Genomic DNA, 55,833 nt, shown 5'->3' on the forward strand with positions numbered 1-55,833 from the left:
AGGTGTGCATGTGCAGTCAGCCGTTGCGTGTGGCATTACCAGCAAAGGGCCATGGCGTAGCGCTAAAACTCCAGGGATCAATCAAGCATTGTCTTTAAAATATTTGAAATCTGAGGGGCTTTATTCGTTGCGTGATGGTTGGATCAAGCTTCACTATCCTAAGTGAAACGCCCTGTGCGGACCCGCATGCAGGGTGTTGTGGGGGCTGAGGGTTAGATACCCTCGGCTACCCGATTAGAAACTTTAGAGCGACTTGCACAATGCCTGTCACTCTCTTTTGATCTGCTCACATGCGGAATACAGCCTCTTTGCATAAGCAAAAGCTCTAGTCCTTACCCACTTTTCTGTCACTAAGAAAACCCAAGCCCATAGCATCGATAAGTGAATGATGATGAGACCAACATACTCAAATGGGACTTCAGAAACCAGACTGCCAATCGTAATACTCTCAATACCTAAAAAGCTAAAATAGATAGCAAGTAAACTTCCCAAAATGGATGCTAGAGTTATGAATATACCCATTATTTTAAATGACCTAATATTTCTACTAAACCCGTAGGAAATATTCTCTTTAAATAATAAATTATACTTGGCAGTGTCCCGCGTGTGCTCCCTGAGGTAGTTTGACGCTGACGCATAAAGAGCGTCTGCCTCTGCAGGATTCAGCCTTTCATATTCATAGGTTGTTGGACTAAAGTTTTGAACAACCAATCGCAGCTTTTCCATATAGCGGGATTTTGTAAAGCTATCCAAGGTGTTGTCAAAGTGTCTCAGTATGATAGTTGTAGGCGCTCCACCCCATTTTTTAAATAGATTTTCTTGTAGTTCGTTTCCCTTTGAGGACATTTGATTCGCCGCAAAGTTGATAATACCGAAGGCAACAAGAAATGTTAGGCCAGACCCCTCCCAAGTTCTTACAGGCTCAAAAAGAACCAGCAAAGATATAAATATTGGAAAAACCAAAAATAAGGCTGGTTTGACTCTGGCGTTGAAACTATATTCATCGAAGTACTTTGACAGCTCGCTCATATTTTTTAAACACCTTGCTAAAGCGTATATTCTGTCTCAACAGTAAGACTGCCAAAGTAGTTGGGGTAGCTTGCACATCCTTCGGCATTAAGAAAATCCTTTGAGTAGTCACTTTTCGAAGAATAAAAGTGGATTTTATCTCCGACACACTCCATCGTTATATTACCTGCTCTATTCTGGGTAAGTATTTCATATCCAGTGTAATAATTAAGATGACGAGATGGAGCTTCGCCAATGACAATAACTTGAGGATCAAGCTTTTCGAGCCAAGAATTTGGTATTTTCCCCGAATTCCTGCCATGGTGTGCCGCAAAAACAACAGTTGTTTTTTCCAATTCAATATCATCCACGATATCTTCCATGAACTGAGTCTCAAGATCCCCAAGCCAAAGGAAACTCGCTCCTCCAGAAAAGCTGTACCGAACCACAGCAGAAGTATTATTGTAACTTTCACCGGCATCGCATGCCCTTAGAGCTTCCTTAAAGTGCTCATTATCCGTATCTGGCCATAAGATATTGATGCCAGCACTTCCTCTTTCATCGTCCCCCATATTCATCCACCTTCGTGAACATCCTTTATATATGTAAAATGCCTTGTCGCTATCTCTTAATTCGCAGTATCTTTTGAACGATTCGGTATCCTTATCTTTAATAGCTTGATTCTTTACGGCATAGAAGTTGTAGATTGGCAATGAGTCGTCAAGCCAGTGAATTCCACCAAAATGGTCTTCATCTGGGTGAGTGCATATAAACCGTCTTATACCTTTATCCTTACTCTCGTCTTTAAGTTCCTGGATAATTTCATCCCGGTTTTCATCAGAAAGGTCACAATCAATAATGGTAAAGTTATCACTCCCATGGCGAACGTAGAACATATCACCCGCGCCAACTGCGTAGCTTTTTATAATTGGCATAAAATTCTCCGTAAATTCTGGTAGTTTATCGAATTAAAAAAGTAGAATGCTCCGTTATTGTGCTGTTCTAACGCCCAAATAACAGGCTAAAAATTGTTGGCCAAAATAAGCGAGGCACGAGCAGTGGCCAGCTGTTTTTAGTCCTAGTTGATTTGCTTGTTATGTAACCTTTTTACCCTGAACCATAGGTATCATGTTGAACTCTCCTTGTTTTTTCTCATGCATTACACCTACTAGTTTCACTTGAGATCCATCTTTCGGTTCTAATTCCATGACAAATGGGAAGCCAGGTGCTGTGCTTCTTTCAATGCGAACGGATTGCGCATTATATTCTTGACCATCATTGAGTTTTATATTCGGTTGGAAGCCACCATATGTCATAGAGCTACTCAAACACTTAAAGTTAATTTCATTTTCCGAGTTATGAGTGAGAATTAAAAAGCTTGAAATTGCTTCTAGATAAAACTCTGCATGACATTCAACGAATGTTTTTCCATTCTCTTGAAAAGTGTAAGCACGTAAGTTTGAAAACTCTTGAGGGCCTTTTTGAAAAGTGTTTTTACCCGATGTAACGTCTACTAATTGTCTAAGAGCTATTTCAAGTCCTTGACCATATAAATCGATATATAAGGATTGCATTAAAATTGGTGGCATCATGCAATCATCAATTTTAACAGGAATTATTTTAGTTTTGCCTTGAGTAGCCTTAAAAACTGCATTTTGCCATTCAAGTTCAACCATTTTACTTTGTAAGCTATTTTTAGAAACAAAGAACAGAAAAAGTTCACAGTCCCCTAACCCTTGATTCATCTTATCTACTATTCCATCGCCCGGCTGTATAGACCAAGAATCATAAAACACTTTGTCTTGTCCAAACAATTCCATAAGTCTGATGGCAATCTGTTCAACAACTGGTTTATCGTTATAATTATGAGATAGAAATATCACGGAACATCCTTTTAGGTTACATAACGGTCAAGTGCAGCGCCTTGCTATGTGTATATTCTATTGCTTGCTCAAGCAAAAACCATGTTGTATCATCTTGTGGGAAGTTATTATCTTTATGGTAAACAAAACCGTAATCAATAAGTTTTAAGTCGGGAAATTGATCCATGATTTCACCGGCAAAATCTCTTTTAAAAAGTTTCCCTTCGTGTCCACGGTATCTCACCTCGACAGGAGATGGATTGTAATATTCGGCGATGCAAATGTATTTTCTACTGGTTTTATGCAGTAGTTCATAGGCGTTTTTTAATTCGTTTGGATTGATATGTATCAGCACTCCTTTGATTAAAACAAAATCTATTTCTCCTTCATGCTGGAAATCAAGAATTGAGGAATGGTAGACCTTGATGTTTTCAATTTCATTTAGTTGATTTACTGCCTTTTCATTTATTTCTATTGCTGAAAGCTTTGCATTGGGCAATAGGCGTTTTATTGCTTCAAGGTTGAGACCAATGTTTGCACCAAACTCAATAACACTTGAGATAGAATTTGTTGAATTTAATATTCTTGAAAACAATGCAGTATTTGAAGCGATGCTCGCTTCACCCTGGTTTCTTTCGATGTACTCGTCACCAAACTCACCTGACCAAAAATTTTCTTGCTCTGTTTTGTAGCTCATATTTACTCCATATGATTGGATTGTTGAATTTTACACATAACGCCGCGCTCTGCGGAAATTTAGGAGCGCCAGCGAGTAAAATTTCCGTAGCAGCGCCTTGTTATGCGCTTTCAAGTTCAATGCTCATTCTATATATTTTAAGCTCTATTTTGTCAGTAATTGAGCAAGCCTGCCTTAAGCTGTCCTCGATGGAGCCAGCGACAATAACACCTGATATTTTTCTTTCAGGGAATTGAGTTTCTAGTAAGCCTAGATACATAGATATTTGACCAAAGACCTTAAAGTCTGCGGCTCCGGATTTAAGCTCAACGGCTAGGAGTTCACCAGTATCATTTTTTTCTAGCAATACATCTATTCTTCGCCCGCCTATCGAGTACTCAACGCCAAGATTGGACTCTCCAAAGATTTTGTAACCCGGAAATAGTTCTGATATTTGAGCACATAGAGTTGTTTGTAAATCTCTTTCGTATGCAAAATTTGTTTGAGCTATTTCAGATTCTTTTTCGTTAGAAGAATCATCAATAATTTCAGAGTCTACTGTTGATATTTCGTGTTTATGAACAAAAAATTCTGCATACCTTGAAATGGCGGCTCGATACCGCCCATGCTGTTCATAGCCGAAAGATGAAAACCTGCCAGATTGACTATAGTCATGGGCAATCTTGCTTATCTGGGTTTGGTCAGTAATAGCGAATATATCTAGCTTTTCTCCGGTGTTTTGACTGTAATGATCTGATATTTGAGGAATACCGCGTGAATAGCTATTTGCCGCTCCAATTTCAGAGTATCCCCTTTTTATAAGCCAATTTTTAAATTGTTGTTCCATAGCTCGAACTCTTTTTACGCATAACAGCGTATTGGGCCGCGCCCTTCATTATTGAATCATCTGACATCTTCGTTTTCACCCATCACGATTACGCAGTTTCCAAGCAACTTACTCATAAAATTAGCCCAAAAACAGCCAATTACCAGCCTAACATCGTCAAACTTTGTAATATCACAACGCAATAACGAAGCTGCCACTCGATTACCAAAAATACTCGGCTGCCATCTAAAAAAGGCCCGAAGCAAAACCCCGAGCCTTTTTATCACGTCATCAATCTACCAAATCACCCACACTTACTGTCGCCACAATTCAAACAAGTCGCACAGCCATCCATCACAATCACCGCTTTGGTGCTGCACTTGCCACACGTGGTGGCGTTGGGTGGGAAGTCACCGGACGTGTCGTCGTTGGTGGCTTTGCTCTGGTTGGCTTCAAAATCAGCGCGCTTTTCAGCGAGGATGCGTTTGGTGGTTTCGCTCATTTCTTCGCTTTCCAGCAGGCCAACGGCCTTGAGGTGCTTTTCAATCACGGCGCCGATTTCGGCGACCAGTGAGGGCATGAACACGCCGCCTTTTTTGAAGTAGCCGCCGTTGGGGTCGTATACCGAACGCAGTTCTTCCACCAGGAAGGTCAGGTCGCCGCCTTTGCGGAATACCGCAGAGATGACGCGGGTGAGGGCGATGACCCACTGGAAGTGTTCCATCGACTTGGAGTTGATGAACACTTCGTAGGGCTGGCGGCTTTCGTGGTCGGTGTCTACGTTCAGCAGAATGTCATTAATCGTAATGTACATTGCGTGCTCCGCCACCGGCGGTTTGATTTTGTAGGTGGTGCCCAACAAAAATTCTGGCCGCTCGATGTATTCGTTCATCTTAACGAGCGTGCTTTCCACAGCCGGCGCAGGCTGGTTGTTTTCGTCGGCTTTGGTTACCCGATAACCGACGATTTTATTGCTGATTTTTACTGGCATGTCTGTATTCCTGTGTCGGTTTTCGGATCAATATTTTCCGTAAGTGCCTTCTTTCAGAGCATCAAACAGGTTGGCGGCGGAATGAATTTCGCCGTCGTAATCGACCTGTTCGTTACCCTTCAGTTTTACTTTGGTGCCATCGTCCAGGGTGAATTCGTAGACGGTGTTTTCTAAATCGGATTCTTTAACCAGTACGCCCTGGAAAGCTTCTGCGTTGAAGCGGAAGGTGGTGCAACCTTTCAGGCCTTTGTCGAAGGCGTACATGTAAATGTCTTTGAAGTCTTTGTAGGCGAAGTCTGTAGGCACGTTAGCGGTTTTGGAGATAGACGAATCTACCCACAACTGGGCCGCGGCCTGAATGTCTACGTGCTGGGCCGGGGTTACGTCATCCGAGGTGGTGAAGTAATCCGGCAGTTTTTTATCAGCGTCGTCCGAGAACGGCATGGCGCCCGGGTTGCTCAGGTGGCGGTAGGCCAGCAACTCGAAGGAGAACACGTCGACTTTCTCTTTGGTTTTACGGCCTTCGCGAATGATGTTGCGGGCGTAATGGTGCGAGAAGCTTGGCTCTATGCCGTTACTGGCGTTGTTGGCCAGTGACAAGCTGATAGTACCGGTGGGCGCGATGGAGGTGTGGTGGGTAAAGCGGCCGCCTTTCTCTGCCAGCTGTGCCACCAGCTCCGGTTCTACTTCAGCGATGCGCTGCATGTAGCGGCTGTACTTGGCGTGCAGCACGCGGCCTTTGAGCTTGTCGCCCAGGTTGTAGCCGTCGGCTTTCAGCTGCGGGCATTTGCCCAGCATTTTCGGGGTGATTTCGAACTCGTCGTCCATGATCGGCGCCGCGCCTTTTTCTTCGCCCAGGGCCAGGGACTGGCGCCAGCCTTCTACGGCCATTTCGCGTACGACGTCTTCGGTGAACACCACAGATTTTTCAGAACCGTAAGGCATACGCAGCATGGCGAGGGTAGAACCCAGGCCCAGAATGCCCATGCCGTGGCGGCGCTTGTCGGTAATTTCGTGGCGTTGCTGTGCCAGCGGCAGGCCGTTGATTTCCACAACGTTGTCTAGCATGCGGGTGAAGATGCCGACGACTTTTTTGTACTTTTCATAGTTGAAGCTGGCTTTGTCGGTGAACGGGTAGTCCACGAACATGGTCAGGTTTACCGAGCCCAGCAGGCAGCTGCCGTAAGGGGGCAGGGGTTGTTCGCCGCAGTTGTGGGCGTGAAAACCGTTGGCATCGAAGGTATTGATACCGGGAACCTGCACGTCGTAAACGGCTTCGACAGACGCTGTTTCTATAGCAGTAACACGGGCTACGAAGCGCTCACGATTCATTTCCCGCTTGTAGCTGGATAGTGACGTTTCAAGCTGACTCTGTTTGTCGGTGTCGGCAAAACCCACTTCATCAGCAAAGCGGCGAAGGTTCTCTCCGCTTATGATCAGTTCGTGCTGGGGCTGGGTGGGGTAAGCCTGTTGTCCGCCTTTGCCGTTCGGCAGGGTAGCGGTTGAGGCGGCGCGCCGGTCTTCGTAAATGCTGGCAACGATGCCAAGGCGTAACAGCATGCGCTGGGTTGCCTTCAATCTTTGCAGGTCAGACTGTGCCAAGCGAACACTCACGCCTTTTTGCTGGGTGCCCTGTACAGAACCGTCGGCGTCGAAAAAGCCCCGCAGGAAGCCGCGATAAGCCGCTGAAGATGCTTTTTCAAGACTTGCGGTAATAATATTATTACCCGGGCTCATGCCCACGTCGTGTGCAAGCTGTTTCAGGGCAGCGGTGCTCATGCGGTATTCGTTACGGCCGCTGACTTGCTGCCAGCCGTTAAAATCGGCACGGTGGGGCAGGCTGCGCAGGGCTGTTTCAGCCGCCTGCATGATGGCGCTGTGGCCGGTGGCTGCCGGGCCGCCGTTAACGGCGATGGCGGGTTGCCATACCGACAGAACGGCTTTGTCTTGCTTCAGAGTGCCGTCACCGACCAGCAAGCCCAGTAAATAGCCCTGGTCTTCATTCAGGGTGCCTTCCCAGTCGGCCAGCTTACGCTGATCTTGAAGGAGTACGCGGTCGCCCTGTTGTAGTTCACCAGCGGCACACCATTCGGTTTCTGTGCGATAGCGGGTGAAAGCACTCACGCGGCGCACACGGTGATCAGCTGTCAGCTTGAGTTCGTAGCCTTCTGCAGTTTTCAGCACCATCGTTTCTTTGTCGGCGGTTTTGAAGAAGCCTTCGGCGCCGGATTCGTGGGCCTGACCGTCCACCATGGCGGTGAAGGGCTTGCCAATCAACTCGCTGACCTGGCGGGGGCCTTGGCTGGTCTGAACCCAGGTGTCACTGGTCACGCACGGGTTGGTGGCACGAATGTCCTCGCAGAACCAGTTGTTGTTCATCTGGTTTACTTTGTCGATCAGGATGAAACCTGGCTCGGCGTAGTCGTAGGTGGAGGTCATGATGGTGTCCCAGATGAACTGGGCTTTCAGGGTGCGGTAAATGCGGCAGGCTATTTTGCCTTCGGCGTTCATCACGTAGTCTTTTACTACCGGGAAGTCACGGTATACAAACTGGGCCGGGTTGGTCAGGTCCAGGCCTTCTTCTTCTACTTCTTTATCGGTCACCGGGAAGGACAGGCTCCAGTCGGCGTTGTCACGTACGGCGTTGATGAAGTCTTCGGTGATCAGCAGCGACAGGTTGAACTGGCGCAGGCGGCCATCTTCACGCTTGGCCTGGATGAAGTCGATGATGTCTGGGTGGTGAATGTCAAACGTAGCCATTTGAGCGCCGCGGCGGCCACCGGCTGATGACACGGTGAAGCACATACGGTCGAAGATATCCATAAACGACAGCGGGCCGGATGTGGTGGCACCGGCGCCGGCGACGTAGGCACCGCGGGGGCGCAGGGTAGAGAATTCATAACCGATACCACAGCCGGCTTTAAGCGTTAGGCCTGCTTCGTGGTTTTTCCCCAGAATGTCGTTCATGGAGTCGTTAATGTTGCCACTAACGGTGCAGTTAATAGTAGAGGTGGCAGGCTTGTGAGCCTGTGCGCCCGCGTTGGAAATAATGCGGCCGGCAGGAATGGCGCCGTGTTTCAGGGCCCAGGCGAAGTCTTTGTAGTGTTTGGCGCGCAGGTCTTTGTTTTCGACTTCTGACAGGGCCTGGGCTACGCGCTCGTAGGTGGCCAGAATGTCTTTGTCGACGGCGTCGCCGGTTTTGGTTTTCAGCTGGTACTTGCTGTTCCAGATGTCGAGTGATGCGTCTTGCATCGGAATGGTTGTGACTAATGCCTGTGCTTTAGCGTTCATTGCCGCCCTCGAACTGTGTGTGTCGGGAAAAAAAGCGTCGCCGTGTGCGGTGCGCCATGTCATTACTTTATCAGTGCTTTTGCCAGACGCTCGTGCTGAGCGCCGGGCTGGAAACGTGTGTCTGACTACGACTGTATTTCTACAACAGATTGGTGTGTAGTCCTACATATAGGCCAGATCGACCCTTAGTATAACAGGATGTAGTGTTTTTAAAAGAAAAGCCCGGCTATGGCCCGGGCTAATATGAGGGTTAAAATCAATGGAAAAGCGCTTGCAAAATCGCAACAAACTGAAAACCAAAGGGCTTCAATGTGTTGGAGGCGGCTGTGTCTTTTCAGATTAGCGCCGTGTAACGGGGGATTAGCTCAGCAGCAGGCTGTCGTCGTCTACGGTTAGGCCGCGCTGTTGTTCAAACAGGTTGAGTAGGTCTTTTACTTCCAGCCCTTCGCGGTCTTTGCCTGCAATGTCGAACACTACTTCGCCCTGGTGCAGCATCACGGTGCGGGTGCCTACTTCCAGCGCCTGCTTCATGCTGTGGGTGACCATCAGTGCGGTGAGTTTCTGTTCAGCGATAATATTCTGGGTCAGCTCCAGCACGAAAGACGCGGTTTTTGGGTCCAGCGCAGCGGTGTGCTCGTCTAGCAGTAGAATGCTGGACGGTGTCAGGCTTGCCATCAACAGGCTAACGGCTTGGCGCTGGCCGCCAGAGAGAAGGCCCATTTTATCGGTCAGGCGGTTTTCCAGGCCCAAACCCAGCGTGGCCAGGCTGGAGCGAAAGCGTTCCAGATACTGTTTTTTCACCGCAGTGCCCAGGCCGCGGCGTTTGCCGCGTTTGATGGCCAGGGCCAGGTTTTCTTCAATCGACAAGCCTTCACAGGTTCCTGCTAAAGGGTCCTGAAATACCCGCGCTACGCGCCCGGTGCGCTTGTGGGTGGGCAGCTTGGTGACGTTGATGTTATCGACAAGAATTTTGCCACTGTCGACCAGCACTTCGCCGGCCAGGGCGTTCAAAAAAGTGGATTTTCCGGCGCCGTTACTGCCGATAACGGTGACAAATTCGCCCTGGTTGACGGTCAGGCTCATGCCACGCAGAGCCGGGTTTTCCAATGGGGTGCCTTCGCCGAAGGTCAGCCGGAGGTCTGTTGCGGTAATCATGGTGCCTCCTCAGGCCTTTCTGCGTTTGAATTTGTTCATCAGTGACACGCGGGCACCGGGCAGAACAATGGCCAGGGTGACCAGAACGGCGGTGATCAGGTTCAGGTCTTGCGCTTTCAGGCCGAGTGCATCGGCGTTCAGTGCGAAGGCGATGGCCAGGCGGTAAATGATGGCGCCGACCACGCAGGCCAGCAACGCACGAAATACGCTGGTGGGTGTAATAACCGCTTCACCGCCAATCAGCGATGCCAGGCCGATCACAATAACGCCCACGCCCATGGTGACGTCGGCTGCGCCCTGGCTTTGGGCGAACAGTGCGCCGGCCAGGCCCACCAGGCCGTTGGATACGGCCACACCCAGAACAATCATGCCACCAGTCGCGATGCCCTGGGCCCTAGCCATGCGAGCGTTAGCACCGGTGGCGCGCATGGCCAGCCCGGTTTCAGATTTCATGAAACGCCAAAGCAGAAACAGCGACACACCGATAACGAGGGTGAACAGCAACACCGGTACCTGATAATATTCAAGCCCCAGTTTGTACCAGGGCGTTAGCACGGTGTCTTCCATCAACAGTGCCACGTTGGGGCGGCCCATAATGCGCAGATTGATGGAATAGAGCGCAATCATGGTCAGAATAGACGCCAACAGGTTCAGAATTTTCAGCTTTACGTTGAGCAGGGCGGTTACGGCACCGGCGGCCATGCCGGCCAGTATCGCGGCACCGGTTGCCAGCCAAGGGTTCCAGCCGGCAATAATCAGCATGGCGGCTACGGCAGCGCCAAGGGGGAAGCTGCCGTCTACGGTTAAGTCGGGGAAGTCCAGAACACGGAATGATAGGTAGATTCCGAAGGCAACCAGGCCGTATATCAGGCCGGTTTCTAATGCGCCATAAAAGGCAATGTTACTGAGCATGAATAAGGTTCGCTGTAAAAGAAAACGGACAGGTCGGGTTGGTTACCGCCTGCCCGTGTAAGTCAGGCTTTACTTGGCGTTGGAAACCACTTTTTTGGCTTCCGCAATAATGTCATCGGCAATGGTCATGCCCATGCGTGCGGCGGCTTCGGGATTAACAAACAGGTCTAGGGTGTCCATGGTTTCTACCGGCATATCGGCGGTGTTAGCACCTTCCAGAATGCGTACCACCATGGCACCGGTCTGGCGACCGTGATTGTAATAATTGAAGCCCAGCGCAGCAACTGCTCCGCGGGAAACCGTGGCGGTGTCGGCGGCAAATACCGGAATTTTTGAGCGTTCACCCACAGAAATCACGGCTTCTGCTGCGCTGATGACGGTGTTATCGGTGGTCAGGTAGATGGCATCTGCTTTGCCCACCAGCGAACGGGATGCGCCCAGCACTTCGGAGGTTTTGGTGGCAGCGGCTTTTACCAGCACCATGTCGCGGGCTTTCATGCTTTCTTCAAGCATGTCTACCAAGGCCACGGCGTTGGCTTCACCCGGGTTGTAAACCGTGCCGATACGCTTGGCGTTTGGTACCAGGCGCTGCAGCAAATCCAGATGCTTCTCGATGGGCAGCATGTCCGATACGCCGGTGATGTTGGCGCCGGGTGCATCCAGTGATATCACCAGCTTGGCGCCAACCGGATCGGTGACCGCGGAAAATACAACCGGAATGTTGCGGGCTGCGGCCGCAACGGTTTGCGCAGACGGCGTGGCGATGGCGACGATAACAGCCGGGCTTTCACCTATAAACTTACGCGCAATCTGGGCGGCAATGCCGGTGTTGCCCTGAGCGCTTTCGTGGATGATGCGAATGTTGTCGCCGTCTACATAGCCACGCTCTGCCAGTTCATCTTTTATGCCTTCATAGACCGAGTCCAGAGCGGGATGTTCTACAATCTGGGTAATAGCAACAACAGGGAGCTCTGCGGCCTGAACAAAACTGGCAGCGGCAAGCACGGATGCACCAATTAGGGTGCGCAACATTCTCTTGGCCATACAACCATCTCCGAGTCGGTTAACTGATTTCATGTTGGTTTTTTTTGCTTTGCCTGTGCAAGGAGCGGAAGTTTACCACAGGATTTGCGCTTGCGGGGTAAGGAGCCCGGCGCGATTTTGCATCGGTCTGGCGGGCGTTACAAGGCCGGCAGGCGATTGCGGATATTGATAGCATTTTATGTTTGGCTCACATATTTCAAGACATCATACGTTGGTGTAATGTGTCATCGTGATATACAGACCAATAAGCGCTGACTGCCAAGGTTTAAAAGGCTGTTTTCCAATCGGACTGAATGAGCAGGGTATCAAATGAAAACAACGAATAAGCTACCTCTCGACTTGATTTACCATTGGGAATCCACCATCGGGGACTCCTTATACCTGACCCAGCCGATAGGAAACGGCCAGGTTGACGAGTTTACCTGGCGCCGTGCAGCCGACGAAGCCCGGCGCATGGCTGCGTATCTGAAATCGCTGGATCTGCCCGCTGGCAGCAGTATTGGGCTGATTTCGAAAAATTGTGCCCACTGGGTGATGGCAGACTGGGCAATCTGGATGTCGGGCTATGTGTCTGTGCCCATTTACCCGACGCTGAACGCGACCACGGTTGGCTACATCCTTGAACACTCCGAGTGCAAGGCCCTGTTCGTTGGCAAGCTGGACGACTGGGACATGATGAAACCCGGTGTGCCAGAAACCATGCACTGCATTTCGTTTCCTTCCAGCCCGCCCACGGACTTTGTGACCTGGAACGACATTATTCGCGACACGGCGCCGCTGGAAGGCGAGGTGAAGCGCGAAGCCGGTGAATTGGCCACGTTGGTGTATACGTCTGGTAGCACCGGCCAGCCCAAAGGCGTTATGTTGAGTTTTGCTAACATGGCATTTGCTGCTGAAGGTGCTACTCAAACTCTGGGGCTTTCATCAAACGAGCGTATGCTGTCTTATTTGCCGCTGGCACACGTGTTTGAACGCGCTTTTGTGGAGTTCGGCTCGCTGTATAACGGCTTTCAACTGTTCTTTGCTGAATTCATGGATACTTTCGTGGCCGATGTGCAACGCGCGCAGCTCACGCTCTTCCTGTCTGTGCCCCGGCTGTGGGTGAAATTCCAGCACGGCGTACTGAAGAAAATGCCGCAGAAAAAGCTCAATCTGTTGTTGAAAATTCCACTGGTCAGCGGTGTCATCAAGAAAAAGATTCTCAATGGTCTGGGGCTTGGCAAGGTGAAACTGGCGGGCAGCGGGTCTGCACCGCTTTCTAATGACGTGCTGAGCTGGTATCGCAACCTTGGGCTGGAATTGCTGGAAGGTTATGGCATGTCCGAGAACCTGGCCTATTCCCACATGAACAAACCGGGGCGCTCGCGAATCGGTTATGTTGGCGAGGCCTTGCCCGGGGTGGAAGTGCGCATCGGTGACAACGGTGAAGTTCTGGTAAAAAGCCCGGCCACTATGATGGGGTACTTTAAGGATGAAGAACGCACCCGCGAAACCATGAGCGAAGACGGCTTTTTGAAAACCGGCGACAAAGGCGAGCTGGACGAGATGGGGCGCCTGAAGCTAACTGGCCGTACCAAGGAGATGTTCAAAACCAGCAAAGGCAAGTACATTGCCCCGGCAGCTTTGGAAAACCGGTTGATGGCAAATCAAAGCATTGAGATGGTGTGTGTTTCCGGCGCCAATCAGACCAATCCGTTTGCACTGGTACTGCTCAATGAAAATTTGCGGCCGCAGATGGCAGACCCGGCGGTGCGCAAAACCGTTGAAGCAGAGCTGAATACCCTGCGCGAGCAGGTAAACCGTGCGGTGGACCCACACGAGAAACTGGCGTTCATTGCGGTGGTTACCGATGAGTGGTCGATCGAAAACAGTTTTCTAACGCCTACTCTTAAGCTTAAACGTAACGTGGTTGAAGCGGCTTACGAAAGCCAGGTTGAAGGCTGGTATGCCGAGCGTAAACCGGTGGTTTGGCACTAATCACCGGTGATTTTGTGAAAAGCCCGGCCATTGCCGGGCTTTTCTGTAAAAACCAAAGTTTATTTGTGGGTATGCCGTTATAGGGGCGTTCCTTTTTTTCAGGAACATGTTTTCAGCAGCATGTTTTCAGGAGTATGGCATGTCGCGCCTCGCGCAGTTTCAAAAGCGTATCAATCAGCAGATTCCATTAACCAAGGCTATGGGCCTGACATTGCTGGAATGGGACGGCACGGCATTGTTGTTGAGCGCTCCGCTTGCACCCAACAGTAATCACCAGGGCACGGGCTTTGGTGGCAGCCTCTACGGCGTTGGCGTATCGGCCGCCTGGAGCGTTGCTGAGCTGGCGCTGGCTGACCTTCAGTTGAAAGGCACAGTTGTGGTGCAAACGGGCACGATTGAATACAAGTCGCCGGTGGATGGGGATTTCTTTAGCGTGTGCCGTTTACCAGACGGCGAGATGCCAGACCACTTTCGGAAAAGTCTGGCTCGCCACGGCCGTGCGCGGTTGGAGCTAGCGGCCGAGATTTTTTGCGGCGTACCCACGCTGCAACCGCAGCAAGAGCCGGCGGCTGTTTTTAGGGGGCGCTTTGTGGTCTCTGACGTGCGCTCGCGATCTCGTTAACGCGCTGAAAGCCTTTTAGCGTAGAAAGGGCGTCAGTTCATGGCTCGCGAGTTGGAAATGGAGCGGCTCATCAGAATAATGGGGATAATGCCGGCCACCACGATAATCAGCGCCGGCAATGCGCTGTGGAACAGCTTTTCGTCAGATGCAAACTGGTACACGTAAGTGGCCAAGGTTTCAAAGTTGAACGGCCGCAGAATCAGCGTGGCCGGCAACTCCTTCATGCAGTCTACAAACACCACCAGCGCTGCGGTTACCAGGGTGCCCCGCAACATGGGCAGGTGAACTTTCACCAGAGTTTTGCCCGGCGTATGCCCCAAAGAGCGTGAAGCCATGTCCATACTTGGGGTGATTTTCTGCAGGGCGCTTTCCACGCTGCCGGCGGACACCGCCAAAAAACGCACGGTGTAGGCGAATATCAGTGCAAACGCTGACCCGCTAAGCAGCAGCCCGCTGCTGAAACCAAAGTAATCCCGCATCAGGCTGTCTAGCCAGTTATCAAATCCTGCCAATGGCACAATCACACCTACCGCAAGCACGGCGCCGGGCATGGCGTAGCCCAGGCTCGACAGCCGCATAAGCACCTGCATGCCACGGGTGTTATGCAGCCGGCGGCTGTAGGCCAGGGTTACGCCAATAACCAGCGTGGTGAGCGCTGCAGCGCTAGACAGGAAAAGACTGTTCAGGGTGTTTTGAATAAAATCCGGGTTCCAGCTTTCGCTGAAATATTCGATGGCGTAAGTGGCCAGAGTGGCGCCTGGAATAGCAAAGCCCAAAAAAACCGGAATACCACACACCGCCACACAGACCATCTGGCGTGGAAACGACATGGTGAAACGGCGGATAGGCTCGCGGTTGTCGCGGGCGGCGAACTGCTGTTGGCGGCGGCGGGAATAGCGCTCGAGGGTAACCAGCACCAGTACAAATATCAGCATGACGCTGGCTATCTGTGCGGCGCCGCCAAGATTGCCCAGGTTCATCCAGGTATCAAACAGGCCGGTCGTGAGGGTTTGCACGGCGAAGAAGTCGACGGTGCCAAAATCGTTGAGGGTTTCCATCATCACCAGTGACAAGCCAACGGCAATCGCCGGGCGGGCGATGGGCAGCACCACGCGGAAAAATGTACTGATAGCAGAGTGGCCAAGGCTGCGGCTAACCGCGAACAACGACGGTGACTGTTCCAAAAACGCCGCGCGGGCCAGCAGGTACACATAAGGGTAGAGCACCAAACCGATCATCAGGATGGCGCCTTCCAGGCTGCGGATTTCGGGAAACCAGTAATCCGCTGCACTGGTCCAGCCAAACACAGCGCGCAGGGCGCTTTGCACAGGCCCGGCATAGTCCAACAGGCTGGTGTACACATACGCAATAACGTAAGCCGGCACCGCGAAGGGCAGCAGCATGGCCCACTCAAAATACTTGCGGCCGGGAAACTCGCACATGGTGACGGCCCAGGCGCTGGACAGGCCAATGCCCAAGGCAAGTATGCCTACGCCCAGCATCAGTTTAAGGGTGGTTACCAGGTAGCGCGGCAGGGTGGTGCTCATCAGGTGCGGCCAGATGTTCTCGTCTGGAAAAAATGCCAGGTAAATGACGGCAAGCACAGGTAGAGCGACAATGGCGGTAATCAGTGCTGCGGCAATCAGCCAGCGTTTAGATGTGCGCTTGATGTGCAGCGGTTGGGCCGGCGCAATGTTGGCGCCGGTGGCAGCTTCAGACATGTGAATCCTTCTGATTCAGCCCGACACAAAGGCTGAAAAGCAATGAACCATTGATGAAGACTGGTTCAAAATGATGATGAAAAGGATTCCGATTCTAGACAGCTGGGGGCTGGCCTGCAAGCAAGCCGGCGGCAGGAAGTCGCTGCCGCCGGCTGTTTTTCGATCAAACGGGCTTATTCGCCGTCAAAATCTACGCGGTCGACCAGTTTTACAGCGGCGTTGCGATTGTCAGCAATTTCCTGCAATGAAATGGAGTCTGGGTGGATTTCGCCCCACTCGGCAACCATACCCACAGGCTTAACATTCGGGTTAGCCGGGTACTCTGCGTTCGCTTCGGCGTAAATGCGCTGGGCTTCTGCAGAAGACAGGAACTCCATCAATTTAATGGCGTTGTCTTTGTTCGGTGCGCTTTTGGTCAGTGCAATGCTGCTGATATTGATATGGGTGCCGCGGCCGTCGGCGTTGGGAAATACCAGACGCACTGTTTCGGCGGCTTCGCGTTCGTTTTCATCTTGCAGCATGTTGCCGTAGTAGTAGCTGTTACCAATGGCAACGTCACACACGCCGGCTGCAATGGCCTTAATCTGATCGCGATCGCCGCCCTGGGGTTTGCGTGCCAGATTGTCTTTTACGCCTGCCAGCCACTTTTCGGTGTCTGCTTCACCGTGGTGAGCAATCATCGATGAGATCAGTGCGATGTTGTAAGGGTGTTTGCCGCTGCGGGTACAAATGCGATTGTTCCATTTTTCGTCTGCCAGGTCTTCGTAGGTGGTGATTGCGCCTTCTTCAACGCGGTCTTTGGAGGTGTAGATCAAACGGCCACGGGTTGTCAGTGCGAACCACTCGCCATCTGGGTGGCGCAGGTTTTCCGGGATGTTCTTGTTCAGAATCTTGTTGTCAGTGATGCCTTGCAGCAGATTACGTTCTACCAGTTCGTCGATGCGGGAAATGTCGACGGTCATCACCACGTCGGCGGGGCTATTACGACCTTCGCGGTCCAGGCGCTCGGCCAGGCCTTGCTTGGCGAATACCACGTTGGATTCAATGCCGGTCTCTTTTTCGAACGCGTTCAGCAGAGGTTCCAGCAGGTAAGCCTGGCGGTAGGAGTAGATGTTCACTTCGCCGTCAGCAAACGCGGCCACGGGCATGGCGGTCAGGGCAATGGCAGCTGTGGCAGCAAGTTTCAATCGCATAATGGCAATCTCGGTTGAGGGAGTGTGGTTTTGTCAGGCTTGTCGAATCAATATTAACAACGCAAACCATTATCATTTGTATTACCTGGATAGTCAATACTGCCTGTCTATACTTTGAGAAATTTGGTGGTATTCTTCATAGAATCAATATCCCTCAGCCTTGGTGCAAATTCTATGACCCCAGATGACCGCCGCGAACACTTGCGTACATCCATGAGTGCGACTGTGAAAGTTGAGCATGAAACCCTGGGCAACTTTGAGTTTGGTACCCGCGACATATCTGACGGCGGCGTGTTTATTGCGATTGAAGACCAACAATTTGCCCCTCAACTTGGGGACAAAGTGACCGTTCAAGTGCAGGGCTTGCCGATGGCAGCTCCGATTTTGCACATGGTGGTGCGGCGTAAAACCCCTGAGGGTTACGGTTTACAGTTTGCCGACAGCAACCTATAGCGGTTAATATTCCCGCCCGATTAAGCCTGCCGTGCTCTTTAAGAAGCGATACGGCACGCAGTCTATAACTCGGCACGCAGTCTATAAAAAGTGACACAGTATCCAGTCACGCAGTTCCCGCATTCAGCCCCATGTTTTTCTGTCAGGAATGTCTATGGCTTACGCTCTGGAAATCCAGGGCCTGACCAAAACCTATGGCGATGGTTTTCAGGCCCTTAAAGGTATTGACCTCAAAGTGGCCAAAGGCGACTTTTTTGCGTTGCTGGGCCCCAACGGCGCCGGCAAATCCACCACCCTGGGAGTGGTGTCGTCGCTGGTGAATAAATCCGCTGGGCAGGTGCGAGTGTTTGGCCATGATCTGGACACCGAACTGTCGGCGGCCAAGCTTAACTTGGGCGTGGTGCCCCAGGAGTTTAACTTTAATCAGTTTGAAAAAGTGCTGGATATTGTGACCACTCAGGCCGGCTATTACGGTATTCCGCTAAAGCAGGCACTGATCTCTGCCGAGAAATACCTGAAACAGCTTGGGCTATGGGACAAGCGCAATACTCCGTCGCGCACGCTGTCTGGTGGCATGAAGCGGCGCCTGATGATTGCCCGCGCGCTGGTGCACGAACCGCGTCTGTTGATTCTGGACGAACCCACCGCGGGCGTGGATATTGAGCTGCGCCGTTCTATGTGGACGTTTCTGCAAGAAATGAACCGCAATGGCACCACCATTATTCTGACAACCCATTACCTGGAAGAAGCCGAAGCCCTGTGCCGCAACATCGCCATTATAGATCACGGCCAGATTCTGCGAAACACCAGCAAACGCGAGTTACTGCAGCAACTGAGCGTGGAAACCTTTGTACTGGATCTTGCCGGTGGTCATCAACAGCTGCCCCAGCTCGACGGTTATGTTCGCCGCTTTGATAAAGACGGTGCGTTGGAAGTGGATGTGCAAAAAGGGTCCGGTTTGAATCAGGTTTTTGTGCAGCTGCAACAGCAGGGCATCGAGGTAGACAGCATGCGCACCAAAGCGAACCGCCTGGAAGAGCTGTTTGTACGCATGGTTGAAGCCAACGCCGACAACAGTGACAACGACCCGAAGGCGCAGTTATGACACCGCACGCACTGTGGACTGCATTTTATACAATTCTGAGTCGTGAAATTCGCCGCTTTACCCGCATATGGGCGCAAACCCTGTTGCCGCCTGCGGTCACTATGACGCTGTACTTCGTCATTTTTGGCAATCTGATCGGTTCTCGCATCGGCCAGATGGGTGGCTTCGATTATATGCAGTTTATTGTGCCGGGCCTGATCATGATGGCGGTGATCACCAGTTCCTACGCCAATGTGGTGTCGTCATTTTTCTCAATGAAATTCCAGCACAACATTGAAGAGTTGCTGGTATCGCCGGTGCCGAACTGGGTGATTCTGACCGGTTATGTGTGTGGGGGTATGGCCCGTGGCCTGGGCATAGGCGTGATTGTGACTCTGGTATCGCTGGCGTTCACACATCTGGAATTCCATAACATATTGATGGTGGTGATCACGGTGATTTTGACCTCGGCGTTGTTTGCCCTGGGCGGCTTTATCAACGCCATGCTGGCTACCAAGTTCGACGACATCTCCATTGTGCCGACGTTCATACTGACACCGCTGACCTATCTGGGCGGCGTGTTCTACAGCATTGATCTGCTGCCGGACTTCTGGCGTGGTGTGTCTATGATCAACCCGATTCTGTACATGGTAAATGGCTTTCGCTACGGCATTCTGGGTGTGTCAGACGTGAATCCGTTTGTGTCTCTGGGCATGATTCTGCTGTTTATTGTGGTGTTGGCGGCGGTTGCATTGAACTTGTTGCGCCGTGGCAAAGGCATTCGTAACTGATTCAGGAAAATTTATGACACTTGATAACGCGCCGCTGGGGAAAGCCAGCGAATACCCGGACACCTACGATCCCGGCCAGCTGTTTCCGATCCCGCGGCTGCACAACCGCCAGCGTATAGGCCTGGAAGATGGTCGCTGGCCCTGGTTTGGCGGGGACTTATGGCAGGCTTGGGAAGTGTCCTGGCTGCGCCCTGGCGGCGTGCCGGTGGTGGCCTGGGCGGAAATCGAGTTTCCGGCAGAATCGCCCCAGCTGGTGGAGTCGAAATCGCTGAAGCTGTATCTGAATTCACTGAACCAGACCGTGTACGCCAGTGCTGAGCGGGTTTGCGAAGTGATCGTTGCAGACTTGTCTTCAGCCTGTGGCGCCGCGGTTCGGGTGACCCTGCACAGCGTAGATGAAGGCGCTCTGGCCCAGGGGCGGCCGCAGGAATATCAGCTGATTGATGACGAACCTTTGGCGGACGTGGTTTACGGCTACGCGCCAGAGTCCCTTGTAACCGGTACAGAGATCGTCAGCGAAAAGCTGTGTTCACACCTGTTGAAAAGCAATTGCCCGGTAACCGGGCAGCCAGACTGGGGTTCGGTATTAATTGACTATACCGGGCCGGAACTGGATCGGGTTGGCCTGCTGCGCTACATAGTGAGTTTTCGCCAGAAGCAGGACTTTCATGAGCACTGCGTAGAAACTCTGTTCACGGATCTGATGCGCCATTGCAAGCCGCAAGCGCTCACTGTGGTCGCCCGCTATACCCGCCGCGGCGGTCTGGATATTAATCCGTGGCGCAGCACCCGTGCTGATGCCAATTCCGGCCCGCGCCTTATACGGCAGTAGCCTTTTATGAGTCGCGCTTGTGCTGTCTAGTCCCGCTGATGGCGCAAGCGGCTAGAGGCTTCGTCTAACGCCCGCAGTATGGCGGTTCGGTCGTTTTGGTTCACTTTTTCCGAATCCAGATACAGGGTAAAACCACTGTGTTCGTGTTCCAGAAAGCTGCGGTTGCGGCCCAGGTCGCAGCGGTAATCGATTACCTGATACACCGCAATGGGCCTGCTGAAGCCCTTAACCGTTACCTCGCCTTTATCGCGGCACATAATGCTGTCTTTAATCAGTGAAAAGGCTTCATGTGTTTGCGCATGTCGATGGCCATAGACACGCAGGCCAATGTATCCGCCCGTTGACCACGGCTGGTGGGGTCGCCAAAAAAGATCATGATGGAGTCGCCCATAAACTTGTCAATGGTGCCACCGTGCTTGAGGGCAATTTGCGACAGTGCGATGGACTGTTCGCGCTGGGTCTGAATCAACGACGTTGCTTGGCGTAGGGCTTTGGCCTGCTGGTGGGAAAACAGTGCGGTTGCGCAAACGTAAACACCGGCTACGATCACTGCTAGCAAATCTGTATAAAGGGGCAGGGTGATGGTGTGGTCGGGGTTGAACAAAAAGAATGTGGCCAGCGCCGACGCAGACAGTATCAGGCTGCCCAGGCCCACTGCTTTAAACCACCCACCACAAAGCAGGTGAACGTCACCATTAAGGCAATGGTCGCGGCGGAAATGCTGACCAGCCCCAAGCTTCCGATAAACGCCCCGGAAATGGCGCAATCTATCAGCAACAAATTCTGACGAACAGTGGTTGAGTTCCGCTTGCGGCCATCCAGGGCAAACAGCTGGGCCAGGTGTGGCCAAACGATGGCGAATCCCGCCATGCCAAAGAGCCACTCTGAGTAAAGCCCTTCAGCAACACCGGCGACCATAATCACGGCCATAGCGGCGTAACCCAGTATGCGGCCAAGATAATCGGGCATGATGGGCGCGGCGGCCGCCGGTTTTTTTGCGGATAATCCGTTCATTTCAGAATTGAATCCTTGCGGTTAGCATGTTTTGAGCATGACCCAGGCAATCGCCAGCAGGTACGGTTACCGTATTTGCTCAATTAAAACGCTTTATTTTAACACCTGACAGGATTATATGACGGCTATCAGCGATTTTATTCTTGCCCGAAGCTCTGAGCCCCGGCTGCAGGCACCGGCGCCGGGGCCAGACGTTCTGGCGCAGGCTTTTGCCTGTGCGGCACGAGCACCAGATCATGGCCTGTTACGGCCCTGGCGTTACCTGGTAGTGGAAGGCGAAGGTCTTGAGCGCTTGGGCGACTTGTTTGCAGACACCTACGATCCGGAAGCAGATGAGAAAACCCTGGCGAAACTTCGCAAAGCGCCGCTTCGGTCGCCCATGGTGATTATCGCGATTGCGTCACCGGTCGAACATCCGAAAATTCCGGCCAGCGAGCAAGTTTTGTCCGCTGCAGCGGGCACCACTTTGCTGGAGCTGGCGCTTCAGGATGCGGGCTTCGGTGTTATGTGGCGAACCGGGTCGCCGGCTTATAATCCGGCGGTTACACGGGCGTTGGGTTTGAGCGAGCAGGAATCGGTGATTGGCTTTATTTACACGGGCAGCGTTGTTTGTGCCAAGCCTGCGGTGCCGCGTCTTGAGCCGGCGGCGTTTGTGTCGCGCTGGCCGCAGTAGCCAGCGCCTATCTACGCTTGGAGAGCACCCTTAATAGGGCACCCTTATAGAGCACTCCCCAGAGCACTCTTTAGGGCACCCATTAGAGTTCGTTCAGTAGCTCCAGCGTGTAGGCCAGGCGCTGGGGCGCTGAATCCATTTCCAGAATTTCCTGCATGAGCTCAGGCTCAAAGTGCACCACGCCAAACAGCGCCAGACTGAATTGGCCGTCGGTTTTTGCCTGCCATTCTTCTGATTCCGCCAGTTGTTTCACTGATTTTCGAATCGCCGGGTCGCCGTGGCCCAGAGCGACCAGTCGATGCAGAATTTTATCAACGTAGTCGCGAAATACCCCATCCAATTGACTCAAGTGGAGCGGGAGCGACTTCCCTAACATTTGGGTGGGGATGGATAGCGTGACCTCGACAGAGGTCTTGTCTTAGCAAAAGCGCTGTGGTTATATACAGTATGACTGAGTTCACCAAAACCCTCAAAGTCCGAGTTCGGGACAAACACGCTAATGTGCTGCGCCGTCAGGCCGCGGCTGTCTGAGCCGGTGGGCGGTACTGACATTACCCCGTATGCCGCAGTGTTTGATCAAAGTGGCAAACTGGCGTCGATTAACGGTAACACTAACGGTGAGATTTCTATTACTGACTGGACTCCAAAAGACGGGAGTGGAATCGCCAATGGCGCCGATGGGCCACCTGCAGATCCTTTACTTCCGATTCAGGATCCACCGGACAGCTCTGCGTTTATATTGAATTTGGGTAGTACTACTCAGTACGGCGCGGCCTTCGGAGTAAATGATCAGCGACAGAATGGTTACACCACCGGCCGGCTGTCGGGGCTGGATGTGTCGCAGCAAGGTATCATTTTTGCTCGCGACACGAACGGCCAGTCCAATTCCTTAGGGCAGGTGGCTTTGGCCAGTTTTAACAATACCGACGGGCTGTCACCGTCTGGTGATACAAGCTGGGTAGAAACCTTCGACTCTGGCCAGGCGGTTATCGGTAGGCCCGATACCGGAACCCTGGGGGCGATTCAGTCCAGCTCGGTTGAAGAATCCAACGTAGACCTGTCTGCGGAACTGGTGAACCTGATTATTGTCCAGCGTAACTATCAGGCCAATGCCAAAACCATTGAAACCTCGGATGCGGTCACCCAGACCATCATCCACCTGAGGTAAGCAATCCAGCGCCCGCCAGGGTGCTTTTAGCAGAACCGGGCCAGATAAGGCCCGGTTCTGCTCACTCCTGAGCTTTTCTTATTTCGTTGCCACTCAAACTGGCACGACTCCTGCTTGAGGACTGGTAACAGTCAAATATCCGGCAGGAGCCTTCCCCATGGACAAAGCCCTTTACATCGGAATGTCCGGTGCCAAGCAGAACATGCTGGCCCAGCGCGCCCACGCCAACAACCTGGCGAACGTGAACACCACCGGTTTCAAGCGCGACCGCGCGGTGTTTCAGGATCTGCTGTATCAGGTGAAACGCCAACCCGGTGGTTTGAACACGCAAAACACCGAACTACCCTCCGGGTTGCAGTTGGGTACCGGTGTGCGGGTTGTGGGCACCGCCAAACAGTTTACTCAGGGCAACTTGCAGATAACCGAGCAGCCGCTGGATATGGCGGTTAACGGTCGCGATGGCACTGTAACCGCTGTCACCGATGACCAGGCCGGGCTGGGCTCGCTGGAGCAGGGCTCTATTGAGTCTTCCAACGTGGAAGTGGTGGAAGAGCTGGTGAATATGATTACCACCCAGCGCGCCTATGAAATGAACTCGAAAGTAGTATCGACTGTTGACCAGATGCTGCAGTTCATCACCAACAATATTGGTTAACGCCGGTTGTTGCCGGCCAGAGGTTTCGCTATGACAGCTAACGCCGTTTTTTTACAGTTCCGCCGCAGCGCCAGCGTTGCGTTGGTTCTGGTGCTGGCGGTGCTTCAGGGTTGCGCTGCCATGAGCCGGCCCCGCGCCATGCCGGATGACCCGGAATACGCTCCGGTGCGGGCCCAGGCGATGATGCAGCGCGATCTCGAAACCGGTTCTATTTACCAGGTTAGCCGCAATTACAATTTTTACGGCGACACAGTAGCGCTCAATGTGGGCGATGTGCTTACGGTTACCTTGGACGAGTCTACCCGCGCCAGTAAAAACGCGGAAACCAGTATCTCGAAAGACAGTGACATCAGCCTGGCCGGCAGCATCACCGTAACGGTCACCGAAGTATTGCCTAACGGTGTGTTGCGCATTCGTGGCGAGAAGTGGCTGTCGCTGACCAATGGCGAAGAATACATTCGCCTGACAGGATTGGTGCGGCCTCAGGATATCAAGCCGGACAATACTCTGGCGTCTAACCGCATTGCCGATGCCCGCATTGCTTACGGTGGCACCGGTGATTTTGACCAAGCCAACCAGATGGGCTGGATGGGGCGTTTTTTCAACAGCGAATGGTGGCCTCTGTGAACCTTTCCAAAGTGATTCTGTGTAAAACGAATGTGCGCAAATGTTTGGCAATAGCATTAATGGCGTTAATGGTGGCTTCGCCGGTGATGGCTGACAGGCTTAAGGATTTGGCCCGCATCAAAGGCGTGCGTGACAACCAACTGGTGGGTTATGGTCTGGTGGTTGGCTTGGCCGGCAGCGGCGACAAAGCGCCATTTACCAACCAGACCTTCCGTAACATGATGAACCAGTTTGGCGTCACTCTGCCGGAAGGCGTTGATCCAAAACTGGCGAACGTTGCTGCGGTGACGGTGAACGCTACCATTCCACCGTTTGCCAAGCCCGGTCAGCAAATCGACATTACCGTGTCGTCTATCGGCAACGCCAAAAGCCTGCGCGGCGGCACCCTGCTGATGACCACGCTGAAAGGCGCTGATGGCAACGTGTATGCGCTTGCGCAAGGTAGCCTGATTGTCGGTGGCTTTGGCGCCGAAGGGCTGGACGGCTCGCGCATTACCGTTAACATTCCCAGCGCCGGCCGAATCCCCAACGGCGCCACCGTCGAGCGCGAAGTGGCTTCGCCGTTTAACCGTGGCGATACCGTTACGTTCAATCTGTTGCGCTCAGACTTCACCACCGCCCGTCGGGTTGTTGAAGCCATCAACGGCAACCTGGGCCCGGATATGGCTTACGCCCACGGCAACCTGACGGTGATTATTCAGGAAAACCCCAATGCGGTGCAGCCTAATCCGTTAGCGGCTGGCAACACCGAAGTGGTGCAAGACTCTCAGATTGCGGTGACCGAAGACCCGGCTCGCATGTTCAAGTTTGGCCCTGCGGTCACCTTGAACGAGATAGTTCAGGCGGTAAACCAGGTGGGTGCGGCTCCGGGTGACGTAATGGCGGTACTGGAAGCGTTAAAACAGGCCGGTGCACTGCGCGCCGAGCTGATTGTAATCTAGAGTAGCAGGGGCAGAACGATGCAGGACTACCGGATTCAACAGGCCAATGTCTACACCGACTTCGAAGGCTTGAACGCGCTGAAAACCCAGGCCCGTACCGACAAGGAGTCGGCACTGAGGGAAGTGGCGCGGCAATTTGAAAGCCTGTTTCTGGCGGAAATGCTCAAGTCTATGCGCAAAGCCGGTGATGTGATGGCGGAAGGCAACTACCTGAACACCAACGAGAGCCAGGCTTATCGGGATATGTTCGACAATCAGATAAGTCTGTCGATGGCTGGCAACCAGGGTACCGGCCTGGCGGACGCTTTGGTGCGCCAGCTCAGCCCGCGCGCTTTGAATCTCCGGAACAGTTCGTGCAGGCCCTGCTGCCCATGGCGCAACGCATCACCAACGCCAACACACCGGGCTATAGCCGCCAGGAGGTGCAGTTTGGCGTTCAGACACCGCAGCGCACCGGCGCCGGCAGTATTGGCACCGGCGTCAATGTGGAAAACATTCGCCGCCTGGCAAACGAATACCTGACGCAGCAAATCCGTGAGGATTCCAGCCTTGAGGGTGAGCAAAGAACCCTGAACAACGAGCTAAGCCGGTTGGATAACCTGCTGGGTGGCGAGTCTACGGGCCTCAGTAAGGTCTTGAACAACTGTTTTGCCAGTCTGCAGAACGCCGCTGAAGACCCTACTTCATTGCCCCAGCGCCAGCTTGTAATAAGTGAAGGCCAGCAAGTGGTAAACCGCTTTTCTGCGCTCAATGAAAAGTTCATTCAGCAGCGCGAATCGGTCAAAACCCAGATGCAGCAGGGCGCTAAAGACGCCAACGCGCTGATTGCCAGTATTGCCGATCTGAACTCGGCGATATCCCAATCCCCCGGCCTTGCCCAGGGCAGAATGCCCAACGATCTGCTGGACCAGCGTGATGAAAAACTGCGCCAGCTGTCTGAACTGGTCAGCATAAAAATCAGCCCAACCGAAGGCGCGCAGGTGAATGTCACCCTGAACAACGGCCAGGGCCTGGTTATAGGCAACATTGCTGCAGAACTGGGCACTCGGCCCAGTGCCTCTGACCCCTCAATGCTGGAGTTTACGCTGGGCACCAGTGGTCGGGTTGTGAACATCGACAGCCAGATTGAGGGTGGAAAACTGGGCGGCCTTAGATACTTCCAGCAGCAGGCCTTAGCGCCGGCGTTTGACGAGCTCGGCCGTATTGCCATTGCGCTGGCCGATACCATGAACAGCCAGCATCAGATTGGTATGGACTTGGAAGGTGAGTTGGGTGGGCTGTTTTTTAAGAACTTCAATAGTGATGCTTTTCAGAATAGTCGGGTAATTCCTAGGGTCTGTTGACAATTTCTCTTACCTTTCAAAGACTTACAGTAAATTGTCAACAGACCCTAGCCCTGTGCGAGCCGAAGGGCGCGAGATCAACACGGGCTCTGGTGCTATCAGTCAGGGCACCATGTTGGGGGTGATTGACCCGATCATCGATTTGCCAATGAGAGTTGAATTTGTCGACGGCAGTAGTAGTGGGCTGGCATATACAGTTTTTAATCAAGTAACACCCCCGTGATCATTGCAGAACCATACATCGAGGGTCAGGGACTGTTTAGCGAAGACCCATTAAATGCCCTCTACGAAGGCTTCCAGTTTAACTTCACCGGACAGCCCAAGGTGGGTGACATTTTTGATATCGAATTTAACGCAAACGGCGTATCCGACAACCGCAACGCCGAGTCTCTGGCATCGTTTGGCACAAAAAACACACTGAACAACGGCAGCCAGAGTTTTGCCGAAGGCTATGCCGGGCTGGTGGAAACTGTGGGTGTGCAAACCCGCCAGAGCCAGCTGGATCTGGCGGCAGGAAAAACCTTGCTGGAGCAGTCGTTCAATCAGCGTGAGTCGGTTTCCGGGGTGAATCTGGACCAGGAAGCCGGCAAATTGATTCAGTACCAGGCCGCTTACAACGCGTCGGCCAAGGTGATTACCGTTGCACAGGACCTGTTCAACACATTGCTGCAAACCTTCCGCTAAAGCGGGCAAGGTTCAAAAAGGTAATGCGAGATGATTAGAATATCTTCACAACAAATCTTTTCCGGCGGCATCAACCGGCTGCAGGATCTGAGCGCACAGCTGAACAAAACCGACGAGCAGATTGCCACCGGTAAGCGCGTCAATCGGCCGTCGGACGACCCGGTAGCAGCAGCGCGGATTCTGAAGCTGGACCAGGAAGTGAGTCGCATCGAAACCTACGAGCGTAACGCGCAACTGGCCAACAACCGGCTGGGCCAGGAAGAGAGCTCCATCTCAAGCTCCCTGGACATTCTGCAGCGCGTGCGTGAGTTGACGGTGCAGGCCGGTAACGGCTTGCTGTCTGCAAACGATCGCCTGTCTATCAGTTCGGAAATGAAAGAACGCCTGCAGCAGCTGGCGCAAATGGCCAATACCCAGGACGCTTCTGGCGAATATATTTTTAGTGGTTTCCAAGGCGGCACAGCAATCGTTTGCACGGGTATCCCAGCTGTCGTTGTTTGACCGTTTGTAAATTATTGCCAGGGCAGGGCAATTGTTCTGCTTTTGTTATTGATTTCAGGCTCAGCGTCAGTATAATTGCTCCTCTTCTGATGGCGGCGTGGTGGAATTGGTAGACACGACGGATTCAAAATCCGTTGCTAGTGATAGTGTGGCGGTTCGAGTCCGCCCGCCGCTACCATATATTTATAAGCCGCACCCTGCGGTTTCGTGCATAGTCATTTTCATGAATGTCTCCGATTTTCGTTTTGACTTACCGGATGAGCTGATTGCCCGCTATCCGTTGAGTGAACGCTCTGCTTCCCGTCTATTTTGCCTTGATGGCCTGTCTGGCGATATGAATCATCGCCGTTTCACAGACCTGCTCGATCTTCTGCAGCCCGGTGATTTGCTGGTGTTCAACAACACCAAGGTGATTCCTGCGCGTCTGTTCGGAAAAAAAGAAACCGGCGGTGCGGTAGAAATTCTGGTGGAGCGCATTACCGGCGATCAGCAGATGCTGGCCCACGTGCGCGCGTCAAAATCCCCCAAGCCCGGGCAACAGGTATTGTTGGAAGACGGGACTGCGTTGAACGTTATCGCCCGCGCCGATGCATTGTTCGAGTTGCAGGCTGACGGCAGCGAATCACTGCTGGATATTCTTGATCGCCTGGGTCATATGCCCCTGCCACCTTATATTGATCGCGCGGATGAGGCGTCTGACCGGGAGCGTTACCAAACCGTTTATGCCCGCGAGGCCGGTGCGGTTGCCGCGCCAACCGCTGGCCTTCATTTTGATGAAGCGCTGCTGCAGAAGCTCGCAGCGATGGGCGTAGACTCCACGTTTGTGACCCTGCATGTGGGCGCCGGCACCTTTCAGCCGGTGCGGGTAGACAAACTGGAAGATCACGTAATGCATCATGAGCTGGCTCATGTGCGCCAGGACACGGTAGATGCGGTGGCCCGCACCCGCGCCCGTGGCGGCCGCGTGATTGCCGTGGGCACCACCTCGGTGCGCTCGCTGGAATCAGCCAGTCGCCACGGCGACCTGCGCCCGTTTACGGGCGACACTGACATATTTATTTACCCTGGTTACAGCTTTCAGACCGTAGACGCGCTGATCACCAATTTCCATTTGCCCGAATCAACGCTGATCATGTTGGTCAGCGCCTTCGCCGGTTACGAACATGTGATGGGTGCCTATAAAGAAGCCGTGCATGAACGCTATCGCTTTTTCAGCTACGGCGACGCCATGTTTATTACCGGACAGCTGCCCAGCCGTGGCATGCTGCAACGGAGCCGCAGGGCGGCCCCGAAACACAAGAATCCCACGGAGAAACCCGGTGACTGACGCCTGTTTCATGAGCTTTGAAAAACTGGGTGAAGACGGCCGTGCGCGCCGTGGCCGCCTGACCTTTCCCCGCGGTGTGGTGGAAACGCCGGCGTTTATGCCCGTTGGCACTTACGGTACAGTGAAAGGCATGCTACCCCGTGACATCAAGGAAATTGGCGCCCACATCATTTTGGGTAATACCTTTCACCTGATGCTGCGCCCGGGCACCGAAGTGATCAAAGCCCACGGCGACCTGCACGATTTTACCCAGTGGCAGGGGCCGATTCTGACCGACTCCGGCGGCTTTCAGGTGTTTAGCTTGGGCGAAACCAGCAAAATTACCGAGCAGGGCGTGATTTTCCGCTCGCCGGTGGATGGCTCGCCGGTGGAGTTGAACCCGGAAATTGCGATGCAGGTGCAGCGCGACCTGGGTTCTGACATCGTGATGATCTTTGACGAATGCACGCCTTACCCGGCTACCGAGAAAGAAGGCAAAGATTCGATGGAGTTGTCGTTGCGCTGGGCGGCCCGAAGCAAGAATGCCCATGAGGGGAATCCGGCGGCGCTGTTCGGCATTGTGCAGGGCGGAATGTACGAAGGCCTGCGCCAGCAGTCGCTGGACGGCCTGACCAACATCGGTTTTGACGGTTACGCCATTGGCGGGCTGTCGGTGGGCGAGCCCAAAGAGGACATGATTCGCATTCTGGACGACTTGCCGCCAAAAATGCCTGCGGACAAGCCCCGTTACCTGATGGGCGTAGGCCGCCCTGAGGATATAGTAGAAGCAGTGCATCGCGGTGTGGATATGTTTGATTGCGTAATGCCTACCCGCAACGCCCGTAACGGGTATCTGTTTACCGCTACCGGCACTGTTAAGATTCGCAACGCCAAAAACCGCCACGACACCGCGCCGCTGGATGACAGTTGTGACTGTTACACCTGCCAGAACTTTTCCAGAAGTTATCTGCATCATCTGGATAAGTGTGGAGAAATGCTCGCTTCGCAGCTGAACACCATTCACAATTTACGCTATTACCAGAACCTGATGAGTGGATTGCGTGGGGCCATTGAAGCAGGTACATTGTGCAACTTTGTAACCGAATTCTACGCCTTGCGCGGCGCAACTGTGCCCGAGCTTAGCGGCGCCTGAACCTGTTATTCACACTTTATTATTCAATTAACGGAGAAAATGCATGAAATCGATCAAATTACTCGTTGCCGCACTGCTGGCACTGGCTCCCACGCTGGCAATGGCGCAGGACGCGGCCGGCGGTAGCATGGGCATTATCGGGCAGGTTATCTTTTTTGCCGGCTTTATATTGATTTTTTACTTCCTTATCTGGCGTCCGCAGTCCAAGCGCGCCAAAGAGCACAAGTCATTGATGTCCGGCCTGAACAAAGGCGACGAAGTGGTTACCTCTGGCGGTATGGTTGGCAAGATCACCAAAGTGTCTGACGACTTTATTGTTCTGGAAGTGGCCGACAACGTTTCAGTTCGCATTCAAAAAGTGGCGGTTTCCGGTGCTTTGCCAAAAGGCTCGTTGAAAGATATCTGAGCCGCGCCAACGGACGTTCAGCCGGGCTTTTCAGCCCGGCTGGTTCTATCTGGCTGAAACACCACGGTCGGCGCCAGCCCGGCTTATAGGAACCCCATGCTTAACAAGTATCCGCTTTGGAAAAACCTCACTATCCTGGTTGCCCTGGCAATCGGCTTTATATACGCACTCCCCAATTTGTTCCCGGATGATTTTGCGGTTCAGGTTACCGGTGCCCGCAGCAGTACCGAAGTCGACGCACGCGTTTTAGAGCGTGCGGTGCAGGCTCTGGAAGCCCAGGGTATCGAGGTAAAAAGCAGCAGTTTGCAGGATCGTGACGCGCTTATTCGGGTAACCAGCGGCGAAGATCAGCTTCAGGCCCGCCCTGCAGTGCAAGCGGTACTGGGTAACGACTATCTGGTTGCGCTGAACATGGCTGCTTCTACTCCCGGCTGGCTACGCAGCTTGGGTGCAGGCCCAATGAAGCTGGGCCTGGATTTGCGCGGCGGTGTTCACTTCCTGCTGGAAGTGGATATGGAAACCGCTGTGAACCAGCGCCTGGAAGCGTTGGCCGGACAAATCAAACGTGAACTGCGCGGGGAGCGCATTCGCTACCGCGGTGGTGAGCTAGAGGGAAATCTGGAAGGCGAACGGGAAATTATTCTCAGCTTTCGTGATGACGAATCCCGCGCCGATGCCTTCACCCTGATTCGCCGTCAGTACCTGCAGTTTTTAATGGATGAGCGCACCCGTGGCGACGAGCGCCTTATTGCGCTAACCCTGTCGGAAGCCGAAGTGCGCTCCATTCAGGAATACGCCCTTGAGCAGAACCTGACCACCATCCGTAACCGGGTGAACGAATTGGGTGTGGCCGAGCCGCTGGTGCAGCGCCAGGGCTCCAGTCGCATCATTGTTGAATTGCCGGGTGTTCAGGATACCGCGCAAGCCAAACGCGTATTGGGCGCCACCGCGAATCTGGAATTTCGAATGGAAGCTCGGCCAGACACGCCAGCCGGCGGTGTCGAAACCTTTGGTTTTCGCGATACGCCCCAACGTACCGCTCGCTTAGAGCGTGCGCTCATTGCCACAGGTAATAACGTGGCCAATGCCCAGCAGCAGTTTGATGAGAACGGCCAGCCACAAGTCAGCATTACAATGGATTCTGTGGGCGGCGATTTGATGAACCGTGCCACTCGCAACGCCGTTGGCCGGCGTATGGCGGTGCTGTTTATTGAGTTTCGCACCGAAACCGAAGACCGTATGGTTGACGGCGAAGTGGTCACCGAAGAAAAACGGGTAGTGGACAAAGGCATCATCAGCCTGGCAACGGTGCAGTCTGCACTGGGTGCGAGCTTCCGTATAACCGGTCTGGACTCGATTCCGGAAGCGTCGGAGCTATCACTGCTGCTGCGCGCCGGTGCACTGGCCGCGCCCATGTACTTTGTGCAGGAACGAACCATTGGCCCCAGCCTGGGTCAGAAAAATATCGACGCCGGTATGATGTCGGTATTGCTGGGCTTTGTGCTGGTGCTGATCTATATGGCGCTCTACTACCGCGGTTTTGGGCTTATTGCCAACGTATCGCTTACCCTGAATCTGATGCTGCTGATTGCCTGCATGTCGATTCTGTCGGCCACGCTAACATTGCCGGGTATCGCCGGTATCGTTCTAACGGTGGGTATGGCAGTAGACGCCAACGTATTGATATTCGAGCGTATACGAGAAGAGTTAAAAGCCGGCACCGCGCCGCAGTTGGCCATAAATGCCGGTTACTCGCGGGCGTTTGTCTCCATTTTTGACGCTAACATCACAACCCTGCTGGTGGCGCTCATTCTGTTTGCCATGGGTTCCGGCCCGGTGAAAGGTTTTGCGATTACCTTAAGCCTGGGCATTATAACATCGATGTTCTCTGGCCTGTTGGTCAGCCGCAGTATCGTCAATGTGGTTTATGGTGGCCGCAGGGTCGAGAAACTTTCGATCGGAGGGAAGCAGGCTAATGCATGACGCTCAGGAAAAACCGTTTGATTTTATGGGTTTTCGGAAGATTGCTACGATACTCTCGATTACTCTACTGGTGCTCGCTATCGGCCTGTTGGCGGTGCGCGGGCTGAACTTCGGCATGGATTTCACCGGCGGCACGTCGGTGGAATTTGAATACGAACAAGCGCCAGCTCTTGCTGAGATACGCACAGCGTTGAGTGACGCCGGCTATGACCAGTTTGTGGTGCAGAATTTCGGTTCTGATACAACGGTTTTGGTGCGGTTGTCAGAGTCGGCTAACGATATGCTGGCCCAGGAGATCACTAGCACCTTAACCGCCGGCGGAGCTGGGCTGAAGCTGATCAGTTCGGAGTTTATCGGCTCCCAGGTAGGCGAAGAACTGAAAGAGGATGGCGGTTTGGGCATGCTGATTGCCTTGTTGGTGGTGCTGATTTACGTTGGCATGCGCTTTCAGTTCAAATTCGGTATTGCTGCCGTGCTGCCCCTGGCTCACGACGTCCTCATTGTGCTGGGTATTTTTTCGCTGTTTCAGTGGACCTTTGACCTTACGGTTCTGGCCGCCCTGTTGGCCATCATCGGCTACTCGCTGAATGACACTATTGTGGTGGCCGACCGTATCCGGGAAAACTTCCGCACCATGCGGGTAGGGGACTCATGGGAGGTGATCAACACTTCCATTCACCAGACCATCAGCCGTACCATCAATACCTCTGGTACCACGCTGGTGGTGCTGATTGCGCTTTACGTGTTCGGCGGTGAGGCGATTAATAAATTCGCCCTGGCGCTGATTATCGGCGTGGTGGTGGGTACTTATTCCTCCATTTACGTATCGGCGAACCTGCTGATTGCGCTCGGTGTGTCTCGTGAAGATCTGATCTTGCCGGTGAAGGAAGGTGTGGTCGGTCAGGACGAAAACGAACAGCCGCCGGAGTGGTTGGATCGTATGTAGTTCTTTTGAGAGGCCTTTTTGGGAAGCCCGCCGGTTTATCGGCAGTGGTTTCGCAACCATAAAAAAACCGCCAGTCTCTCGGGATTGGCGGTTTTTTGTGCATGCCTTGCTAGCAGGGCAAGTTCGCTTTAGCGGGGCAAGCGGCCACGGAACGGATGCAGTTCCTTCAGCAATTCACGAAACAGCTTGGGGTTAGCCACAATCAGCTGCTTTGCATTACTGGCCGATGGGTTGCCAAAGAAGTCCCCGGTCAGGGCGCCCGATTCCATCGCCAGGGCCACGCCCAGGTCCAGTTCGGCGCCTTCCGGACGAAAAGCGATCACTGCGTCCAGATGGCCGGCCGATACCCGTGCGATATCCAGCACCACGCATCCGGATGTACGGAAAATGCGTGAGTTGGTCGCCAGAACGGTGGCTATTTCGCCCCACAGTTGTGGGTTGTCGTCTTTACGGGCTTGGTCAAGAACGTTGGTAGCCAGCGCCGAGCTGGTTAGTTGGCGCACTTCTGATACCCGCACCCGGCGGCTGTTCAGTGCGGCGCCGTGGCCACGGCTGGCCGAGTATTCTTCGCTGGTGATTGGGTTAACAATCAACAGGCTCTCAATCCGGTTGTTCTTTTTCTGGGCCAGTGCCAGAACAAATTCCGGAATACCTCGCAGAAAATTGTCGCGACCCAGAACCGGAAAGATGTGCCAGCTTTTGTCATAGGTGCCAGCATCCGCTTCGTTCAGGGGAGCAATGTGGTGGTCTTTGTAGGCTTTTTCGAGCTGCTCTACGAAATTATCGTAAATGGCCTGTTCGACGCGATCCAGCTGACGCTCGCGCTCGCTGTTGTCTTTGTCGCTGGGTTCCTGGCGCTCGAAATGTGCTTTCAGGTAGTCCGACCCCTGGCGCGCAACGCGCAGGGCCATTTTAATCGCTGGTTGCATCTGAGTGATCAACATCCGAGTGTATGAAGGCCGCGTATTATATCAGTCGGTGTGCGCTTTGTCTGTTTTTAGACTCCGCACAAGCACGGATAATGGTCATTTGACACTCGGGTTGCCCGCCGGCTTTCGTGATTTATCTGTTATTATTGCCGCCTAATTTTGCTGACAGGCCGTTACCATGCACAAACCGTCCCGCCCGCTGGGCTCACCCGACACCTACAACGACCGAATTCGTATTGTTCTGGTGGAAACCTCCCACTCTGGCAACATTGGTGCGGTAGCGCGAGCCATGAAAAATATGGGGTTGGGAAATCTGTGGATGGTGAACCCGCGATCGTTCCCGGATGAAACCTCGTACGCTCGAGCCGCCGGAGCATCGGATGTTCTGGACACTGCAACCGTGGTGGATAGTCTTGATGAAGCGCTGGCAGATTGCGTGTTGGTTATGGGCACCAGCGCTCGCGGGCGCAAGGTGCCCTGGCCAGTGATGCCGCCGGATCAGGCCGTAACTGCGGCAGCCAGTCATTGCGGCCAAGGCACAGTGGCGCTGGTGTTCGGCCGAGAGAATCACGGGTTGAGCAACGATGAACTGCAACGTTGCCACTATCATATTCATATTCCGTCCAATCCGGATTACAGCTCATTGAATCTGGCGATGGCGGTTCAGGTAATGTGTTATGAATTGCGCATGAGTTATCTGAAGGGCCTTGAAGCGGATGCCCGGCGGCCCTATTTAGAGCCGATTGCGCAGCCTGGTGACGCCGGGTGGGACGTTGCTCCTGCCAGCGTTGGCGATGTCGAAGGCTTTTTTGGCCATTTGCAGCAGGTGCTGGAAGAAATCGATTTTCATCGCCGGGACAAACCGCGCCAACTGATGGCGCGTCTGCGCAGGTTGTTCCAGCGGGCGAAAATGGACCAGATGGAAGTTAATATCCTAAGAGGTGTTTTGTCGGCCGTTCAAAAAACGGCAGGCGCCTCGGGAATCGAGCAATCAACCTCCGGTACCGGGCCACAAGCGCCGGAGCAGGACCAGGGCAAACGTCATGTTTAGACATTTAAGAGAAGATATCAGCAGTGTGTTCCGCCGCGATCCCGCTGCGCGTAATACCTTTGAAGTTCTGACCAACTATCCTGGCCTGCACGCACTTTTACTGCATCGGGTGGCACACTGGTTATGGGGGGTGGGCCTGAAGTGGCTGGCTCGTACCCTTTCTACGCTTACGCGCTGGTTTACGGGTATTGAGATTCATCCCGGTGCCACCATTGGTCGACGCTTCTTCATTGACCACGGTATGGGTGTGGTTATTGGTGAAACTACGGTCATCGGTGACGATGTTACGTTATATCAAGGCGTTACCCTGGGCGGCACCAGCTGGAACAAGGGTAAGCGCCATCCCACCATTGGTGACGGAGTAGTTGTAGGCGCCGGAGCCAAAATATTAGGGCCCTTTGAAGTAGGCGCGGGCGCCAAAGTGGGTTCCAACTCGGTGGTCACAAAAGCGGTGCCAGCTGGCGCAACCGTTGTTGGCATACCGGGCCGCGTGATTGAAAAAGATAAAGACGAGCAAAGCTCGCGGCGCCGGGAAATGGAAGAGCGCATGGGCTTTGACGCCTATGGCGTGACCGAAGAAATGCCAGACCCCCTGGCGCGGGCAATGCGTTCGCTGCTCGACCACATGCACGCGGTAGACGACCGCATGGAAATAATGTGCAAAGCCTTGCGCAAGGTAAGCGCCGACTATCCGAACGGCGATTTGCCGGTGTTGTCAGAGGACGATTTTGATTGCCTACGCGATACAGACAGCGAGGCTTCGCGCAAAAAGAACCGCGAAGACGCAAAAGTGGTTGCAGCGGCGGCGGTCGAGCCGAGCGCCAAAGCGGGTAGTATAGACAGTGCGAAGGAGAGCGCTGAAGAGAGTGTCGAAGAGAGTGTCGAAGAGAGTGTTAAAGCAGGCGCCAAGAAGAATGCAAGCGAGCCCACCAAGGATAGCCGCTGAATACTTGACTGAATTAGTTGGTCAATTCATACTCGTGTTTGCGAATAGAGGTCAATTTCCATCGCGGGGCGGAGTTTATGAAGTTGACAACAAAAGGCCGGTACGCGGTAACCGCTATGCTGGACCTTGCACTGCACGGTGACCATGGGCCGGTTACGCTTGCTGATATATCAGCCCGCCAGGAAATCTCCCTGTCGTACCTGGAACAGCTATTTTCGCGGCTGCGACGCAGGCACTTGGTGGCCAGCATTCGCGGCCCGGGCGGGGGCTATCGCCTGAGTCGCGGCGCTGATGCCATTTTTATATCAGAGGTGGTAGACGCTGTCAGCGAGTCACTTGACACCACTCGCTGCGGTAACAAAGGCGATTGTCAGAGCGGCGAGAAGTGCCTGACCCATCACCTTTGGACTGACCTCACCGAGCAGATTCATCAGTTCCTGGATAACATCAGCCTGGGCGATCTGATGAAAAAACGTGAAATCCGCCAAGTGGCGGACCGCCAGAATCTGCGCCAGAGCGATGCAGGTTGTGAAACGATCAACACTCGGCTGCTCAGTGAACAGGCGCCGGTTTAAGTCTGGTTTTTAATACCATGAAGAAACCTGTATACCTCGATTATGCGGCCACTACGCCCGCAGATTTTGCCGTTGCCGAAGAAATGATGCGCTACCTGACATTGGATGGCGCCTTTGGTAACCCTGCCTCGCGTACCCATGGTTATGGCTGGCAGGCCGAAGCGGCGGTAGAAACTGCACGCCGCCAGGTGGCCACATTGATCAACGCCGACCCCCGCGAAATCGTATGGACATCCGGCGCGACCGAGTCTGACAATCTGGCGATCAAAGGCGCGGTGGCCGGGCACGATGCGCCTCACATTATTACCTCCATGATCGAACATAAAGCCGTTCTGGATACCTGTGGCTGGCTGCAGGAGCAGGGCGTGAAGGTTACCTGGCTGAAGCCTGATGCCTGTGGGCGTATTCACGTCGGACAAGTGGTTGAGGCGCTGACGCCAGAGACCGTGCTTGTGAGCCTGATGCTGGTAAACAACGAATTGGGCAGCATTAGTGACATTGCAGCCATTGGCGCCCAACTGCGCGGCCGCGGTGTGCTTTTTCATGTTGATGCGGCCCAGGCCCCCGGAAAAATACCGGTGGATGTAAAGGCCTTGAACGCCGACTTGCTGTCACTGTCGGCGCATAAGGTTTATGGCCCCAAAGGGATAGGCGCGCTTTACGTGCGACGCTCTCCGGATGTGCGTATTCAAGCGCAGATTCACGGTGGCGGTCATGAGCGCGGCATGCGCTCTGGCACCCTGCCGGCGCATCAAATTGTGGGTATGGGTAAAGCGTTTGAGTTGGCGGCAGACAGCCTTTCTGCCGATAGTGCCAGGCTGGAACAGCTGCGTGGGCGTTTTCTTGGGGCGCTGGCAGAGCTTGAAGGGGTTTCTCTAAACGGGAGTCTCAATACCGGTCTCAACGGCAGTGAAACCAATGATGACGCCAAACTGCGAGTGCCTGGCATTATCAATTTGTCGTTCGCGGGCGTTGATGCAGAAACCCTGATGCTGGGCCTGCGTGAATTGGCAGTGTCTTCCGGTTCCGCCTGCACATCGGCGACACTGGAGCCATCTTATGTCTTGCGGGGTATCGGGCTAGACGATAAGCAGGCTCACCGTGCGCTGCGGTTTTCATTTGGCCGTTATACCAGCGGCGAAGAAGTCGACTTTGCGGCGGCACACATTATTGATGTTGTTGGCCGGCTGCGGTCTGCGCGGTAGGCACCGGCCCCGTGACTGCGTATAATTGCAGGCTCGTTTTTTATCCAACCTCTAATGGAGAATCACCATGGCAAACGAACGCACGTTGTCGATCATCAAGCCTGATGCCGTTGCAAAAAATGTAATCGGCAAAATCATCAGCCGTTTTGAAGATGCAGAGCTGCATGTTGTTGCAGCAAAGATGTCGCACCTTAGCCAGGAACAGGCCGAAGGCTTTTACGCCGAGCACAAAGAGCGTCCGTTCTTTAACGACCTGGTTGCGTTTATGACGTCTGGCCCGGTGGTTGTTCAGGCTTTGGAAGGCGAAGGCGCCATTTTGAAAAACCGTGATCTGATGGGTGCTACTAATCCGAAAGAAGCGGAAGCTGGCACCATCCGCGCTGACTTTGCATCGTCTATTGATGCCAATGCGGTTCACGGCTCCGACTCGGCTGCTTCCGCAGAGCGCGAAATTGCTTATTTTTTCAATGATAATGAAATTTGCCCGCGCGGCTGATTTTGTTCACCGGGGGCGGCGTTGCTGCCCCCGGATTGGTTATTTGATTAAGGTTATACAATGACAGCACTCGCTGAAAAAACAAATCTTCTGGGAATGCCCAAAGCCAAGCTTGAGGCCTATTTTGAATCCCTGGGGGAAAAACGTTTTCGCGCTACTCAGGTGCTGCAATGGATTCACCAGCGTGGTGTGGGTGACTTCGATGAAATGACCAATATGAGCAAGCCTCTGCGGGACAAGCTTAAGCTGATCGCCGAAGTACGTGGCCCGGAAGTGGTCTATGACGAAGTGGCCAAAGACGGCACCCGTAAATGGGTAATGCGCATGGACAACGGCAACAACATAGAAACCGTGCTGATACCTGACGGTGAACGTGGCACTCTGTGCGTGTCATCACAGATTGGTTGCAGTCTGGATTGCAGTTTTTGTTCAACGGGTAAGAGAGGCTTCAACCGTAACCTGACCTCTGCCGAGATTATTGGGCAGGTGTGGGCTGCGCGCAAAACGTTCATGCCCTATGCGCCGGGCCCAGATCGTCCGATTACCAACGTGGTGATGATGGGCATGGGCGAGCCCTTGTTGAACTTCGACAACGTCGTAGACGCCATGAATCTGATGATGGAAGATCTGGCCTACGGCATTTCCAAGCGCCGGGTAACCCTGAGCACGTCGGGCGTGGTTCCAGCGATCGACAAGCTGGGTGAGGTTACCGATGTTTCATTGGCTATTTCTTTGCACGCCGCAAATGATGAGTTGCGTAACCAGTTAGTACCTATTAATAAAAAGTACCCAATAGCAGAGTTGCTGGCCGCTACCCGCCGCTATTTGAGTCGTTTGCCAGACAAGCGCAAGGCAACCATTGAATACACTTTGATGGCTGGTGTGAACGATCATGTCGATCAAGCGCGAGAACTGGCCGAGGTTCTGCGCGGCTTGCCGTGTAAGATCAACTTGATACCATTTAATCCGTTCCCGGAAAGTGGCTATGAACGTCCGAGCATGAATGCCACCCGGCGATTCCAGACGGTGTTGAACGAGGAAGGGTATATTGCGACCGTACGCATGCCCCGTGGCGATGACATAGACGCTGCTTGTGGGCAACTGGTGGGCAAGGTAGAAGACCGAACCCGTCGCAGTGCCCGTTACATTGCAGTGCAGCAGGTTTCAGCGTAAATACCCGGCTGTGGATGCGGCAGGCCTTCTCCAATAGCAGCTTCAGGATGAGTTCACGGCTATGGTAAATCAGTTTGTCAGTGCCCGTTTTATGATGTCGCTGATGCTGGTGGCAGCGATGTTGTCGGGCTGTGTGACGACCACCGACAGCCGCTTTGCCCGCGAAGCCGATCGCCAAAAAGCGTTGGCAGATTACGTTCAGTTGGCATCAGCGTATATTGGCCAGGGAAATTTTGAGCGAGCCCGCCATCACTTGGACCGGGCTCTGGAAATTGATTCGAATAACTCGCCGGCGTTAGCCGCAAAGGGCCTTATTTTCGCCAACGAGGGTGAACCCGAACTGGCTGGAAGCAATTTCAGACGCGCGATCTCCGCCGATTCAAAAAATACCCGCGCCAATGTTTATTATGGCGCGTTTTTGTATGGCCAGGGCCGAATGGAACAGGCGCGCGACCAGTTTGCCAAGGCCTCTGGCGATACCGGTTATCCGGATCGAGGTTCCGTTTTTTTCAACCTGGGAATGACCCAGGAGCAGCTGGGTGATTTTCCAACTGCGGTTAGCAGCTATCGCCGTGCCACCGAGTTGGCACGCAGTGATCCCAAAACATTGCTGGCGTTATCCCGAGTGCTGCTAGAAACCGGTGACGTGAAAACCGCCGACTTCTATTACAGTCGGCTGCTAACTATAATGCAGCGCAATGACCGCTTGCAGCACTCATCTGAAAGCCTGTTGGTGGGAGTTCGCATTGCCCGCCTGCTGGACAAACGTGACCAAGAGGCCAGTTTGGCGTTAATGTTGCGGAATAATTTCCCCGAATCAGCAGAACTCCGGCAATACAAGGTACTGATGTCTAATGGCCAATGAAGAGAATCAAGCTGCCCCTGGCAATCGGCCGGTGGGCCCACAGTTAAAACAGGCCCGCGAGGCGAAAGGGCTTAGCGTAGCCGAAGTGGCTGATGCCCAGCATCTTCGCCCGGCCATTATCCAGGCCATCGAAAATGGCAAATACGAGCTGATTGATACAGAGCTCTTCCTGAAAGGCTACATACGCGCTTATGCGCGCCAAGTAGGCCTGGATGGTAACGCCCTGATTGCCGATCTTAACGTGGAGCTGGAGCCCATGCGCCAGGCGCAGGCGCAGGCGAAAGCAGCGAATCCGCTGATTGATATAGAACGCCGGCGGCGCAAAAAACGCCGTGTAGCCAAAGCCGCATTGTGGCTGGTCGCACTGGCAGTATTGGGCTTTTTGGTGTTTTCGTTTATTTACAATCCTTCGCAGCTGGCTAGTTTGACGGGCGCCGGCGATGACTCAACAACACAATCTACGCCAGATAACTTGTTGCCAGACGAAACGAGTGATGGCGATGTGTCGGCTTCGTCCGCGAACGCAGAGGGTGCGCTAGAACCGCTTATAGCGGCAGGCACAGGAACTTTTTCTGACGGCGAGGCTCCAGCTGACGGCTCGGGGTCTTCGCCAGCGCAGACAGTAGGAAATTCGGCCGTCATCGTCGACAATGATCGTTCGACGATAGATACGGAACAGGCACCCCAAGTTGCCGACAACCGGGGCCGGTTGGAAATTGAATTTATTGATGATTGCTGGGTTCAGATTCGAGATGCTTACGGTAGAAGCCTGGCCAGCGGTCTGAAACGCCAGAGCGACCGCATTGATTTGCGCGCTGAAACCGATATTCGTCTGGTGATTGGTGCCGCTAATGCGATAGGGGCCATGCGCTTTGAAGGTGCGCCCGTCGATCTTGGTAGTAAAGGCATTGTTGGTAATCGCGCCGAGTTTGTTTTGGCTTTGAATTAATAGCTCAACGTAAACGCCGATACTTCTGGTTTTCACAGATGGGTTCTCCCAAATGAAGCATGAATCTCCGATTAAAAGACGTAAATCCCGCCAGATCATGGTGGGCAATGTGCCCGTGGGTGGCGACGCGCCGATTGCCGTCCAGAGTATGACCAACACCGAAACCTGCGACGTGGAAGCAACGCTGGGGCAGATACAGGCCCTTCAAGACGCCGGTGCCGATATTGTCCGCGTGTCTGTGCCGTCAATGGAAGCCGCAGAAGCGTTTGGCCGTATTCGCGCCCGCGCGGGTGTTCCGCTGGTTGCCGATATTCATTTCGATTACAAGATCGCGTTACGGGTGGCCGAACTGGGCGTTGACTGCTTGCGCATAAACCCGGGTAACATTGGTCGGGAAGACCGCGTCAGCGCGGTCATCAGTGCCTGCCGCGACCGCAATATTCCAATTCGGATCGGCGTTAACGCAGGCTCGCTAAGTAAAGACCTGCAGCGTAAATACGGCGAGCCTACCGCAGACGCGCTGGTGGAATCTGCCATGCGCAACGTCGATATTCTTGACCGCCACGACTTCCAGAATTTTAAGGTCAGCCTTAAAGCGTCCGAAGTGTTTATGACGGTAGAAGCCTATCGCAAGATTGCCACGCAGATTGACCAGCCTTTGCACCTGGGCATCACCGAAGCCGGCGGTTTCCGTTCCGGTACTGTGAAGTCGTCTATCGGGCTTGGTCTATTGCTGATGGATGGCATTGGCGACACTATCCGCGTATCGCTAGCAGCAGACCCGGTGCAGGAAGTCAAGGTTGGCTACGACATACTCAAAAGTTTGCGCTTGCGCTCCCGCGGCATTAACTTTATTGCCTGCCCCAGTTGTTCGCGGCAGAATTTCGATGTTATCCAGACCATGAACGATCTGGAAGTGCGTTTGGAAGACGTGCAGCAGGCTCTGGATGTGGCCATTATTGGTTGTATCGTGAACGGCCCGGGCGAAGCCAAAGAGGCCGATATTGGTTTAACCGGTGGCAGCCCGAAAAACCTGTTTTATATGAATGGTAAGCCTCAGCAGAAATTGGACAACGCAAATTTGACTGACGATCTTGAACGTCTGATTCGCAAAGAAATTGCTCGCCGTCAGGAAACCGAAAAAGCCATTATTGTCCGTTCCGCTGACTAACATGCAACGAATACGGTTATAGCTATCGATAACACCTATCGATGACAACAGCCACAACAGGTAGGCAATGCATTGGCGCAGCGCCACTGCACAAACCACAGAGACGTTTAAGGGTTTAACTTGGCTAAGATTCAGGCAATTCGCGGGATGAACGATATCCTGCCCGAACAGACTCCGGTCTGGCAATATGTCGAAGCAACGGTGCGCAAGGTGTTGGGGCAATACGGGTACCAGGAAATCCGTATGCCGATTGTGGAACAGACCGACCTGTTCAAGCGCTCTATCGGTGAAGTTACCGACATTGTTGAAAAAGAAATGTACACCTTTGAAGACCGCAACGGCGACAGCCTGACTCTGCGCCCGGAAGGCACTGCCGGTTGCGTGCGCGCGGCCGAAGAGCACGGCCTGCTGTTCAATCAAACCCGGCGGATGTGGTACACCGGCCAGATGTTTCGCTACGAGCGCCCACAAAAAGGGCGTTACCGCCAGTTTCACCAGGTGGGTGTCGAGTGTTTTGGCATGGCTGGGCCAGACATAGACGCAGAGCTTCTTATTCTGACGGCGCGTTTGTGGAAAACGTTTGGTCTGGCTGACCATGCGCGTCTCGAAATCAACTCGATTGGCACCGCTGAAGCCCGCCGAAACTATCGCGAGGCGCTGGTTGCTTACCTGCAGCAATTCAAAGCCGAGCTCGATGAAGACAGTCAGCGCCGGCTTGAAAGCAACCCTTTGCGGATTCTGGACAGCAAAAGCGCGGCTACCCGTAAGATTCTGGAGCAGGCGCCAAAACTAGACGCCTGGCTTGACGACGAATCTCGTGATCATTTTGAACGCTTGAAGCAATTGTTGGACGCCGCCGGAATCGCGTACACGGTGAATCCGGCGCTGGTCCGCGGCCTGGACTACTACGGTAAGACGGTATTTGAGTGGATTACAGACAGCCTGGGCGCCCAAGGCACGATTTGCGCCGGAGGCCGCTATGATGGACTGGTAGAGCAACTGGGCGGAAAACCCACGGTCGCCGTTGGTTTTGCCATGGGCGTGGAGCGTCTCATCCTGCTGTTGGAAACCCTTAATTTGATACCCGAGTCGGTCAACAACCAGGCCGATGTGTACGTTACCGCCATGGGCGATCAGGCGGTTGCGCCAGCGCTGCTTCTTGCTGAAGAACTGCGTGACCACCTGCCGGGCTACATCATTATTAGCCATTGCGGTGCGGGCAGCTTTAAAAGCCAAATGAAAAAAGCCGATCGAAGCGGCGCCCATTATGCACTCATTCTGGGTGATAGCGAGCTTCAGAATCAAAGTGTTGGCCTTAAACCTTTACGTACAGACGAGCCCCAGCAAGAGCTCCCGCGGCAGCAGGTTGCCGAGGCTCTAGCGCAGGCGCTGTCGTAGTAATCCTTTTAAAGCGCCGTTTCTAATTTACAACAGGAGTTATCATGGCCGAGTTGCGTACAGATGAAGAGCAGGTTGAAGCGATCAAGCAGTGGTGGAAGAACAACGGTAGTTCGCTGCTGATTGGTATTGGTGCGGCCCTGGCGATTGTGTTCGGCTGGCAGGCGTGGCAAAACCAGCAGGCCCAGCAGCGTACCGAGGCCGCCAGCCAGTTTGTCACTCTGATGAACGCCTTTGGCACCGAAGATGGAACCAGCGCCGACACCGTCGCTTTCGTGGCTAAAACCCTGCGCGATGATCATGCCGGCAGCGCTTACGCGATTTACGCCAATTTGATGCTGGCGCGGGTTCAGCTCATGCAGAACAGCGACGCCGAAGGCGCTGTTGAATCCTTGCAATGGGCACTGAATAAAGCGGCGGAGACTCAGCCTCTGGCTCTGGTTGTGCGCAGCCGCCTGGCGCAAGCCCAAATGGCTCTGGAAAATTATGATGCGGCGTTGACCACCATTGACGGTGCCACAGACAGCGACGCTTTTGGTGCTATGTTTGCCGAATTGCGCGGTGATATTTTGCTCGCGAAAGGCGATCAGGAAGGGGCACGTAATGCCTACCTGGCAGCCCGCGAACAGGGCGAAGAAAATCGCAGTGGCGTTCTGCAACTCAAACTGGCGGATCTGGGTGTCGGGGGTGATGCGTGACGTTAAGCGCAGGTTTCCGGCAGCTGCGCGCCAGTGCTGTGGTGCTTATGGCCGCCGCCCTTGTAATTGGTTGCAGCGCCAACGATACGTTTGAGCAGCCCGCACAATTGCCTGATGTGAATCAGCAGGTGTCACTTGAGCGGGTTTGGAACGTTACGGTGGGTGACGGCCATGACGGCGAGTTTTTGTACCTGGCACCGCTGAACGCCGGCGACGTTGTGTACGCCGCATCGGCTGACGGAGAGTTGCTTGCCCTAAACGCAGAAACCGGCAAACAGATTTGGGAGAATTCGGTGAAAGACCGGATTTTTGCCGGTGTTGGTGGCGATGCCAATCAACTGTATCTGGTGAGCCGCGATGCCGATTTGCTGGCGCTTTCGCGGGAAGACGGCAGCGAGCTTTGGCGCGCGTCACTGCCGACCGAAGTTCTGTCGGCGCCGCAGTCCAATGGCAGTCTGGTGGTTGTGCAAACCACCGACGGCCGCGTGCTGGCATTCAATGCCGCTGACGGTGAAAAACGTTGGCAATATGACAGTGTTGTGCCGGCCTTGTCGGTTCGCGCCGCAGCAGCGCCGCTGGTAGGTGCTGACGTTATAATAAGCGGCTTTGCCAACGGCAAACTGCTGGCTCTGTCTGCAGAATCTGGCCAGCCGCTGTGGCAGTACGAAGTAGGTGCGCCCCAGGGCCGTACCGAGCTTGAGCGCTTGGTCGACATTACCAGCCAGCCTTTGGTGCTGGAAAACGCGATTCTGGCGGTGGGCTATCAGGGTAAGCTGGCGCTGATTGATTTGCGCACCGGCAATGACATCTGGAGCAAGACAGCCTCCAGCCTGTATTCGCCAATGGTCAGTAACGGCAACATTTTTCTGGCGTCTGCTAACGGCGACCTGGTTGCTATGCGGGGGTCCGATCGCCGTGACCTGTGGACCCAGGATAAACTGGCCTGGCGCCAGCTGACCCAGCCGGTGCCCTTCGACGATTACCTGGTGGTAGGTGACTTTGACGGTTACCTGCACGTGGTGTCCCAGGAAAGTGGTGAGCTGGTAGGGCAGATGAAATTTGATGGTGACGGTATCCGCGTACCGGCCCAGCGCCTGAGTAATGGTAATCTGCTGATCTTCGGCAACGGCGGTAAACTCGCCGCTTATAGGTTGCAATCGAAAAACTGACGCGACACGCGGCCCGGTTTTCAAACCGGGCCGACTTCTTTTGTGAGTAGCGAATGACATTTTTTTTGAGTAGTGAAACACTATGAATTTAGTCATTGCCCTGGTGGGCCGCCCCAACGTGGGCAAGTCCACACTGTTTAACCAGATGACCCGTTCGCGGGATGCACTGGTCGCCGATTTTCCGGGACTGACCCGCGACCGTAAATACGGTGAAGGCAATTACGAAAATCAGCGTTTTATTGTCATCGATACCGGCGGTTTGATGGGCGACGAGCTCGGGCTTGACACCGCGATGGCCAAGCAGTCTTTGCAGGCGGTTGAAGAAGCCGACATCGTTCTGTTTATTGTGGACGGCCGCGCTGGTGTAATGCCTGGTGATCGGGTACTTGCTGATCAGCTGCGCCGATCGGGCAAGCACGCGCACCTGGTGATTAACAAAACCGATGGCCAGGATCCAAACCTGGTAGCATCCGATTTTTATGCACTGGGTTTTCAATCCCAATTTCGCATTGCCGCATCCCACAATCGCGGCGTTCGATCTATGTTGGAAATTTTGCTGCCGACGCCGGAGGAAGATGCAGATATAGACGGAGCGCATAATCACCCCGGCATTCGCATCGGTATTGTTGGCCGCCCCAACGTGGGCAAATCGACCCTTGTAAACCGCATGCTCGGTGAAGAGCGCGTCGTAGTTTACGATCTGCCGGGTACCACCCGCGACAGCATTTATATTCCCTATGAGCGCATGGGCCAGGAATACACCCTGATTGATACCGCCGGTGTGCGGCGACGCAAAAATGTGCGAGAGGTGGTAGAGAAGTTCTCGATCATCAAAACCTTGCAGGCCATAGACGACGCCCACGTGGTGATTTTGGTGATTGACGCCCGCGAGGGGTTGGTCGACCAAGACATGCATCTTATGGGCTTCGTGCTAAGTGCTGGCCGTTCGTTGGTGATTGCTATCAATAAATGGGATGGCATGAACGGCGAAGACCGTGACAAAGTAAAGGAACAGATTCGTCGGCGTTTGGACTTTCTGGACTATGCCGACAAGCATTACATTTCTGCGTTGCACGGGTCCGGCGTGGGTGTGATGTACGAGTCGGTCAACGCCTGCTACGAGTCGGCTATGGCAAAATGGCCAACCAATCGTCTGACCACGATTTTGGAAGACGCGATTGCCCAACATCAGCCGCCCATGGTTCATGGTCGTCGTATCAAGCTGCGCTACGCCCACCAGGGTGGCTCTAATCCGCCGACGATTGTGGTACACGGCAATCAGACAGACTCTTTGCCCGGTGCTTACAAACGTTACCTGGAGAATAGCTTCCGCAAGGTGTTAGCGGTAACCGGCACGCCGATCCGATTCGAGTTCCGTTCCAGTGAAAACCCGTTTGCTCATAAAGTGAACCGGATGACGCCGCGGCAAAAAGTCAAAAAAGACAACGATGAAAAGAAGGGCGGCGGCAAGCCCAAAAAAGCGCGGCAGAAGAGCCTGAAGCGCTGATAGGTAGAAAAGCCTTAAGCGCTAAAAAAACCGGCCCGTTATGAACAATAACGGGCCGGTTTTTTTATGGGCGTTGGCTATGTAAGACCGTAAGGCCGGGCAAGATCAGGCTTTGCTGGCGTCTTCCACTTGCTTGGCCTGAACAGCGGTTATGGCGATGGTGAATACGATGTCCTCCACCAGTGCTCCCCGTGATAGGTCGTTCACCGGTTTACGCAGGCCCTGCAGCATAGGCCCAATGCTGACCACGTTAGCGCTTCGCTGCACCGCTTTGTATGTGGTGTTGCCGGTATTCAGGTCGGGAAATACAAACACAGTTGCGCGGCCGGCTACCTGGCTATTGGGTGCTTTGCTAAGGCCCACGCTTTCAATGGCGGCGGCGTCGTATTGCAGGGGGCCGTCAATCAGCAGGTCCGGGCGCCTTTCGCGCGCTAGCCGGGTAGCTTCGCGTACCTTATCCACATCCCGACCGCTGCCAGACTCTCCAGTGCTGTAGCTGATCATCGCCACGCGTGGCTCGATGCCGAATGCTTCGGCTGATTGGGCGCTCTGGATGGCAATGTCTGCCAGCTGCTCCGGGTTGGGGTCCGGATTTATGGCGCAGTCTCCGTAAACCACAACCTGCTGCGGTAACAGCATGAAAAATACCGACGACACCACTTTGGCGTTGTCGTGGGTCTTGATCAGCTGCAGGGCAGGGCGCACGGTGTTGGCGGTGGTGTGGATGGCACCGGACACCAGGCCGTCGGCTTTTTCCAGCGCGACCATCATGGTGCCCAAAACCACATTGTCTTCGAGCATGCTTTCCGCCACTTCGGCTGAAATGCCTTTGTGTTTCCGCAATTCCACCATGGGCGCCACGTAGCGCTTGCGCACCGCAGACGGCTCGATAATTTCCAGATCGGGTGGTAATTCCAGACCCAGGGAAGCCGCTACGGAACGTATCTCGGTGGCGCTGCCGATCAGCGCGCAGCGCGCAAGCTGGCGCTGATGGCAGATGATGGCTGCCTGTACTGTGCGCGGCTCGTGGCCTTCTGGTAAAACAATGCGCTTGTTGGCAGCACGGGCGCGCTCAGAAAGCTGGTGGCGAAACGCCGGTGGCGACATACGGGTCTGGCGCGGCACCTTAAGGTGTTCCTGCAGCCAGTCGGTATCAATACGCGGCGCGATCAGGTTCATGGCGGTGTCGATCCGCTCCGGATCGTCGATAGGGATAGACCTCGACAGGCCGGCCAGCAGGTGGGCAGTTTCGTAGGTGTTGGTGGTGGTGCTAAGAACCGGCATGCCGGTTTCCATGGCCCGGCGACACAATTCGATCACCCTCTGGTCTGGTATTAGACCGCCGGTGAGCAGAATACCGGCCATGGGCACGCCATTCAGGGCCGCTACTGCGGCGGCCACAACGATATCCTCCCGGTCTCCGGGAGTCACCAAAAGGGTGCCGGACTTGAGGATTTCGGTCATATTGCGGATGGTGCGGGCGCAAACAGAAACACGGTGCACCCGGCGGGCCTGCATCTGGCCCTCGTGTAGTACGTTTACCTTCAGTTCGCGCGCTATATCTGAAACCCGCGGTGCCAGCAGGCTTGGTTCCCAAGGTATTTCGGCTAACAACCGATACTGCCCGCTACTAAACACTTTGCATTTGTTGCGGTAATCTTCAGACGGTGTCGCGGTGAGGGTCGTCATGCCGGGCATGTTGCGTTCTTTTGGCGCACCGATTTTGTTAAGAATGACGCCCAAAACGTCAGCTTCATTCTGCCCCGAAAACAGTCGTGCAGAAAAACCAAGTTGTTCGTCCAGCTCGACGGGGTCACAGCCTCTAGGTGACGTTAGCAAAATGATTTCAGAACCCAGGTTCCGCGCGACTTCGGCGTTCAGACGGGTAATGTAGGTGCCATCCTGGCCGGGTTCCAGACCCTCTATAATCACCACGTCGACCGTGCACGCCACTTTCTGGTACTCACCCACCACACGCTCAAGCAACAAGTCAGATTTGTTGTGATTGAGCGCGTGCTGTGCTTCTTTCAGGGTAATTGGTGTCGGTGGCTGAAGATGGCTGTGCGTGCGCACAAACTCAACGGAAGAGTCTTTGCCATTATTGTGGGTCGCATCGGCTTGGTGCACCACCTGGCAAAACGGCTTATAAAAACCAACGCTGACACCCACCCGCTCAAGTGCTCGCAACAGGCCCAGGCACACAGACGTCAGGCCGGAATCTGTGGAGGTTGGTGCAATAAAAAGACTTTTTGCCATAGTTAAAAATTCCGCCGCTAGCGTTGTACAAATCGGTTAGTTGAGTTTTGCCAGGCGTGCTGCTTCGCCCGCGATGACCCGTTCTTCGTCGGTAGCAATCACCAGTATTGGGAAGCGCGATTCTTTACAGTCAATTCGGCCATCACGATTCAGGCCGTTATCATCGTTATTGTGCTCATCAATGGCGAACCCAAGCAGCGCCAGGTGTTTGACGGTCTGCTGGCGTACGCGGGCGCTGTTTTGGCCAATGCCACCGGTGAACACCAGGGCGTCAAGCCGGTTCAGCGATGCCATCATGGCCGCGACATATTTGGCCAGGCGGAAGCAGAACACATCGATGGCCAGTTGCGCTGGCTGGTCGCCCTGATCCGCCAGGTCGCTCAGGGTGCGCATGTCGTTGGTTTGCCCCGACAGCCCCAGAAGACCACTGCTGTGGTTGAGTTCGTTGTGCAGTTGCTCGGCGTTCACGCCTTTGCTCTGCAAGTAATCAAACAGTCCGGGATCGACATCCCCACTTCGGGTACCCATTACCAGCCCTTCAAGAGGTGTCAGACCCATGCTGGTATCAACGCTTTTGCCATCGCGTATGGCGGTAATGCTGCAGCCGTTGCCCAGATGCGCAGAAATAATGGAGGTCTCAGCCGTGGATTGTTCCAGGCGGAGAGCTGCCTGTTGCAGCATGTAAGCGTGGCTGGTGCCGTGGAAACCGTAGCGGCGTATACCCCAGTCACGGTAGTAGTGCTGTGGCAGTGCGTAATGGAATGCCTGTTCCGGCAGGGTCTGGTGGAAGGCTGTGTCAAACACCGCCACCTGAGGCACCAACGGAAACAGCTCGCGGGTTGCCATAATGCCTTCAAGGTTAACCGGGTTGTGCAGTGGAGCCAGCGAATTACAGGCCTCTATGGCGGCCAGTACTTCGTCGTCGATCAGTACCGCTTCGCGAAATGTTTCACCACCATGAACAACCCTGTGGCCAATAGCCGCCGGTTGTTTCGGCATCAGGCCCTTTTTCTGCGCTATATCCACCAGCACGGCCAGGGCTTCCCGGTGCGTGGTGTTGGGAGGCAGCATGGTGACGTCGCGTTGCTTTCCAATGCGAAAGCGGGCATTGGGAGTGTTCAGTCGTCCTGCCAGCATCGAGGCAATCTTTTGTCGATCTTTGTCAAAAAGCGCAATTTTTAGCGATGAACTACCGCAGTTCACCACTAACAATGTGTTTTGCATAATTCTGGATTTCCGGTTTGTCAGATTCTTTAATGGCCTGTGTACGAATCCAGCCACTGACTGAATTCAATAGCGGGTAGTGGTCGGCTGTAAAGGTAGCCTTGGGCGCAATCGCAACCTGCCTTTTGAAGAAATTGGACCTGTTCTTCCTCTTCAACGCCTTCTGCGATCAGTCTGAGCCCCATGCTGTGCGCCATATTGATGATTACGCTGACAAGCGCTGCGTCATCCGGGTCTTTGAGAACGTCTTGTACAAACGATTTATCAATCTTGAGTGTATCAAACGGGTAGCTTTTCAAGTAACTGAGGGCGGAATAGCCGGTGCCAAAATCGTCTACCGACAGGCGCACGCCGTGCTCGTCAAGCTCCCGTAAAATCTGGGCGGTCTCAATCGAGTTGTCCAGAATGAGGCGCTCGGTAATTTCCAGGTCCAGAAACTCGGCAGCCAGGCCGGTGGTAGACAATGCGTCCATCACCGAAATTCCAACATCGCGACCCAGTTGGTTTTTCCAGGTCATGGCAGCTTGGCAGGCCTGTAGAATTACCCATTCACCAATAGCCGTTATAAGCCCGGTCTCCTCGGCCAGCGGAATGAAGCGGTCGGGCATGACCTGGCCAATTTCCGGATTGTTCCAGCGCAGTAAAGCCTCTGCCGCCAGCAGGTTGCCGTTAGCGGTGTTTACAATGGGTTGGTAAACTAACTCGAATTCTTCTTGCTGCAGAGCGCGCCGCTGTTGTCAGAATCTGCTGGGAACGCCGCAATACCGATGCTGGTGGTGACGTACACCTCGTGACTGTTTAATTGGTAGGGCATTGAAAAAGTTTCGAGTATGCGTTCGGCTACTTGAGACGACGCCTCGGCGCTTTGCAGCCCCGGCAGAATCACCAGAAATTCATCGCCGCCCAGGCGAGCGACTGTGCTGGTGCCGCGCAGGCAGCTGGAAATGCGCCTGGCGGCTTCGACTGGGTGGCGAGAATAATGCCCACCCGTCTGTTCATGTCCTGATTCACCCGCGCAAGGTCAGCGGTAATGGTAAGTCGCCCCAGCTTGAACTCGCCGCCCTCACCATGAACTAGCTCAAAGCTGTGAACGATGGTGGCAACGTCGCGGGGAATTTCACCAATCACCAATTCAGAGCTGGGCTCAATCGCAAGCCGTAAGTGCACAATATCCGGGAGGCTGAGAATTCCTTCCAGCTGGATTTGCAAAAGCTTCTGATCCAGTGCCCACAGGCTTCGCGCCAGCTCGGAGCTGTCGCTGGATTCGACGGCCTGCATGCGTGCTGTAATTTGCGTAAGCTCTTTGCGGTAGTCTGAGTAAAGTTGAATGGCAGAAGAGATGAATGTAAATACCAGGCTGAATATCAAGACCCAGGCCAGTAAACGCAAAGACAGCAGCGAGCGCTGACGAAGCAGGTTCAGGCGCCTAAAAAATGTTGTCATATCAAGGATCAGTTGCCCGCAAGTGGTCAGAATCTAGCGAAAGGTCATAATGGACTATAGCAGCCAAAGTTTCGCGTTGTCTTGTATTGGTCGGGGTTAAAAGGAAGAAAAATGAAAGTTGGAATATATGCAACGGCTTATTTTTTTAAGCCGCTATAGGGCTTGATGTAGATCAACACGGGGGTATGCGGCAAGTCGTAACCTGAATTCAGATCGAAACACGAGAATTTAGGAGATTTGCCATGTATCTGGACACTGTTGTTATCGCTGGAATCGTAACTGTGCTGCTGATGGTGGCATTCTTTGTAGGGTTTGGGGTCTTTATTATGCGCGATCAAAAAGCCCATGGTCCTGACGTTATCAAAGTCGAGGGGAAGAAGGCCGACAAGCCAGTTTGATTAAGGTCACGAGACCTGACAAGAGAAAATTAAGACGAGTTGTATAAAAAATCTCCGGAAACTTAGGCAGTTTGCGGAGATTTTTTATATTCCAGAACAAGGCAAAATAGGAAGAGCGAATTGGCGTCCCCTAGGGGGTTCGAACCCCTGTTGCCGCCGTGAAAGGGCGAAGTCCTGGGCCACTAGACGAAGGGGACGCAACATATGCAACTACTTGCCTCATTGAGGTGGCGCATATAGTATGAGGCGACCTTGCCCGTGTCAACACTTTCTGCCGCTATTATTCAGTTTGCGATCGCATCCTTTAGTGCAGGCTCCAGATCCGTAAAACGGAATTCGAAACCCTCAGCCTGAAGTCTGGCGGGAATTGCGCGCTGGCCGGTCAGCAGCAGTCCGGACATTTCGCCGAGCGCCAGCTTTAAGGCCACGGCGGGTGCCGGCAGAATCGTGGGGCGATGGAGCACACTACCCAAGGTTTTTGTAAATGTTGCATTGGTCACCGGAGATGGGCTGACAACGTTGTATGCGCTCGATGCGGTCTCGGTATTCAGCATCCACAGCAAAGCCCCTACAACATCCTGCCGGTGTACCCAAGGCATATACTGCTCACCACTGCCAAGCTTGCCACCCACACCGAGTTTGAACGGCAGAATCATGCGTTGTAAAAAGCCGCCGTTGGGGCCCACCACGATTCCGGTTCGCGACAGGCAAACGCGCACATCCATGTCAGTGAGTTCCATGGCGGCCTGTTCCCAGTCACTGCAAAGGCGATGGGTGAATTCGCTGTGTGGAAGTGTTGCTTCGGTTACCTCAAGGCCACCCTGGGCGCCGTAAAAACCAACAGCGGACCCAGACACCATAACCTGCGGCGGCTGCAGCCAGGTTTTTACCACCTCTACCAGTTGTTGCGTAAGTTCGATACGGCTGTCGCGAATTGCTTGTTTGCGCGTCTCGCTCCAGCGCTTATCAGCAATGCCTTCGCCTGCCAGGTTGATAATGGCGTCAAAGCCTTTATGGCCCTGCAGTTTGGCCAAATCCGGCAGCACTTCAACTCGACCGCATACAGCGCGCACATCAGCTGCGCTCTGGCGGCTTAAAACCGTAATCTGGTCTCCGTTTGCCAGTAATTCGCGGCATAGAATCCGCCCGATAAAACCGGTGCCACCGGTCAGCAATATGTGTCTGCTCATGGTGTTTTCATTCCTTGCGTCGAAGACCCCCTAGTGTTGAAGGGTGTCTGTTGCCCTGTTTCCCACGTACACTGGCGTAAAGACAGGTAATATGGCCGCAACCTTAACAGGGTAATAGTGAATGTTCGATTGGAAAGACATTCTGGATTTCTGGTTTGGTGAGTTAGACAAAAATGGGCTGCCTGACTCGGCTCATCGCAACCGCTGGTTTCTGAGTAACCGAAAGTTCGATCAGGAAGTCCGTAGGCGTTTTTTGTCGCTGGTCTTATTTGCCTCGGAGCAGGGTCTTGACCACTGGCAGAAAAAGGCTGGCGGCGTACTCGCTGAAATTCTGCTGCTTGACCAGTTTTCGCGCAATATTTTTCGCGGTGGTGCTTTGGCATTTGAGCAGGACATTCTGGCTCGAAAGTTGTGTAAGCAGGGTATGAATAAAGGTTTTGACGTGTCGTTACCGGCCATTCAGCGGGGATTTTTTTATATGCCCTTGCAGCACTCCGAACGCCAAGAAGATCAGTCACTTGCGATAGAGTGTTATGAACAGCTGTCAGCATCTACCAGCGGCTTGTTAAAGGAGTTTATAGGCAGCTTTTTGCAATCAGCCCTTGAACACCAGGCAATAATCACGCGCTTCCGTCGTTTTCCGCATCGCAATAAAGCATTGGGGCGAACCAACACAAAAGAAGAGAGCGACTATTTGTTCAATGGAAAACGTTTCGGCCAGTAAGTTTATAACGTTGGTATTACCGGTTCTGTAAGTAACGGACTTTCCTCAATAGGGACGCTATGCATCAAGCAATCACCACTGCGCAATTTGTTAGCCAACGATGATGAGTCACCCGCTTGGCGGCAGACGAATTTGTTGTTATGCGGCCGGCCCTGAAAACCGAGGCCGAAGTGAAGATGCTTGTCAGTCGAATGTTGACTCGCCTTGCGGAAGCCTATGACATAGAAGGCCAGCGCTTGAGTATCAGCGCCAGTATTGGCATTGCGTCAGACGACGGTTCAGTCGAACAACCAAAAGAACTCTTGGACAATGCCGCCCTGGCAGTGCGCGAAGCCAAACGCCAGGGCGGCAATACCTTTTGCTGGAACCATGGTGCAGCCTCTACCGCCGGAATTGCTGGAGCTGGAAGTGACGGAGGGCGTGCTGCTTTCTGGCATCGATAAGGCCATCTCCATGCTCAAGAGTCTTCGTGACCTGGGAGTTCAGGTGGCTATTGATGATTTTGGTACCGGTTTTTCCAGCTTGAGCTATTTGCGCCAGCTACCCATTACCAAGGTAAAGCTGGACCGCAGTTTCATCATCGATGTCACAACCGATCGGGGCAGTGCCGCGATTGTACAAGGGGTGA

The 55,833-nt window shown here is 53.7% G+C and carries 53 protein-coding genes, 2 tRNA genes and 6 pseudogenes (1 of these 61 only partly in view); 37 read left to right on the forward strand and 24 right to left on the reverse strand.

What is annotated here, in order from left to right; genetic code table 11:
* Positions 1 to 267: 267 nt before the first annotated feature.
* The 10 genes from A3OI_RS0117230 to A3OI_RS0117275 form a co-directional block, all read right to left on the reverse strand.
* The gene (locus A3OI_RS0117230) at positions 268 to 1,029 is read right to left on the reverse strand and encodes a hypothetical protein (RefSeq protein WP_018405473.1); all 762 of its coding nucleotides are present in this window, start codon (positions 1,027 to 1,029) and stop codon (positions 268 to 270) included.
* A gap of 17 nt (positions 1,030 to 1,046) precedes the next feature.
* Positions 1,047 to 1,943, reverse strand: a complete 897-nt coding sequence (locus A3OI_RS0117235; RefSeq protein ID WP_018405474.1) for a ComEC/Rec2 family competence protein — start codon at positions 1,941 to 1,943, stop codon at positions 1,047 to 1,049.
* A 159-nt stretch (positions 1,944 to 2,102) separates the two neighbouring features.
* A complete protein-coding gene (locus A3OI_RS0117240; protein WP_018405475.1) occupies positions 2,103 to 2,891 on the reverse strand; it encodes a toll/interleukin-1 receptor domain-containing protein in 789 nt (262 codons plus the stop codon).
* A gap of 16 nt (positions 2,892 to 2,907) precedes the next feature.
* The gene (locus A3OI_RS0117245) at positions 2,908 to 3,567 is read right to left on the reverse strand and encodes a pseudaminic acid biosynthesis-associated methylase (protein ID WP_018405476.1); all 660 of its coding nucleotides are present in this window, start codon (positions 3,565 to 3,567) and stop codon (positions 2,908 to 2,910) included.
* A 100-nt stretch (positions 3,568 to 3,667) separates the two neighbouring features.
* Positions 3,668 to 4,393, reverse strand: a complete 726-nt coding sequence (locus A3OI_RS0117250; protein WP_018405477.1) for an endonuclease NucS domain-containing protein — start codon at positions 4,391 to 4,393, stop codon at positions 3,668 to 3,670.
* Between the two features lie 283 nt (positions 4,394 to 4,676).
* Positions 4,677 to 5,363 carry a TSCPD domain-containing protein gene (locus tag A3OI_RS0117255; RefSeq protein WP_018405478.1) on the reverse strand — a complete coding sequence of 229 codons (687 nt, stop codon included), beginning with the start codon at positions 5,361 to 5,363 and terminating at the stop codon, positions 4,677 to 4,679.
* A gap of 27 nt (positions 5,364 to 5,390) precedes the next feature.
* Positions 5,391 to 8,717, reverse strand: coding sequence for an LAGLIDADG family homing endonuclease (locus tag A3OI_RS0117260; protein WP_323806888.1), 3,327 nt, complete (start codon positions 8,715 to 8,717; stop codon positions 5,391 to 5,393).
* A 297-nt stretch (positions 8,718 to 9,014) separates the two neighbouring features.
* Positions 9,015 to 9,809, reverse strand: a complete 795-nt coding sequence (locus A3OI_RS0117265) for an ABC transporter ATP-binding protein (protein ID WP_018405480.1) — start codon at positions 9,807 to 9,809, stop codon at positions 9,015 to 9,017.
* Positions 9,810 to 9,818: 9 nt separating this feature from the next.
* Positions 9,819 to 10,721 carry an ABC transporter permease gene (locus tag A3OI_RS0117270; protein WP_018405481.1) on the reverse strand — a complete coding sequence of 301 codons (903 nt, stop codon included), beginning with the start codon at positions 10,719 to 10,721 and terminating at the stop codon, positions 9,819 to 9,821.
* A gap of 69 nt (positions 10,722 to 10,790) precedes the next feature.
* Positions 10,791 to 11,765, reverse strand: a complete 975-nt coding sequence (locus A3OI_RS0117275; RefSeq protein WP_018405482.1) for an ABC transporter substrate-binding protein — start codon at positions 11,763 to 11,765, stop codon at positions 10,791 to 10,793.
* Positions 11,766 to 12,074: 309 nt separating this feature from the next.
* Here A3OI_RS0117275 and A3OI_RS0117280 point away from each other — a divergent pair, with 309 nt between their 5' ends.
* On the forward strand, positions 12,075 to 13,742 hold the full coding sequence (locus A3OI_RS0117280) for an AMP-binding protein (RefSeq protein ID WP_018405483.1): 1,668 nt from the start codon (positions 12,075 to 12,077) through the stop codon (positions 13,740 to 13,742).
* A 139-nt stretch (positions 13,743 to 13,881) separates the two neighbouring features.
* On the forward strand, positions 13,882 to 14,364 hold the full coding sequence (locus A3OI_RS0117285) for a thioesterase domain-containing protein (protein ID WP_018405484.1): 483 nt from the start codon (positions 13,882 to 13,884) through the stop codon (positions 14,362 to 14,364).
* A 32-nt stretch (positions 14,365 to 14,396) separates the two neighbouring features.
* Here A3OI_RS0117285 and A3OI_RS0117290 read toward each other — a convergent pair whose 3' ends face one another.
* Complete coding sequence (locus A3OI_RS0117290; RefSeq protein ID WP_018405485.1) at positions 14,397 to 16,085, reverse strand: ABC transporter permease; 1,689 nt, start codon at positions 16,083 to 16,085, stop codon at positions 14,397 to 14,399.
* A gap of 173 nt (positions 16,086 to 16,258) precedes the next feature.
* Positions 16,259 to 17,278 carry a Fe(3+) ABC transporter substrate-binding protein gene (locus A3OI_RS0117295; protein WP_018405486.1) on the reverse strand — a complete coding sequence of 340 codons (1,020 nt, stop codon included), beginning with the start codon at positions 17,276 to 17,278 and terminating at the stop codon, positions 16,259 to 16,261.
* Positions 17,279 to 17,452: 174 nt separating this feature from the next.
* Between A3OI_RS0117295 and A3OI_RS0117300 the strand changes: the two genes are divergently transcribed.
* From A3OI_RS0117300 to queF, 4 genes are all read left to right on the forward strand, one after another.
* A complete protein-coding gene (locus A3OI_RS0117300) occupies positions 17,453 to 17,731 on the forward strand; it encodes a PilZ domain-containing protein (RefSeq protein ID WP_018405487.1) in 279 nt (92 codons plus the stop codon).
* A gap of 154 nt (positions 17,732 to 17,885) precedes the next feature.
* Positions 17,886 to 18,836: an ABC transporter ATP-binding protein gene (locus tag A3OI_RS0117305; RefSeq protein ID WP_018405488.1), complete on the forward strand. Its 951-nt coding sequence runs from the start codon at positions 17,886 to 17,888 to the stop codon at positions 18,834 to 18,836.
* Positions 18,833 to 19,606, forward strand: a complete 774-nt coding sequence (locus tag A3OI_RS0117310; RefSeq protein WP_018405489.1) for an ABC transporter permease — start codon at positions 18,833 to 18,835, stop codon at positions 19,604 to 19,606. Before A3OI_RS0117305 ends, A3OI_RS0117310 begins: the two co-directional genes overlap by 4 nt.
* Positions 19,607 to 19,619: 13 nt before the next feature.
* Entirely contained in the window at positions 19,620 to 20,438 is an 819-nt protein-coding gene (gene queF, locus A3OI_RS0117315) for an NADPH-dependent 7-cyano-7-deazaguanine reductase QueF (RefSeq protein WP_018405490.1), read from the forward strand.
* A gap of 26 nt (positions 20,439 to 20,464) precedes the next feature.
* Here the strand turns inward: queF and A3OI_RS24120 are convergent, their stop codons facing one another.
* From A3OI_RS24120 to A3OI_RS24130, 3 genes are read right to left on the reverse strand one after another with little or no spacing between them, the layout of a single operon-like run.
* Complete coding sequence (locus tag A3OI_RS24120; RefSeq protein WP_026224272.1) at positions 20,465 to 20,695, reverse strand: hypothetical protein; 231 nt, start codon at positions 20,693 to 20,695, stop codon at positions 20,465 to 20,467.
* Positions 20,696 to 20,709: 14 nt separating this feature from the next.
* Entirely contained in the window at positions 20,710 to 21,093 is a 384-nt protein-coding gene (locus tag A3OI_RS24125; RefSeq protein WP_026224273.1) for a hypothetical protein, read from the reverse strand.
* Positions 21,075 to 21,452, reverse strand: coding sequence for an MASE2 domain-containing protein (locus A3OI_RS24130; protein WP_026224274.1), 378 nt, complete (start codon positions 21,450 to 21,452; stop codon positions 21,075 to 21,077). Before A3OI_RS24130 ends, A3OI_RS24125 begins: the two co-directional genes overlap by 19 nt.
* 118 nt (positions 21,453 to 21,570) lie before the next feature.
* Between A3OI_RS24130 and A3OI_RS0117335 the strand changes: the two genes are divergently transcribed.
* Positions 21,571 to 22,125: a nitroreductase family protein gene (locus A3OI_RS0117335; RefSeq protein ID WP_018405491.1), complete on the forward strand. Its 555-nt coding sequence runs from the start codon at positions 21,571 to 21,573 to the stop codon at positions 22,123 to 22,125.
* Between the two features lie 82 nt (positions 22,126 to 22,207).
* Here A3OI_RS0117335 and A3OI_RS20740 read toward each other — a convergent pair whose 3' ends face one another.
* A complete protein-coding gene (locus A3OI_RS20740; protein WP_228703028.1) occupies positions 22,208 to 22,474 on the reverse strand; it encodes a hypothetical protein in 267 nt (88 codons plus the stop codon).
* 180 nt (positions 22,475 to 22,654) lie between these two features.
* On the opposite strand from A3OI_RS20740, the pseudogene A3OI_RS0117345 reads away from it, so the two are divergent.
* The 13 genes and pseudogenes from A3OI_RS0117345 to secF all read left to right on the forward strand — a co-directional run.
* A pseudogene (locus A3OI_RS0117345) lies at positions 22,655 to 23,293 on the forward strand (flagellar hook-basal body complex protein); the annotation flags it as partial.
* Positions 23,294 to 23,450: 157 nt separating this feature from the next.
* Complete coding sequence (locus A3OI_RS0117350; protein WP_018405494.1) at positions 23,451 to 23,948, forward strand: flagellar hook-basal body complex protein; 498 nt, start codon at positions 23,451 to 23,453, stop codon at positions 23,946 to 23,948.
* Between the two features lie 30 nt (positions 23,949 to 23,978).
* Positions 23,979 to 24,575 (forward strand): flagellar basal body L-ring protein FlgH, encoded by a 597-nt coding sequence (locus tag A3OI_RS0117355; RefSeq protein WP_018405495.1) that lies wholly within the window; start codon positions 23,979 to 23,981, stop codon positions 24,573 to 24,575.
* Positions 24,560 to 25,516, forward strand: a complete 957-nt coding sequence (locus A3OI_RS0117360) for a flagellar basal body P-ring protein FlgI (protein ID WP_018405496.1) — start codon at positions 24,560 to 24,562, stop codon at positions 25,514 to 25,516. Before A3OI_RS0117355 ends, A3OI_RS0117360 begins: the two co-directional genes overlap by 16 nt.
* A gap of 18 nt (positions 25,517 to 25,534) precedes the next feature.
* Positions 25,535 to 25,841: pseudogene (locus A3OI_RS20745) on the forward strand (rod-binding protein); the annotation flags it as partial.
* 28 nt (positions 25,842 to 25,869) lie between these two features.
* Positions 25,870 to 27,543: pseudogene (gene flgK, locus A3OI_RS22375) on the forward strand (flagellar hook-associated protein FlgK).
* Positions 27,544 to 27,573: 30 nt separating this feature from the next.
* Positions 27,574 to 28,005, forward strand: a pseudogene (gene flgL / locus A3OI_RS0117370) (flagellar hook-associated protein FlgL); the annotation flags it as partial.
* A 130-nt stretch (positions 28,006 to 28,135) separates the two neighbouring features.
* Positions 28,136 to 28,222, forward strand: a tRNA-Leu gene (locus A3OI_RS0117375).
* Between the two features lie 45 nt (positions 28,223 to 28,267).
* Positions 28,268 to 29,371: a tRNA preQ1(34) S-adenosylmethionine ribosyltransferase-isomerase QueA gene (queA, locus tag A3OI_RS0117380; RefSeq protein WP_026224276.1), complete on the forward strand. Its 1,104-nt coding sequence runs from the start codon at positions 28,268 to 28,270 to the stop codon at positions 29,369 to 29,371.
* A 10-nt stretch (positions 29,372 to 29,381) separates the two neighbouring features.
* Positions 29,382 to 30,503: a tRNA guanosine(34) transglycosylase Tgt gene (tgt, locus tag A3OI_RS0117385; RefSeq protein WP_026224277.1), complete on the forward strand. Its 1,122-nt coding sequence runs from the start codon at positions 29,382 to 29,384 to the stop codon at positions 30,501 to 30,503.
* Positions 30,504 to 30,546: 43 nt separating this feature from the next.
* Complete coding sequence (gene yajC / locus A3OI_RS0117390; RefSeq protein ID WP_018405500.1) at positions 30,547 to 30,909, forward strand: preprotein translocase subunit YajC; 363 nt, start codon at positions 30,547 to 30,549, stop codon at positions 30,907 to 30,909.
* A 96-nt stretch (positions 30,910 to 31,005) separates the two neighbouring features.
* Entirely contained in the window at positions 31,006 to 32,892 is a 1,887-nt protein-coding gene (gene secD, locus A3OI_RS0117395; RefSeq protein ID WP_018405501.1) for a protein translocase subunit SecD, read from the forward strand.
* On the forward strand, positions 32,885 to 33,838 hold the full coding sequence (secF, locus tag A3OI_RS0117400) for a protein translocase subunit SecF (protein ID WP_018405502.1): 954 nt from the start codon (positions 32,885 to 32,887) through the stop codon (positions 33,836 to 33,838). The genes secD and secF overlap by 8 nt, the downstream gene beginning before the upstream one ends.
* Before the next feature lie 128 nt (positions 33,839 to 33,966).
* On the opposite strand, the gene A3OI_RS0117405 is transcribed toward secF, so the two are convergent.
* Positions 33,967 to 34,767, reverse strand: coding sequence for an inositol monophosphatase family protein (locus A3OI_RS0117405; RefSeq protein ID WP_018405503.1), 801 nt, complete (start codon positions 34,765 to 34,767; stop codon positions 33,967 to 33,969).
* A 178-nt stretch (positions 34,768 to 34,945) separates the two neighbouring features.
* Between A3OI_RS0117405 and trmJ the strand changes: the two genes are divergently transcribed.
* The 13 genes and pseudogenes from trmJ (at position 34,946) to der (ending at position 47,970) form a co-directional block, all read left to right on the forward strand.
* On the forward strand, positions 34,946 to 35,818 hold the full coding sequence (gene trmJ / locus A3OI_RS20755) for a tRNA (cytosine(32)/uridine(32)-2'-O)-methyltransferase TrmJ (protein ID WP_018405504.1): 873 nt from the start codon (positions 34,946 to 34,948) through the stop codon (positions 35,816 to 35,818).
* A pseudogene (gene cysE / locus A3OI_RS0117415) lies at positions 35,811 to 36,581 on the forward strand (serine O-acetyltransferase); the annotation flags it as partial. The gene trmJ and the pseudogene cysE, both read left to right, overlap by 8 nt.
* 260 nt (positions 36,582 to 36,841) lie before the next feature.
* Complete coding sequence (iscR, locus tag A3OI_RS0117420; protein WP_018405506.1) at positions 36,842 to 37,339, forward strand: Fe-S cluster assembly transcriptional regulator IscR; 498 nt, start codon at positions 36,842 to 36,844, stop codon at positions 37,337 to 37,339.
* 17 nt (positions 37,340 to 37,356) lie between these two features.
* Positions 37,357 to 38,544 carry an aminotransferase class V-fold PLP-dependent enzyme gene (locus A3OI_RS0117425; RefSeq protein WP_018405507.1) on the forward strand — a complete coding sequence of 396 codons (1,188 nt, stop codon included), beginning with the start codon at positions 37,357 to 37,359 and terminating at the stop codon, positions 38,542 to 38,544.
* Between the two features lie 67 nt (positions 38,545 to 38,611).
* Positions 38,612 to 39,040 carry a nucleoside-diphosphate kinase gene (ndk, locus tag A3OI_RS0117430; RefSeq protein WP_018405508.1) on the forward strand — a complete coding sequence of 143 codons (429 nt, stop codon included), beginning with the start codon at positions 38,612 to 38,614 and terminating at the stop codon, positions 39,038 to 39,040.
* A 60-nt stretch (positions 39,041 to 39,100) separates the two neighbouring features.
* Positions 39,101 to 40,213 (forward strand): 23S rRNA (adenine(2503)-C(2))-methyltransferase RlmN, encoded by a 1,113-nt coding sequence (rlmN, locus tag A3OI_RS0117435; RefSeq protein WP_018405509.1) that lies wholly within the window; start codon positions 39,101 to 39,103, stop codon positions 40,211 to 40,213.
* A gap of 61 nt (positions 40,214 to 40,274) precedes the next feature.
* On the forward strand, positions 40,275 to 41,078 hold the full coding sequence (gene pilW / locus A3OI_RS0117440) for a type IV pilus biogenesis/stability protein PilW (RefSeq protein ID WP_018405510.1): 804 nt from the start codon (positions 40,275 to 40,277) through the stop codon (positions 41,076 to 41,078).
* The gene (locus tag A3OI_RS0117445) at positions 41,068 to 42,027 is read left to right on the forward strand and encodes a RodZ domain-containing protein (RefSeq protein WP_018405511.1); all 960 of its coding nucleotides are present in this window, start codon (positions 41,068 to 41,070) and stop codon (positions 42,025 to 42,027) included. Before pilW ends, A3OI_RS0117445 begins: the two co-directional genes overlap by 11 nt.
* 52 nt (positions 42,028 to 42,079) lie before the next feature.
* Positions 42,080 to 43,198, forward strand: a complete 1,119-nt coding sequence (gene ispG, locus A3OI_RS0117450; RefSeq protein WP_018405512.1) for a flavodoxin-dependent (E)-4-hydroxy-3-methylbut-2-enyl-diphosphate synthase — start codon at positions 42,080 to 42,082, stop codon at positions 43,196 to 43,198.
* Between the two features lie 120 nt (positions 43,199 to 43,318).
* A complete protein-coding gene (gene hisS, locus A3OI_RS0117455; protein WP_081622972.1) occupies positions 43,319 to 44,596 on the forward strand; it encodes a histidine--tRNA ligase in 1,278 nt (425 codons plus the stop codon).
* Between the two features lie 44 nt (positions 44,597 to 44,640).
* The gene (locus tag A3OI_RS0117460; RefSeq protein WP_018405514.1) at positions 44,641 to 45,294 is read left to right on the forward strand and encodes a YfgM family protein; all 654 of its coding nucleotides are present in this window, start codon (positions 44,641 to 44,643) and stop codon (positions 45,292 to 45,294) included.
* A 47-nt stretch (positions 45,295 to 45,341) separates the two neighbouring features.
* On the forward strand, positions 45,342 to 46,463 hold the full coding sequence (gene bamB, locus A3OI_RS0117465; protein WP_051078109.1) for an outer membrane protein assembly factor BamB: 1,122 nt from the start codon (positions 45,342 to 45,344) through the stop codon (positions 46,461 to 46,463).
* 82 nt (positions 46,464 to 46,545) lie between these two features.
* On the forward strand, positions 46,546 to 47,970 hold the full coding sequence (gene der, locus A3OI_RS0117470; RefSeq protein ID WP_018405516.1) for a ribosome biogenesis GTPase Der: 1,425 nt from the start codon (positions 46,546 to 46,548) through the stop codon (positions 47,968 to 47,970).
* A gap of 105 nt (positions 47,971 to 48,075) precedes the next feature.
* On the opposite strand, the gene pta is transcribed toward der, so the two are convergent.
* Genes pta through A3OI_RS24755 form a run of 5 tightly spaced genes read right to left on the reverse strand, consistent with a single transcriptional unit; the run spans position 48,076 to position 52,893 of the window.
* Positions 48,076 to 50,226 (reverse strand): phosphate acetyltransferase, encoded by a 2,151-nt coding sequence (pta, locus tag A3OI_RS0117475; RefSeq protein WP_018405517.1) that lies wholly within the window; start codon positions 50,224 to 50,226, stop codon positions 48,076 to 48,078.
* Positions 50,227 to 50,262: 36 nt separating this feature from the next.
* Positions 50,263 to 51,450 (reverse strand): acetate/propionate family kinase, encoded by a 1,188-nt coding sequence (locus tag A3OI_RS0117480; protein ID WP_018405518.1) that lies wholly within the window; start codon positions 51,448 to 51,450, stop codon positions 50,263 to 50,265.
* Between the two features lie 29 nt (positions 51,451 to 51,479).
* On the reverse strand, positions 51,480 to 52,172 hold the full coding sequence (locus A3OI_RS24745) for a putative bifunctional diguanylate cyclase/phosphodiesterase (protein ID WP_407635533.1): 693 nt from the start codon (positions 52,170 to 52,172) through the stop codon (positions 51,480 to 51,482).
* Positions 52,148 to 52,396 (reverse strand): diguanylate cyclase domain-containing protein, encoded by a 249-nt coding sequence (locus A3OI_RS24750; RefSeq protein ID WP_407635534.1) that lies wholly within the window; start codon positions 52,394 to 52,396, stop codon positions 52,148 to 52,150. The genes A3OI_RS24745 and A3OI_RS24750 overlap by 25 nt, the downstream gene beginning before the upstream one ends.
* Entirely contained in the window at positions 52,333 to 52,893 is a 561-nt protein-coding gene (locus A3OI_RS24755) for a hypothetical protein (RefSeq protein WP_026224282.1), read from the reverse strand. Before A3OI_RS24755 ends, A3OI_RS24750 begins: the two co-directional genes overlap by 64 nt.
* A 242-nt stretch (positions 52,894 to 53,135) precedes the next feature.
* On the opposite strand from A3OI_RS24755, the pseudogene ccoM reads away from it, so the two are divergent.
* Positions 53,136 to 53,246: pseudogene (gene ccoM / locus A3OI_RS24510) on the forward strand (cytochrome c oxidase subunit CcoM); the annotation flags it as partial.
* A gap of 166 nt (positions 53,247 to 53,412) precedes the next feature.
* On the opposite strand, the gene A3OI_RS0117505 reads toward ccoM, so the two are convergent.
* Both A3OI_RS0117505 and A3OI_RS0117510 read right to left on the reverse strand, forming a co-directional pair.
* Positions 53,413 to 53,488: transfer RNA gene (locus tag A3OI_RS0117505), tRNA-Glu, on the reverse strand.
* An 87-nt stretch (positions 53,489 to 53,575) separates the two neighbouring features.
* Positions 53,576 to 54,481, reverse strand: a complete 906-nt coding sequence (locus A3OI_RS0117510) for a TIGR01777 family oxidoreductase (protein ID WP_018405519.1) — start codon at positions 54,479 to 54,481, stop codon at positions 53,576 to 53,578.
* A gap of 121 nt (positions 54,482 to 54,602) precedes the next feature.
* Between A3OI_RS0117510 and A3OI_RS0117515 the strand changes: the two genes are divergently transcribed.
* The 3 genes from A3OI_RS0117515 to A3OI_RS24140 form a co-directional block, all read left to right on the forward strand.
* On the forward strand, positions 54,603 to 55,205 hold the full coding sequence (locus A3OI_RS0117515) for a DUF924 family protein (RefSeq protein WP_018405520.1): 603 nt from the start codon (positions 54,603 to 54,605) through the stop codon (positions 55,203 to 55,205).
* A gap of 116 nt (positions 55,206 to 55,321) precedes the next feature.
* Complete coding sequence (locus A3OI_RS24135; RefSeq protein WP_018405521.1) at positions 55,322 to 55,648, forward strand: diguanylate cyclase domain-containing protein; 327 nt, start codon at positions 55,322 to 55,324, stop codon at positions 55,646 to 55,648.
* A protein-coding gene (locus A3OI_RS24140; protein WP_228703029.1) for an EAL domain-containing protein crosses the window boundary here: on the forward strand, positions 55,575 to 55,833 show its 5' portion. 161 nt of this gene lie beyond the right edge of the window; only the first 259 of its 420 coding nucleotides appear in the window; it begins with the start codon at positions 55,575 to 55,577; its stop codon lies off the right edge, out of view. The genes A3OI_RS24135 and A3OI_RS24140 overlap by 74 nt, the downstream gene beginning before the upstream one ends.

This window comes from Marinobacter gelidimuriae (genome assembly GCF_000372805.1).
Taxonomy (GTDB): domain Bacteria; phylum Pseudomonadota; class Gammaproteobacteria; order Pseudomonadales; family Oleiphilaceae; genus Marinobacter; species Marinobacter gelidimuriae.

What these genes read in the sequence shown, in the direction of transcription:
- A3OI_RS0117230 (WP_018405473.1), bottom strand. Translation starts at nt 1,029, where the DNA reads ATGAGCGAGCTGTCAAAGTACTTCGATGAATATAGTTTCAACGCCAGA.
- A3OI_RS0117235 (WP_018405474.1), bottom strand. Translation starts at nt 1,943, where the DNA reads ATGCCAATTATAAAAAGCTACGCAGTTGGCGCGGGTGATATGTTCTAC.
- A3OI_RS0117245 (WP_018405476.1), bottom strand. Translation starts at nt 3,567, where the DNA reads ATGAGCTACAAAACAGAGCAAGAAAATTTTTGGTCAGGTGAGTTTGGT.
- A3OI_RS0117250 (WP_018405477.1), bottom strand. Translation starts at nt 4,393, where the DNA reads ATGGAACAACAATTTAAAAATTGGCTTATAAAAAGGGGATACTCTGAA.
- A3OI_RS0117255 (WP_018405478.1), bottom strand. Translation starts at nt 5,363, where the DNA reads ATGCCAGTAAAAATCAGCAATAAAATCGTCGGTTATCGGGTAACCAAA.
- A3OI_RS0117260 (WP_323806888.1), bottom strand. Translation starts at nt 8,717, where the DNA reads ATGACATGGCGCACCGCACACGGCGACGCTTTTTTTCCCGACACACAC.
- A3OI_RS0117265 (WP_018405480.1), bottom strand. Translation starts at nt 9,809, where the DNA reads ATGATTACCGCAACAGACCTCCGGCTGACCTTCGGCGAAGGCACCCCA.
- A3OI_RS0117270 (WP_018405481.1), bottom strand. Translation starts at nt 10,721, where the DNA reads ATGCTCAGTAACATTGCCTTTTATGGCGCATTAGAAACCGGCCTGATA.
- A3OI_RS0117275 (WP_018405482.1), bottom strand. Translation starts at nt 11,765, where the DNA reads ATGGCCAAGAGAATGTTGCGCACCCTAATTGGTGCATCCGTGCTTGCC.
- A3OI_RS0117280 (WP_018405483.1), top strand. Translation starts at nt 12,075, where the DNA reads ATGAAAACAACGAATAAGCTACCTCTCGACTTGATTTACCATTGGGAA.
- A3OI_RS0117285 (WP_018405484.1), top strand. Translation starts at nt 13,882, where the DNA reads ATGTCGCGCCTCGCGCAGTTTCAAAAGCGTATCAATCAGCAGATTCCA.
- A3OI_RS0117290 (WP_018405485.1), bottom strand. Translation starts at nt 16,085, where the DNA reads ATGTCTGAAGCTGCCACCGGCGCCAACATTGCGCCGGCCCAACCGCTG.
- A3OI_RS0117295 (WP_018405486.1), bottom strand. Translation starts at nt 17,278, where the DNA reads ATGCGATTGAAACTTGCTGCCACAGCTGCCATTGCCCTGACCGCCATG.
- A3OI_RS0117300 (WP_018405487.1), top strand. Translation starts at nt 17,453, where the DNA reads ATGACCCCAGATGACCGCCGCGAACACTTGCGTACATCCATGAGTGCG.
- A3OI_RS0117305 (WP_018405488.1), top strand. Translation starts at nt 17,886, where the DNA reads ATGGCTTACGCTCTGGAAATCCAGGGCCTGACCAAAACCTATGGCGAT.
- A3OI_RS0117310 (WP_018405489.1), top strand. Translation starts at nt 18,833, where the DNA reads ATGACACCGCACGCACTGTGGACTGCATTTTATACAATTCTGAGTCGT.
- queF (WP_018405490.1), top strand. Translation starts at nt 19,620, where the DNA reads ATGACACTTGATAACGCGCCGCTGGGGAAAGCCAGCGAATACCCGGAC.
- A3OI_RS24120 (WP_026224272.1), bottom strand. Translation starts at nt 20,695, where the DNA reads ATGTGCCGCGATAAAGGCGAGGTAACGGTTAAGGGCTTCAGCAGGCCC.
- A3OI_RS24130 (WP_026224274.1), bottom strand. Translation starts at nt 21,452, where the DNA reads ATGAACGGATTATCCGCAAAAAAACCGGCGGCCGCCGCGCCCATCATG.
- A3OI_RS0117335 (WP_018405491.1), top strand. Translation starts at nt 21,571, where the DNA reads ATGACGGCTATCAGCGATTTTATTCTTGCCCGAAGCTCTGAGCCCCGG.
- A3OI_RS0117350 (WP_018405494.1), top strand. Translation starts at nt 23,451, where the DNA reads ATGGACAAAGCCCTTTACATCGGAATGTCCGGTGCCAAGCAGAACATG.
- A3OI_RS0117355 (WP_018405495.1), top strand. Translation starts at nt 23,979, where the DNA reads ATGACAGCTAACGCCGTTTTTTTACAGTTCCGCCGCAGCGCCAGCGTT.
- A3OI_RS0117360 (WP_018405496.1), top strand. Translation starts at nt 24,560, where the DNA reads ATGGTGGCCTCTGTGAACCTTTCCAAAGTGATTCTGTGTAAAACGAAT.
- queA (WP_026224276.1), top strand. Translation starts at nt 28,268, where the DNA reads ATGAATGTCTCCGATTTTCGTTTTGACTTACCGGATGAGCTGATTGCC.
- tgt (WP_026224277.1), top strand. Translation starts at nt 29,382, where the DNA reads ATGAGCTTTGAAAAACTGGGTGAAGACGGCCGTGCGCGCCGTGGCCGC.
- yajC (WP_018405500.1), top strand. Translation starts at nt 30,547, where the DNA reads ATGAAATCGATCAAATTACTCGTTGCCGCACTGCTGGCACTGGCTCCC.
- secD (WP_018405501.1), top strand. Translation starts at nt 31,006, where the DNA reads ATGCTTAACAAGTATCCGCTTTGGAAAAACCTCACTATCCTGGTTGCC.
- secF (WP_018405502.1), top strand. Translation starts at nt 32,885, where the DNA reads ATGCATGACGCTCAGGAAAAACCGTTTGATTTTATGGGTTTTCGGAAG.
- A3OI_RS0117405 (WP_018405503.1), bottom strand. Translation starts at nt 34,767, where the DNA reads ATGCAACCAGCGATTAAAATGGCCCTGCGCGTTGCGCGCCAGGGGTCG.
- trmJ (WP_018405504.1), top strand. Translation starts at nt 34,946, where the DNA reads ATGCACAAACCGTCCCGCCCGCTGGGCTCACCCGACACCTACAACGAC.
- iscR (WP_018405506.1), top strand. Translation starts at nt 36,842, where the DNA reads ATGAAGTTGACAACAAAAGGCCGGTACGCGGTAACCGCTATGCTGGAC.
- A3OI_RS0117425 (WP_018405507.1), top strand. Translation starts at nt 37,357, where the DNA reads ATGAAGAAACCTGTATACCTCGATTATGCGGCCACTACGCCCGCAGAT.
- ndk (WP_018405508.1), top strand. Translation starts at nt 38,612, where the DNA reads ATGGCAAACGAACGCACGTTGTCGATCATCAAGCCTGATGCCGTTGCA.
- rlmN (WP_018405509.1), top strand. Translation starts at nt 39,101, where the DNA reads ATGACAGCACTCGCTGAAAAAACAAATCTTCTGGGAATGCCCAAAGCC.
- pilW (WP_018405510.1), top strand. Translation starts at nt 40,275, where the DNA reads ATGGTAAATCAGTTTGTCAGTGCCCGTTTTATGATGTCGCTGATGCTG.
- A3OI_RS0117445 (WP_018405511.1), top strand. Translation starts at nt 41,068, where the DNA reads ATGGCCAATGAAGAGAATCAAGCTGCCCCTGGCAATCGGCCGGTGGGC.
- ispG (WP_018405512.1), top strand. Translation starts at nt 42,080, where the DNA reads ATGAAGCATGAATCTCCGATTAAAAGACGTAAATCCCGCCAGATCATG.
- A3OI_RS0117460 (WP_018405514.1), top strand. Translation starts at nt 44,641, where the DNA reads ATGGCCGAGTTGCGTACAGATGAAGAGCAGGTTGAAGCGATCAAGCAG.
- bamB (WP_051078109.1), top strand. Translation starts at nt 45,342, where the DNA reads ATGGCCGCCGCCCTTGTAATTGGTTGCAGCGCCAACGATACGTTTGAG.
- der (WP_018405516.1), top strand. Translation starts at nt 46,546, where the DNA reads ATGAATTTAGTCATTGCCCTGGTGGGCCGCCCCAACGTGGGCAAGTCC.
- pta (WP_018405517.1), bottom strand. Translation starts at nt 50,226, where the DNA reads ATGGCAAAAAGTCTTTTTATTGCACCAACCTCCACAGATTCCGGCCTG.
- A3OI_RS0117480 (WP_018405518.1), bottom strand. Translation starts at nt 51,450, where the DNA reads ATGCAAAACACATTGTTAGTGGTGAACTGCGGTAGTTCATCGCTAAAA.
- A3OI_RS24755 (WP_026224282.1), bottom strand. Translation starts at nt 52,893, where the DNA reads ATGACAACATTTTTTAGGCGCCTGAACCTGCTTCGTCAGCGCTCGCTG.
- A3OI_RS0117510 (WP_018405519.1), bottom strand. Translation starts at nt 54,481, where the DNA reads ATGAGCAGACACATATTGCTGACCGGTGGCACCGGTTTTATCGGGCGG.
- A3OI_RS0117515 (WP_018405520.1), top strand. Translation starts at nt 54,603, where the DNA reads ATGTTCGATTGGAAAGACATTCTGGATTTCTGGTTTGGTGAGTTAGAC.